This is a genomic window from Thermomonas sp. (assembly GCF_020850895.1).
Taxonomy (GTDB): Bacteria; Pseudomonadota; Gammaproteobacteria; order Xanthomonadales; family Xanthomonadaceae; genus Thermomonas.
Window position 1 is genome coordinate 1 of the sequence record NZ_JADZDS010000107.1, and the last position, 55,857, is coordinate 55,857.

60 protein-coding genes, 1 tRNA gene and 1 pseudogene (1 of these 62 only partly in view) are annotated in these 55,857 nt (G+C 66.1%); 26 read left to right on the plus strand and 36 right to left on the minus strand.

The window, feature by feature from the left end; translation table 11 throughout:
- The 3 genes and pseudogenes from IT472_RS09510 to IT472_RS09520 form a co-directional block, all read right to left on the minus strand.
- Positions 1-621 (minus strand): annotated as a pseudogene (locus tag IT472_RS09510) (3-oxoacyl-ACP synthase III); the annotation flags it as partial.
- A gap of 281 nt (positions 622-902) precedes the next feature.
- Complete coding sequence (locus IT472_RS09515; protein WP_297181228.1) at positions 903-1,211, minus strand: DUF4156 domain-containing protein; 309 nt, start codon at positions 1,209-1,211, stop codon at positions 903-905.
- Positions 1,212-1,403: 192 nt separating this feature from the next.
- Positions 1,404-4,244 carry a pitrilysin family protein gene (locus IT472_RS09520; protein WP_297181230.1) on the minus strand — a complete coding sequence of 947 codons (2,841 nt, stop codon included), beginning with the start codon at positions 4,242-4,244 and terminating at the stop codon, positions 1,404-1,406.
- Positions 4,245-4,337: 93 nt separating this feature from the next.
- On the opposite strand from IT472_RS09520, the gene IT472_RS09525 reads away from it, so the two are divergent.
- The 3 genes from IT472_RS09525 to IT472_RS09535 all read left to right on the plus strand — a co-directional run bounded on the left by IT472_RS09525 (position 4,338) and on the right by IT472_RS09535 (position 6,328).
- Complete coding sequence (locus IT472_RS09525; RefSeq protein ID WP_297181232.1) at positions 4,338-5,129, plus strand: SDR family oxidoreductase; 792 nt, start codon at positions 4,338-4,340, stop codon at positions 5,127-5,129.
- A 10-nt stretch (positions 5,130-5,139) separates the two neighbouring features.
- Positions 5,140-5,619 (plus strand): tRNA (cytidine(34)-2'-O)-methyltransferase, encoded by a 480-nt coding sequence (locus IT472_RS09530; RefSeq protein ID WP_297181234.1) that lies wholly within the window; start codon positions 5,140-5,142, stop codon positions 5,617-5,619.
- A 145-nt stretch (positions 5,620-5,764) separates the two neighbouring features.
- Positions 5,765-6,328, plus strand: coding sequence for a diffusible signal factor-reguated Ax21 faimly protein (locus IT472_RS09535; protein ID WP_297181236.1), 564 nt, complete (start codon positions 5,765-5,767; stop codon positions 6,326-6,328).
- Between the two features lie 77 nt (positions 6,329-6,405).
- Here the strand turns inward: IT472_RS09535 and IT472_RS09540 are convergent, their stop codons facing one another.
- From IT472_RS09540 to IT472_RS09560, 5 genes are all read right to left on the minus strand, one after another.
- The gene (locus IT472_RS09540) at positions 6,406-7,428 is read right to left on the minus strand and encodes an NAD(P)H-dependent glycerol-3-phosphate dehydrogenase (protein WP_297181320.1); all 1,023 of its coding nucleotides are present in this window, start codon (positions 7,426-7,428) and stop codon (positions 6,406-6,408) included.
- A gap of 117 nt (positions 7,429-7,545) precedes the next feature.
- Positions 7,546-8,064: a protein-export chaperone SecB gene (gene secB, locus IT472_RS09545; protein ID WP_297181238.1), complete on the minus strand. Its 519-nt coding sequence runs from the start codon at positions 8,062-8,064 to the stop codon at positions 7,546-7,548.
- Positions 8,065-8,196: 132 nt separating this feature from the next.
- Entirely contained in the window at positions 8,197-8,631 is a 435-nt protein-coding gene (locus tag IT472_RS09550; RefSeq protein WP_297181240.1) for a rhodanese-like domain-containing protein, read from the minus strand.
- Positions 8,632-8,683: 52 nt separating this feature from the next.
- On the minus strand, positions 8,684-9,103 hold the full coding sequence (locus IT472_RS09555; protein WP_297181242.1) for a hypothetical protein: 420 nt from the start codon (positions 9,101-9,103) through the stop codon (positions 8,684-8,686).
- A gap of 44 nt (positions 9,104-9,147) precedes the next feature.
- Positions 9,148-9,615: a YiiD C-terminal domain-containing protein gene (locus IT472_RS09560; protein WP_297181244.1), complete on the minus strand. Its 468-nt coding sequence runs from the start codon at positions 9,613-9,615 to the stop codon at positions 9,148-9,150.
- Positions 9,616-9,659: 44 nt separating this feature from the next.
- Here IT472_RS09560 and IT472_RS09565 point away from each other — a divergent pair, with 44 nt between their 5' ends.
- The 3 genes from IT472_RS09565 to hemF all read left to right on the plus strand — a co-directional run bounded on the left by IT472_RS09565 (position 9,660) and on the right by hemF (position 12,331).
- Entirely contained in the window at positions 9,660-10,424 is a 765-nt protein-coding gene (locus tag IT472_RS09565; RefSeq protein ID WP_297181246.1) for a uroporphyrinogen-III synthase, read from the plus strand.
- 102 nt (positions 10,425-10,526) lie between these two features.
- A complete protein-coding gene (locus IT472_RS09570) occupies positions 10,527-11,366 on the plus strand; it encodes an EamA/RhaT family transporter (RefSeq protein ID WP_297181248.1) in 840 nt (279 codons plus the stop codon).
- Between the two features lie 53 nt (positions 11,367-11,419).
- On the plus strand, positions 11,420-12,331 hold the full coding sequence (gene hemF, locus IT472_RS09575; RefSeq protein ID WP_297181250.1) for an oxygen-dependent coproporphyrinogen oxidase: 912 nt from the start codon (positions 11,420-11,422) through the stop codon (positions 12,329-12,331).
- Between the two features lie 18 nt (positions 12,332-12,349).
- Here the strand turns inward: hemF and IT472_RS09580 are convergent, their stop codons facing one another.
- The 11 genes from IT472_RS09580 to IT472_RS09630 form a co-directional block, all read right to left on the minus strand.
- Positions 12,350-12,511 (minus strand): hypothetical protein, encoded by a 162-nt coding sequence (locus tag IT472_RS09580; RefSeq protein WP_297181252.1) that lies wholly within the window; start codon positions 12,509-12,511, stop codon positions 12,350-12,352.
- A gap of 231 nt (positions 12,512-12,742) precedes the next feature.
- Complete coding sequence (locus IT472_RS09585) at positions 12,743-13,822, minus strand: porin (RefSeq protein ID WP_297181254.1); 1,080 nt, start codon at positions 13,820-13,822, stop codon at positions 12,743-12,745.
- A gap of 74 nt (positions 13,823-13,896) precedes the next feature.
- Complete coding sequence (locus tag IT472_RS09590) at positions 13,897-14,832, minus strand: sugar kinase (protein ID WP_297181256.1); 936 nt, start codon at positions 14,830-14,832, stop codon at positions 13,897-13,899.
- Positions 14,833-14,837: 5 nt separating this feature from the next.
- Positions 14,838-15,854 (minus strand): SPFH domain-containing protein, encoded by a 1,017-nt coding sequence (locus tag IT472_RS09595; RefSeq protein ID WP_297181258.1) that lies wholly within the window; start codon positions 15,852-15,854, stop codon positions 14,838-14,840.
- A gap of 11 nt (positions 15,855-15,865) precedes the next feature.
- Positions 15,866-16,789, minus strand: coding sequence for an arginase (rocF, locus tag IT472_RS09600; RefSeq protein WP_297181260.1), 924 nt, complete (start codon positions 16,787-16,789; stop codon positions 15,866-15,868).
- 43 nt (positions 16,790-16,832) lie between these two features.
- A tRNA-Thr gene (locus IT472_RS09605) sits at positions 16,833-16,908 on the minus strand.
- Between the two features lie 171 nt (positions 16,909-17,079).
- Complete coding sequence (locus IT472_RS09610; RefSeq protein WP_297181261.1) at positions 17,080-17,709, minus strand: SPOR domain-containing protein; 630 nt, start codon at positions 17,707-17,709, stop codon at positions 17,080-17,082.
- A 153-nt stretch (positions 17,710-17,862) separates the two neighbouring features.
- Positions 17,863-18,582 (minus strand): type III pantothenate kinase, encoded by a 720-nt coding sequence (locus tag IT472_RS09615; protein ID WP_297181263.1) that lies wholly within the window; start codon positions 18,580-18,582, stop codon positions 17,863-17,865.
- Positions 18,579-19,577 (minus strand): bifunctional biotin--[acetyl-CoA-carboxylase] ligase/biotin operon repressor BirA, encoded by a 999-nt coding sequence (gene birA, locus IT472_RS09620; protein WP_297181265.1) that lies wholly within the window; start codon positions 19,575-19,577, stop codon positions 18,579-18,581. Before birA ends, IT472_RS09615 begins: the two co-directional genes overlap by 4 nt.
- Entirely contained in the window at positions 19,574-20,254 is a 681-nt protein-coding gene (plsY, locus tag IT472_RS09625; RefSeq protein ID WP_297181267.1) for a glycerol-3-phosphate 1-O-acyltransferase PlsY, read from the minus strand. Before plsY ends, birA begins: the two co-directional genes overlap by 4 nt.
- A gap of 24 nt (positions 20,255-20,278) precedes the next feature.
- Entirely contained in the window at positions 20,279-22,102 is a 1,824-nt protein-coding gene (locus tag IT472_RS09630; RefSeq protein ID WP_297181268.1) for a DegV family protein, read from the minus strand.
- Positions 22,103-22,226: 124 nt separating this feature from the next.
- On the opposite strand from IT472_RS09630, the gene IT472_RS09635 reads away from it, so the two are divergent.
- Positions 22,227-22,535: a hypothetical protein gene (locus tag IT472_RS09635; protein ID WP_297181269.1), complete on the plus strand. Its 309-nt coding sequence runs from the start codon at positions 22,227-22,229 to the stop codon at positions 22,533-22,535.
- A 55-nt stretch (positions 22,536-22,590) separates the two neighbouring features.
- Positions 22,591-23,319, plus strand: coding sequence for a M90 family metallopeptidase (locus IT472_RS09640; RefSeq protein ID WP_297181270.1), 729 nt, complete (start codon positions 22,591-22,593; stop codon positions 23,317-23,319).
- A 15-nt stretch (positions 23,320-23,334) separates the two neighbouring features.
- On the opposite strand, the gene IT472_RS09645 is transcribed toward IT472_RS09640, so the two are convergent.
- The 6 genes from IT472_RS09645 to dusA all read right to left on the minus strand — a co-directional run bounded on the left by IT472_RS09645 (position 23,335) and on the right by dusA (position 28,302).
- Positions 23,335-23,562: a hypothetical protein gene (locus tag IT472_RS09645; protein WP_297181272.1), complete on the minus strand. Its 228-nt coding sequence runs from the start codon at positions 23,560-23,562 to the stop codon at positions 23,335-23,337.
- Positions 23,563-23,601: 39 nt separating this feature from the next.
- Complete coding sequence (locus IT472_RS09650; protein WP_297181321.1) at positions 23,602-24,969, minus strand: ATP-binding protein; 1,368 nt, start codon at positions 24,967-24,969, stop codon at positions 23,602-23,604.
- 184 nt (positions 24,970-25,153) lie between these two features.
- Positions 25,154-25,837, minus strand: a complete 684-nt coding sequence (locus IT472_RS09655; RefSeq protein ID WP_297181273.1) for a response regulator transcription factor — start codon at positions 25,835-25,837, stop codon at positions 25,154-25,156.
- Positions 25,838-25,875: 38 nt separating this feature from the next.
- Positions 25,876-26,268 (minus strand): hypothetical protein, encoded by a 393-nt coding sequence (locus IT472_RS09660; RefSeq protein ID WP_297181274.1) that lies wholly within the window; start codon positions 26,266-26,268, stop codon positions 25,876-25,878.
- 127 nt (positions 26,269-26,395) lie between these two features.
- Entirely contained in the window at positions 26,396-27,307 is a 912-nt protein-coding gene (locus IT472_RS09665; RefSeq protein ID WP_297181276.1) for an arginine deiminase-related protein, read from the minus strand.
- Positions 27,304-28,302, minus strand: a complete 999-nt coding sequence (gene dusA, locus IT472_RS09670; protein WP_297181277.1) for a tRNA dihydrouridine(20/20a) synthase DusA — start codon at positions 28,300-28,302, stop codon at positions 27,304-27,306. The genes IT472_RS09665 and dusA overlap by 4 nt, the downstream gene beginning before the upstream one ends.
- Positions 28,303-28,463: 161 nt before the next feature.
- Between dusA and IT472_RS09675 the strand changes: the two genes are divergently transcribed.
- The 12 genes from IT472_RS09675 (at position 28,464) to IT472_RS09730 (ending at position 42,294) form a co-directional block, all read left to right on the plus strand.
- Positions 28,464-28,802: a type II toxin-antitoxin system RelE/ParE family toxin gene (locus IT472_RS09675; RefSeq protein WP_297181322.1), complete on the plus strand. Its 339-nt coding sequence runs from the start codon at positions 28,464-28,466 to the stop codon at positions 28,800-28,802.
- A gap of 2 nt (positions 28,803-28,804) precedes the next feature.
- On the plus strand, positions 28,805-29,092 hold the full coding sequence (locus IT472_RS09680; RefSeq protein ID WP_297181278.1) for a helix-turn-helix transcriptional regulator: 288 nt from the start codon (positions 28,805-28,807) through the stop codon (positions 29,090-29,092).
- 79 nt (positions 29,093-29,171) lie between these two features.
- Positions 29,172-31,784, plus strand: a complete 2,613-nt coding sequence (gene acnD / locus IT472_RS09685; protein ID WP_297181279.1) for a Fe/S-dependent 2-methylisocitrate dehydratase AcnD — start codon at positions 29,172-29,174, stop codon at positions 31,782-31,784.
- Between the two features lie 107 nt (positions 31,785-31,891).
- On the plus strand, positions 31,892-32,428 hold the full coding sequence (locus tag IT472_RS09690; protein WP_297181280.1) for a hypothetical protein: 537 nt from the start codon (positions 31,892-31,894) through the stop codon (positions 32,426-32,428).
- Positions 32,429-32,500: 72 nt separating this feature from the next.
- The gene (locus IT472_RS09695; protein WP_297181281.1) at positions 32,501-35,017 is read left to right on the plus strand and encodes a site-specific DNA-methyltransferase; all 2,517 of its coding nucleotides are present in this window, start codon (positions 32,501-32,503) and stop codon (positions 35,015-35,017) included.
- A gap of 19 nt (positions 35,018-35,036) precedes the next feature.
- Positions 35,037-35,360, plus strand: a complete 324-nt coding sequence (locus tag IT472_RS09700; RefSeq protein ID WP_297181282.1) for a nucleotidyltransferase domain-containing protein — start codon at positions 35,037-35,039, stop codon at positions 35,358-35,360.
- 51 nt (positions 35,361-35,411) lie between these two features.
- Positions 35,412-35,612 carry a hypothetical protein gene (locus IT472_RS09705; protein ID WP_297181283.1) on the plus strand — a complete coding sequence of 67 codons (201 nt, stop codon included), beginning with the start codon at positions 35,412-35,414 and terminating at the stop codon, positions 35,610-35,612.
- On the plus strand, positions 35,609-35,866 hold the full coding sequence (locus IT472_RS09710) for a hypothetical protein (protein ID WP_297181284.1): 258 nt from the start codon (positions 35,609-35,611) through the stop codon (positions 35,864-35,866). Before IT472_RS09705 ends, IT472_RS09710 begins: the two co-directional genes overlap by 4 nt.
- 69 nt (positions 35,867-35,935) lie before the next feature.
- Positions 35,936-38,341, plus strand: coding sequence for a DEAD/DEAH box helicase family protein (locus tag IT472_RS09715; RefSeq protein WP_297181285.1), 2,406 nt, complete (start codon positions 35,936-35,938; stop codon positions 38,339-38,341).
- The gene (locus IT472_RS09720; RefSeq protein WP_297181286.1) at positions 38,307-39,098 is read left to right on the plus strand and encodes a hypothetical protein; all 792 of its coding nucleotides are present in this window, start codon (positions 38,307-38,309) and stop codon (positions 39,096-39,098) included. The genes IT472_RS09715 and IT472_RS09720 overlap by 35 nt, the downstream gene beginning before the upstream one ends.
- A 262-nt stretch (positions 39,099-39,360) precedes the next feature.
- Positions 39,361-40,542, plus strand: coding sequence for a 2-methylaconitate cis-trans isomerase PrpF (prpF, locus tag IT472_RS09725; protein ID WP_297181323.1), 1,182 nt, complete (start codon positions 39,361-39,363; stop codon positions 40,540-40,542).
- Between the two features lie 315 nt (positions 40,543-40,857).
- Positions 40,858-42,294 carry a bifunctional 2-methylcitrate dehydratase/aconitate hydratase gene (locus tag IT472_RS09730; protein ID WP_297181287.1) on the plus strand — a complete coding sequence of 479 codons (1,437 nt, stop codon included), beginning with the start codon at positions 40,858-40,860 and terminating at the stop codon, positions 42,292-42,294.
- A 36-nt stretch (positions 42,295-42,330) separates the two neighbouring features.
- On the opposite strand, the gene IT472_RS09735 is transcribed toward IT472_RS09730, so the two are convergent.
- The 3 genes from IT472_RS09735 to IT472_RS09745 are packed head-to-tail and all read right to left on the minus strand — an operon-like array spanning position 42,331 to position 44,454.
- A complete protein-coding gene (locus tag IT472_RS09735; RefSeq protein WP_297181288.1) occupies positions 42,331-42,753 on the minus strand; it encodes a DUF3592 domain-containing protein in 423 nt (140 codons plus the stop codon).
- Between the two features lie 25 nt (positions 42,754-42,778).
- Positions 42,779-43,684, minus strand: coding sequence for an SDR family NAD(P)-dependent oxidoreductase (locus IT472_RS09740; RefSeq protein WP_297181290.1), 906 nt, complete (start codon positions 43,682-43,684; stop codon positions 42,779-42,781).
- The gene (locus IT472_RS09745; RefSeq protein WP_297181291.1) at positions 43,681-44,454 is read right to left on the minus strand and encodes an HAD family hydrolase; all 774 of its coding nucleotides are present in this window, start codon (positions 44,452-44,454) and stop codon (positions 43,681-43,683) included. The genes IT472_RS09740 and IT472_RS09745 overlap by 4 nt, the downstream gene beginning before the upstream one ends.
- 77 nt (positions 44,455-44,531) lie before the next feature.
- On the opposite strand from IT472_RS09745, the gene IT472_RS09750 reads away from it, so the two are divergent.
- The gene (locus IT472_RS09750) at positions 44,532-45,050 is read left to right on the plus strand and encodes an adenine phosphoribosyltransferase (RefSeq protein ID WP_297181292.1); all 519 of its coding nucleotides are present in this window, start codon (positions 44,532-44,534) and stop codon (positions 45,048-45,050) included.
- Between the two features lie 54 nt (positions 45,051-45,104).
- Here IT472_RS09750 and IT472_RS09755 read toward each other — a convergent pair whose 3' ends face one another.
- From IT472_RS09755 to IT472_RS09790, 8 genes are all read right to left on the minus strand, one after another.
- Complete coding sequence (locus IT472_RS09755) at positions 45,105-45,605, minus strand: SRPBCC domain-containing protein (RefSeq protein WP_297181293.1); 501 nt, start codon at positions 45,603-45,605, stop codon at positions 45,105-45,107.
- Positions 45,583-45,945, minus strand: a complete 363-nt coding sequence (locus IT472_RS09760; protein WP_297181294.1) for a metalloregulator ArsR/SmtB family transcription factor — start codon at positions 45,943-45,945, stop codon at positions 45,583-45,585. The genes IT472_RS09755 and IT472_RS09760 overlap by 23 nt, the downstream gene beginning before the upstream one ends.
- A gap of 58 nt (positions 45,946-46,003) precedes the next feature.
- A complete protein-coding gene (locus IT472_RS09765) occupies positions 46,004-46,636 on the minus strand; it encodes an NAD-dependent dehydratase (RefSeq protein WP_297181295.1) in 633 nt (210 codons plus the stop codon).
- A gap of 138 nt (positions 46,637-46,774) precedes the next feature.
- Complete coding sequence (locus tag IT472_RS09770; protein WP_297181296.1) at positions 46,775-47,872, minus strand: M28 family peptidase; 1,098 nt, start codon at positions 47,870-47,872, stop codon at positions 46,775-46,777.
- 134 nt (positions 47,873-48,006) lie between these two features.
- Entirely contained in the window at positions 48,007-48,753 is a 747-nt protein-coding gene (locus IT472_RS09775) for an ImmA/IrrE family metallo-endopeptidase (RefSeq protein WP_297181297.1), read from the minus strand.
- Between the two features lie 6 nt (positions 48,754-48,759).
- Complete coding sequence (locus IT472_RS09780) at positions 48,760-49,563, minus strand: NrdJb (protein WP_297181298.1); 804 nt, start codon at positions 49,561-49,563, stop codon at positions 48,760-48,762.
- An 83-nt stretch (positions 49,564-49,646) separates the two neighbouring features.
- Entirely contained in the window at positions 49,647-50,087 is a 441-nt protein-coding gene (locus tag IT472_RS09785) for a hypothetical protein (RefSeq protein ID WP_297181299.1), read from the minus strand.
- A 78-nt stretch (positions 50,088-50,165) separates the two neighbouring features.
- Positions 50,166-52,316, minus strand: coding sequence for an adenosylcobalamin-dependent ribonucleoside-diphosphate reductase (locus IT472_RS09790; RefSeq protein WP_297181324.1), 2,151 nt, complete (start codon positions 52,314-52,316; stop codon positions 50,166-50,168).
- A gap of 459 nt (positions 52,317-52,775) precedes the next feature.
- On the opposite strand from IT472_RS09790, the gene IT472_RS09795 reads away from it, so the two are divergent.
- The 5 genes from IT472_RS09795 to IT472_RS09815 all read left to right on the plus strand — a co-directional run.
- The gene (locus IT472_RS09795) at positions 52,776-54,233 is read left to right on the plus strand and encodes a trypsin-like peptidase domain-containing protein (RefSeq protein ID WP_297181300.1); all 1,458 of its coding nucleotides are present in this window, start codon (positions 52,776-52,778) and stop codon (positions 54,231-54,233) included.
- Positions 54,234-54,301: 68 nt separating this feature from the next.
- A complete protein-coding gene (locus IT472_RS09800; RefSeq protein WP_297181325.1) occupies positions 54,302-54,661 on the plus strand; it encodes a hypothetical protein in 360 nt (119 codons plus the stop codon).
- Between the two features lie 9 nt (positions 54,662-54,670).
- A complete protein-coding gene (locus IT472_RS09805; RefSeq protein WP_297181301.1) occupies positions 54,671-55,144 on the plus strand; it encodes a phage holin family protein in 474 nt (157 codons plus the stop codon).
- Entirely contained in the window at positions 55,141-55,530 is a 390-nt protein-coding gene (locus tag IT472_RS09810; protein WP_297181302.1) for a hypothetical protein, read from the plus strand. The genes IT472_RS09805 and IT472_RS09810 overlap by 4 nt, the downstream gene beginning before the upstream one ends.
- Positions 55,527-55,857, plus strand: partial view of an HAD family hydrolase gene (locus IT472_RS09815; RefSeq protein ID WP_297181303.1) — the 5' end (the start) only. Its footprint extends 383 nt past the window's final position; the window shows 331 of its 714 coding nt (coding positions 1-331); it begins with the start codon at positions 55,527-55,529; its stop codon lies beyond the right edge, outside the window. Before IT472_RS09810 ends, IT472_RS09815 begins: the two co-directional genes overlap by 4 nt.

Sequence of the window (55,857 nt, forward strand, 5' to 3'; positions counted from 1 at the left end):
GCCGCCCTTGTAACGCGGCGCGCCCGGCGCCAGCTCGGCCCGCGCCAACACCATCGCGGCGGCACCGGAGCCGAGGGTGAGGGTGGCCAACTCGTTGCGGAAATCGGCCTCGCTGATGTCCGCGCGGATCAGGCGCTCCATGGTCTTTTCGTAGGCCAGGTTGGCGGTTTCGCCATCCACGACCAGGGCGTACTCGATCTCGCCGCGCTCGATCATCCGGCTGGCGATGTCCATGCCATTGATGAAGGCGAGGCAGGCATTGGCGATGTCGAAGTTCTGGCAGGTGTCGGGCAGGCCGAGGTTACCGGAAACAATCGACGCGGTGGACGGCTCCAGATAGTCGCGGCTGACCGAGGTATTGACCAGCAGGCCGACCTTGTCCGGATCGATGCCGGCATCGGCCAGGGCCTTGACGCCCGCCAGGGTGGCGGCATCGGAGGCTTGCACATTGTCATCCCAGAGGCGGCGCTCGTGGATGCCGGCGATGTCGCCGAGCACGTCGGTGCGGATACCAAGTCGGTCCAGGGTCGGCTTCAGCCGGGCATTGATCTCGTCCGAGGACAGGCGACGCGGGGCGTCGATATGGGCCAGGCCGGCGATGGCAACGCGTTGAAAAAGCATGGTGGATTACCCGAACTGGCGCCCAACGGCCCCCTTGAACCTTTCAGGATAGCGCATTCCCACAACCATTCGCATGCGTATGGATTTCGCCCGGCGCGGATAATGACGATTGCGTGACGCCGGCCAAGGATTCCTGCCCACGAGGTCAAGGTCCGGACAACATCGTCCCGGGGCTGTCAGCCCTCGACGCGTCCGGTGCAGGCGCGGACTCGACTCAGGCGAAACCATCACCTGCGGGCAGCGTGTGCTGACACACAGGGAGGGACTTGTTCAATATTGCCCTAGTGCGCGCATCGCCACATCGCCCAGCGCTGTCGGCCATCCCTGGGTTCCTGCATCGGATTGACCCGGTTGGCACCCAAGCTCGTGGCTTGATTGCGGGCCAGGATCTCCAATTCGTCGCGCACCCGCAGCGCATCTCGCTGGTACGGGCCAACCCAGTCGGTCATCGTGACCACGACCTCGCCACGCGACTCGCAGCCGCTTGGGGCGCTCGCCAGCACCCGCACCTGCGCGCCTCCCGGCGTCAGGGCGACGAAGGCACAGCCAGCCAAGGCCGGCAACAGGCAGGACAGCAGCAGGATCCGCATTGGCTTTCCTTGGCACTGACCAAACGAAGCCCGCCTAGTGTGGCGGGCTTCGTCGAAACGAGGATGAATACCGACGCTCGGTGTCGACCGTGGCGAACGCCTGAACAACGCGATTCAAGCATTGTCAGCCCACGCCATCCATGGCGGGCAAAGGCCCCTGAATGACTCAGGGGGCGCCTTCGCTTCCAGGCATCAAGGCTTCGGCGGCACCGGCTTGCCATCGGCATCGAGCACGGTCACCTGACCGATGTTCAAGGCCCGCACCGGCGCCTCGGTCTGCTTCAGGTCACCCACGATCAGCCAGGTCAGCCCGCTCGGGCTGAACAGGTGCGCCGACGCATTGACCTGGGCCGGCGTCATCGCCTCGATCGCGGCCTTGCGCTGGAACACGTAGTCGTCCGGGCGGTTGTACAGGACGTTGGACGCAATCGTGCCGAGCACCGCACGCGCCGTCTCGTAATCACCCGGCAGGCTCAGGGTCTCGATCTTCTCCATGCTGGCCACTTCGGCGGCGGTGGCCGGGCGGGTGCCGTTGGCGAAATCGGTGATTTCGCGGCGCATCTCCGCCACCGATTCACCGGTCTTGTCGATCTGCACCGGTGCGCGCGCCATCCACAGGCGCGGCCCCAGCGCGCTGCCGGCGCCACTGCCGGCGCCGTAGGACCAGTGCTTGTCCTCGCGCAGGTTCATGTTGAGGCGGGCGGTGAAGTCGCCACCCAGCACCATGTTGGCCATGTCGTACTCGATCGACTTCGGATCGCTGCTCGACGGAATCGTCGTGGACGCCACGAGGGTGGCCTGCACGGCACCCGGCTGATCGACCAGGAGCACCCGCGGCTGCGGCTGGGCCGGCACCGCCGGGATCGCCGCCGCCGCGGCATTGCCAGCGGCCGGTTTCCAGTCACCGAAATGGCGTTCCAGCACCGGCAGGATCTCCGCCAGGGTGGTGTCACCCACCACCACCAGGGTGGCGTCCTGCGGACGCAGCATGCTGTCGTGCCAGCCCTGCAGGTCGGCGCGGGTCAAGCCGGTGATCGAAGCCTCGGTGCCGCTGGCCGGCACCGAATACGGATGGCCGGCGCCGTAGACCAAGCCCGGCAGCACGCGTGCCGCCAGCGAGTTCGGATTGGCCTTCTCCTGGCGAATCCCGGCGATCCACTGGCCGCGCACGCGGTCGATGTCGGCCTGATCGAAGCGCGGATGGCGCAGCATGTCGGCATACAGGGCCACCGAAGCGTCGAGGTTCTGCTTCAGCGCCGACAGGTAGACCTCGCTGCTGTCGCGGCCCGAACTGGCGCTGAGATTGGCACCAAGGGCTTCGGCGCGGTCGGCGAAGGCCAGCGCGTCGAGGTCACCGGCACCTTCATCGAGCATGCCCATGGTGAAGTTGGCGAGGCCCGGATGGGCCACTGCGTCAGCCGCCTGGCCACCGCGGAACAGGTAGCTCATCTGCACCACCGGGATGTCGTGGCGCTCGGCCAGCACCACCTTGGTGCCATTGCTCAGGGTGGCGTGCTGCTGGGCCGGGAACACCAGGTCGGGGAAGCGGGTCGGCATCGGCGGGCCGGCCTTGCGGTCGACGCTGGACGCGGTGGTGGTGTAGCGCGGATCGGGCTGTGGAATCGTGAACGGCGTCGGCGTCACCGCCGGTTCCTCGGCCACCGGCACGCGCGGGCCCGGATTCACCACCAAGGTGTGGCTGCCCTTGCCTGCGCCCAGCCAGGTGTTGCCGGCGGCGCGCACGGTCTCGGGCGTGGCGGCGGCAAGGTTCTTGAGGCTGTCCTGATAGCAATCGGGCTTGCCGGTGTAGACCGTGCATTCGGCCAGCACGTCGGCCTTGCCACCGAAGCCGCCGATGCGCTCGACGCCGCGTACCCAGGCCGCCTCGACGCCGGTACGGGCGCGAGTCAGCTCGTCGGCGCTCGGGCCGTCCTTCAGCAGGCGCTGCAGCTCTTCACTGATGATCGCCTCGACCTTGGCCGGGTCGACGCCCTTCTTGACCGTGGCGGTGATGACGAAATTGCTGCTCAGCTGCGACGGCGACACCATCGCGGCGACGTTGTCCACCAGCTTCTCGTCGTGGACGAGGCGACGTGCGAGGCGCGAGGACTTGCCACCGGCGAGCACGCGGGCGAACAGATCGAGGCGATCGAGATCGGGCTGGCCGTACTGCGCCACGTTCCAGATCCGGTAGATGCGCGACTGCGGCACCACGTCGGTCATCACCGAATGGGTGTCGGCGGTGTGCGCGGCGACGGCGACGGCCGGCTGGGCCATGGTCGGCGAGGCCGGGATGTCGCCGAAGTACTTCGTGACCTTCTCGCGCGCAGTGGCCAGGTCGATGTCACCGGCCAGCACCAGCACCGCGTTGTTGGGACCGTACCAAGTGCGGAACCAGGTCTTGACGTCCTCCAGCGAGGCGGCGTTGAGGTCGTTCATCGAGCCGATCGTGCTGTGGTGGTACGGATGGCCGGCCGGGTACATGATCCGCCCCAGCTCGTCCCAGACCTGCCCATACGGCTGGTTGTCGCCTTGGCGCTTCTCGTTCTGGACCACGCCGCGCTGTTCGTCGAGGGTCTTCTGGTCGATCGCCCCGAGCAGGTGGCCCATGCGGTCGGATTCCATCCACAGCGCCATGTCCAGCGCGGTGGTCGGCACATTCTCGAAATAATTGGTGCGGTCGGAATTGGTGGTGCCGTTCTGGTTGGTGGTACCGACCGCCGTGAACGGGGTGAAGAATTCACCCGGCGCGTTCTCGCTGCCGTTGAACATCAGGTGCTCGAACAGGTGCGCGAAGCCGGTGCGGCCCGCGGGCTCTTCCTTGCTGCCGACGTGGTACCAGACGTTGACGGCGACGATCGGCGCCTTGCGGTCGGTATGCACGATCACCCGCAGCCCGTTGGGAAGGGTGAAGGAGTCGTACGGAATGTTGACGGTTGGTGCGGTGGCGGCCACGGCCGCCGGGGCATAGCTGCCGACACCCAGGACGCCGACAAGGGCGAGTGCGAGGACTGCAGGACGAAGGACGGACATGCGGGACTCCCGGATCGGCGACGGACAAGCGTTCAATGATAGCGGTCACACTCCGGCGATACACTAGGCCGAAAGCCACCCGCAGGAGGCGCCATGTCCCGCAATGCCGTGGTCACCGGCGCCAATCGCGGCCTCGGGCTGGAATTCACCCGCCAATTGCTGGCACGCGGCGACCGCGTGGTGGCGACCTGTCGCCAACCCGGCAAGGCAACCGAGCTGAACGCCTTGGTCGGCCATCACCCCGGCCGCCTGCGCGTGGTGCCGCTGGACGTGGCCGACGCCGCCAGCCGCGCCGCGCTGGTCGCCGAGCTGCCGCTTGTGCTGGAGGAAGACGATCGCATCGATTTGCTGATCAACAACGCCGGGGTGCTGCATTCGGGCGAGCGGTTCGGCCATCTCCAGCAGGCAACCCTGGACGACAGTCTGCGCACCAATGCCATCGCGCCACTGCTGCTGGCGCAGGCGCTGGTGCCGTGGTTTGCCAACGCTGCCGAAGGGGGCGGGTTGCCGATCAACCAAGCGAGTATCGGGGAGCGACTTGATCGGCAACCCGCCCCCTTCGACACGAGCCACCACCCTGTCATCGCCAACCTCAGCTCCCAGCTCGGTTCGATCGCCGGTGTCACCCGCTTTGGCGCACCCAGCTACGCCATCAGCAAGGCCGCGCAGAACATGGCCACGGCGCAGCTCGCCAAGGCACTGCAAGCACGCGGCGTCGTGGTGCTGGCCCTGCATCCCGGCTGGGCACAGACCGCGATGGGAGGGCCGCAGGCCACCGACGCCCCCGCCGACGTGGTGGCCGGGATGCTGGGGGTGATCGAGGCCGCCACGCTGGCGCAATCCGGCGGCTTTTTCGACTGGCGCGGGCAGACGCTGCCGTGGTGAGGCGTCAGTGATGTTCCACGTCATCCTGCATCGTCCCGAGATCCCGCCCAACACCGGCAATGTGATCCGGCTGTGCGCCAACACCGGCGCGCAGTTGCATCTGGTGCGTCCGTTGGGATTCGACATCGACGACAGGCAACTGCGCCGCGCCGGGCTGGACTACCACGAGTACGCGTGCATGCAGGTGCATGACGACCTCGATACCGCACTGACGGCGATGACCCTGACCAACGGTGCGCCGCCGCGGGTGTTTGCACTGTCCACGCGCGGCACGCAGCGCTACGACGCGCCAACCTATCGCGACGGCGATGCGTTCCTGTTCGGCAGCGAGACCGCAGGATTGCCGCAAGAGGTGTTGGACGCGATTCCTGATACGCAACGTCTGCGCCTGCCGATGCGTCCGGACAACCGCAGCCTGAACCTGTCGAACACCGTCGCGGTGATGGTGTTCGAGGCGTGGCGACAAGCGGGGTTTTCAGGCGGCGCATGAGCGCGCGCGTTTACGCCTCCGCTCCTGAATATTTACTGGACGATTCAGTTTTGTATTCAGTGTGTATTGGCATGCGCGACGCAAGAGTGCGTCCACGTTTCGCCGACGCGCGAAGCGGAAACCCATCACACGGAGGTCCTCCCCCATGAAGCGTCTTTACCTTGTCCTTGCCCTGAGCGCGGCCGCCGCCGTTCCGTTCACGGCGTCTGCCGCCGATGGCATCAGCTACAACTACGTGCAAGGTGGCTACGCCGCCACCAACACCAGCGGTCCCGATGCCGACGGTTGGAGTCTGGGTGGCTCGGTCGCAGTGCACCCGAAGGTCCACCTGTTCGCCAACTATGCCCGTCAGGACATCAAGCACACGGCCATCGACTACGATCAGTGGCGCGTCGGCGGCGGCTACAACACCCAGGTCGGCAGCAACACCGACTTCGTCGCCAACGCCGCCTATGAGCGGGTCAATGCCGGCGGCGGTGTCAATGCCGACGGCTACAGCGTCGAAGGCGGCGTCCGCAGCGCGCTGGCCCGAAACCTCGAAGGCTATGCGATGGTCGGCTATCTCGACGGCAATCACCTCAGCGGCGAGCCCTACGGCCGCCTCGGCGCCACCGTCAAGTTCAACCCGAATTGGGGCGTGAATGCCGACGTGCGCGTCATCAAGGGCGGCACCACCGAATGGTTCGTGGGCCCGCGCTTCAGCTGGTAACAGCTGTCTCGGCTCCTCCGAAAACGCCCGGCTTCGCCGGGCGTTTTTCTTGCGCGTATCCCAGTCTGTCGGAACGCTCAGGCGTCGAACAGCAGCTGCGGATACTCGGCCTTGCGTTCACGCGCCATCAGCCGGCCCAGCCCTTCGGCGGGCGTGATCTCGCCATGCAGCACGTCGCAGACGTTTTCGGAAATCGGCAGTTCGATGCCGTGGACCGTGGCCAAACGCATCACCTCGTCAGCAGTCTGCAGCGACTCGACGACCTGACCGATCTCGCGCACAGCAGCCTCGATCGACTGGCCGCGCCCGAGTGCCAGCCCAAGCCGGCGGTTGCGGGACAGATCACCCGTGCAGGTCAGCACCAGATCGCCCAGCCCGGCCAGTCCCATCAAGGTTTCGGGCCGACCGCCGAGGGCCATGTTCAGCCGCAGCATTTCATTCAGGCCGCGGGTGATCAGGCCAGCGCGGGCATTGAGGCCCAGCCCCATGCCGTCGGCCACGCCGGTCGCCACCGCCAGCACGTTCTTCATCGCGCCGCCCAATTCGGCGCCGCGCATGTCATTTCCTGTGTAGGCGCGGAAGGCTGGGCCGTGCAGGGCATCGGCCACCTGCCGGCAAAAGGCGTCGTCGTCCGAATGCACGGTCAGCGCGGTTGGCAGGCCTTGCGCGACCTCCTTCGCAAACGATGGACCGGTGACCACGGCCAGCGGCACCTCTGGCCCCAGCACCTCGGCCGCGACTTCATGCAGGAAGCGCCCACTGCCCGGCTCGAAACCCTTGGTCGCCCACGCCACGCCAGCGCGGGCCGGACGCAGCGGCGCCAGCGCGCGCAGGGTCTGTACGAACGCATGCGAGGGCACCACCACCAACACCCAGTCCACGTCGGCAAGCGCAGTGGCCAGGTCCGTGGTTGCGCGCAGCTCCGACGGCAGCGCGATCCCCGGCAGGTAGCGCGAATTGCCGGCGCCGGCATCGATGGCGGCGATGACGTCGGGATCACGCCCCCACAGCCGGCTCGGGTGGCCATGACGCGCCGTCAGTGCGGCCAGCGCGGTTCCCCATGAGCCTGCGCCCAAGACCGCAAGCGTTGGTCTGCCGATGCTCCCCATGCCGCAAGCCTAGCCTGATTGTGCGCGGAAAACCGCTCCGCGCGGACGCGAAGCGGATCCTGTCCGGACCGGGACGAAACCTGCGCGCACGATCGCGGCGCGGTGCGCTCAGGCGTTGCCGGCGGCTTCGGTATTGGCCAGCAAGCTGCTCTGCTGGCCTTGGGCGGCGCGCTGGCGCATCGATTCCGTGTACAGCGCCTCGAAGTTGAGCGGCTGCATCGGGAACGGCGGGAAGCCACCGGTGGTCACCAGGTTTCCGATCACGGCTGCAGCATACGGATACAGCAGGCTCGGGCACTGGATCCCGAGCATCCCGTCCAGGGTCTGGTCATCGAAGCCGCTCAGCCCGAATACCCCAGCCTGCACCACTTCCGCGAGGTAGGCATTGTGGTTGTTGATGTTGCAGGTCAGGGTGATGCCGAGGCTGACCTCGAAGGCATTCTCGGCCAGCCGCTGCACCTTCTGGTTCAACTTCATCTGCAGGTCGGGCTGGCCCTGTTCGTTGAACACCTGCGGGGTATTGGGGGCCTCGAAGGAGGCATCCTTCAGGTACAGCTTCTCGACCGTGAAGGTCGCCTGGGGCTGGTCGTCGGCCGGGGCAGCGCCGTTCAGGGTTTCATCGGACATGGACAACTCCAGAAATTGGGCGGCAACCGCCGCGCAGACAAGAGGGGGATTATCGCACCGCGCGCGGTGCTTTGCCTGACTTGGGGATATCGTGCCGAATCACAAGCTCCAGCCCGAGCACACGCGGACGAATCAGCGTCCCTTGACCAGGGGCAAGTCGGAGCCGCGCCAGGACTGGATCCCGCCTTCGAGGATGCCGACGTGGGTGAATCCGGCCTTGCGCAGGCGGCCAGCGGCACCTTGGGCGAGTTGACCGGACTGGCAGACCAACACCACCGGAAGCGCCTTGGCCGGAGCCAACTGCTTGTTTTCCGGATCGAACTGGCTGAGTTGGACGTTTTTCGAACCGGCGATATGGCCCTTCTCGAATTCCACGGGAGAACGCAGGTCCACCACCAGCGCGTTGTCGCGATTCATCATGCCGACAAGAAGGGAAGGGCCGATGCGCCGCACTCCGCTCAGGCGCGACAGGATCTCCACGACGATCAGGGCCACGGTGATGGCCAACAGTGCAAACGACAGCAACTGGTGGCGATCGGCAAACGCGAGGATTTCGGCAAAGCTCACAGGGTTCAGCCCGAGAACGGCAAGGGCGGCAATTGTAGCGGGTGTCCGCGGCTCAATTGCCCTTCCACAGGTCGGGCAACCCGCTCATCTGCCACCACACCTTGCGCTCCTCGTCGTAATGCCACTGCTCTTGGTAGCGCACCGTGCGCTCGGTCTGGTTGTACCTGTTGATCACGCCGATCTCGATCTCGCGCACCACGTCGCCGTTGGGCAGCACATTGGTGCCGAGTTCGCGGTAGCCCGAAATCTGCACCTGCTTGTAGCGCGAGAAATCGATGTCGGTCAGGGGGTGCTCCTCGCGGACCTTGGGATCGATGAGGTTCCAGGCCCCCTCGAAGTTGCCCCACCGGATTGCAGCGGAATAGTCGATCTGCATGCGTTCCAGCGCCCCGTTCTTGCCGCCCTGCTGCGGGCAGCCGGCCAACAGGAGGACACAACACAACAGCAGGCAGCGCATCAGGTGACGGGCCATCGGCAGATCTCCGCGGGGGCGTGCTTGCATCCTACCTGCTTGCATCAGGTTTTGCCGATCGCGACATAGCGGCCTGAAAATGTTGCCGCCACCCCGCCGTCGGCCAGCAGCGTGCGGGCGCGCAAGCGCGCGCCCACCCGCCCTTGCCGCGCCAGCGCCTCGACCAGGTCGACGCGGTCGGCATCGGAATCGAACACCGCCTCGACCACGATCGCCTCGAACACCGGCTTGAGGTAGCGGATCTGGCTGTCGGCCACGAAGACATCGGCCGCGACGTGGGCACGCTCCAGCTCCAAGGTCACCAGCCCCCAGGCGGCGATGGTCATCAGCGACACCACGCTGCCGCCGAACGCGCAGCCTTTGTCATTGATGTTGGGGTCCAGCGGCGCACGCAGGCGCAGCAGGCCGTCGCGCCATTCGAGGATCTGCGGCTTGAGCGCCGCCACCGGCGGCATGCCGAGGAAATGTCCGGCCAGCGCCTGCAGTGCACCCTGATTCGTATTCGCATCCATGGGTACAGCCTGCCGCAAGCCGGCCGCTGTGCCAAGCTTGTGGCATGCCGCTCGTCCGCCCATCGCCGCTGTCCGGCTGGACCGTGCTGTCGCTGCGCCCGCGCGGCCAGCACGCAAGTGTGCGCGCCGCCTGCGCGCGCGTTGGCGCACGGCTGCTGGCGTTGTCCGTGCTGGCGATCAGCGCCCGTGATGACATCGCAACCCGGCGCGATCTGGCCGCTGCGCTTGCCGCGGATGCCGTCATCTTCACCAGCCCCAACGCGGTGCGCACCGCTGCCGCATTGTTGCCGCTGCGCGCGCGCCGCGGCCAATCCTTGCTGGCCGTGGGCACCGGCACCCAGCGCGCGCTGGCGCGCCTCGGCATCGCCGCCGCGGCCCCCGGACGCATGGACAGCGAAGGACTGCTGGACCTGCCGGCTTTGGCCGATCCACGCGGCCACAGCCTCGGCCTGGTGACCGGCAGCGGCGGCCGTGGCCTGCTGGCACCCACGTTGATCGCGCACGGCGCCGTTCTCCGGCGCGCCGATGTGTACCTGCGCGAGGCCGTGCGGCTGGGCGTCGCACGCATCGCCGCACTGAAGGGTGCCCTGCGGCATCCGCAGCGGGTGCTGTTGGTCTTGACCAGCGCCGAGGCGCTGGCCGGCCTGCTGGCCCAGGTCGATGATCCGCGGCTGCGCGGGGTTGCGGTCGTTGCCGCCAGCCCGCGGCTGGCGCAGTTGGCGCGCGCGTCCGGCTTCGACCGCGTGGCCACCGCCGCCAGTGCCCGCCCGGCGGCGCTGCTGGCCGCCGCTGCGTCCGTTTTCGAATGACGCCGCCCCGCGCTTTCCCGGCGGGTGCGGCAACGCGGCCGCCATCACGACGTCCCGCCATTGCGTGTATCGTGCGCAGCGTTTTGCGAATCGGCTGACGCGATGACCTCCGTCCTCCTTGCCGCGTTGTGCAGCGTGCTGGTCTCGGTGCTGCTCAAGCTGGCACCGCGGCTGCGCTTCGATATCGGCCAAGCGGTGGCGTGGAACTACGTCGCCGCCGGCGGACTGGCGCTGCTGCTGCTCGGCCCCACGCCGGCGGCGCTGCGCGACCCCGCCACGCCGTGGCTGGTGCTGGCCGCACTCGGCCTGCTGTTGCCGACAATCTTCCTGGCGCTGGGGGCCTCGGTGCGGCATGCCGGGATCGTCCGCACCGACGCCGCGCAGCGGCTGTCGCTGCTGGTGCCGCTGCTGGCCGCGTTCACCCTGTTCGGGGAAACCCCGGCGCCGCTCAAACTCGCCGGCTGCGCGCTGGGGCTGGTCGCACTGGCCTGCATGGTCCAGCGTCCCGGGCGCGCGCCAACGCCGGGTGCGGGCTGGCGCTATCCGCTGCTGGTGTTTGCCGGTTTCGGCGTGATCGACGTGCTGTTCAAGCGGGTGGCGGCCGCCGGCATTCCACTCGGCACCGCGCTGACCGCCACCTTCACGCTGGCGCTGGTGGTCGCCTTCGCCATCCAGTTCGCCCGCCGCGCCCGCTTCACCCCGCGCAGCGCGCTGGCCGGCCTGCTGCTGGGCCTGCTCAACTTCGGCAACATCCTGTTCTACCTGCGTGCGCATCGCGCCTTGCCGGGCCAACCTTCGCTGGTGTTTGCCAGCATGAACCTGGGCGTGGTGGTGCTGGGCGCGCTGATCGGGATCGTGGTGTTCCGGGAACAGCTCGGGCGAATCGCAACGGTCGGCCTGCTGCTGGCGCTGGCGGCGATCGGCTTGTTGACCCGCGGCTGACCTGGATCAGCCGATCCCCGGACAGGCCCGCGCCCTGCGCCTACACTTTGCCGATGCAACACAGCCCCGATTTCGACGCCGTCCGCGCCTATCTTTCCGACCTGCAGGACCGCATCTGCGCCGCGATCGAGTCCGCCGACGGCGGCGCCCGCTTCCGCGAGGACGTGTGGCAGCGCGCCGAAGGCGGCGGCGGCCGCACCCGCGTGCTGCGCGAGGGCGCGGTGTTCGAACAGGCCGGGATCGGCTTTTCCGACGTCATCGGCAGCGCGCTGCCGCCCTCGGCCAGCGCCGCCCGGCCGGAACTGGCCGGCGCGTCATGGCGTGCGGTCGGGGTGTCGCTGGTGTTCCATCCGCGCAATCCGTACCTGCCCACCACCCACGCCAACGTGCGCCATTTCTGCGCGCAGCGGGATGGCCAGACCGTGGCCTGGTGGTTCGGCGGCGGCTTCGACCTGACGCCGTTCTACCCCTTCGACGCGGACGTGCTGCACTGGCACCGTGTCGCCCGCGCGCTGTGCGAACCGTTCGGCGGCCAGGCCCGCTACGACGCCCACAAACGCTGGTGCGACGAGTATTTCTTCCTCAAGCACCGCGACGAAACCCGCGGCGTCGGCGGGCTGTTCTTCGATGACCTGCACGACGATGCCGAGGCCGATTTCGGCTACCTGCGCGCGGTCGGCGATGGCTTCCTCGACGCCTACCTGCCGCTGGTCGAACGCCGCAAGGCCACGCCGTTCGGCGAACGCGAACGCCAGTTCCAACTCTATCGGCGCGGCCGCTACGTCGAATTCAATCTGGTCTACGACCGCGGCACCCTGTTCGGCCTGCAATCCGGTGGCCGCAGCGAATCGATCCTGATGAGCCTGCCGCCGCTGGCGCGCTGGGAATACGGCTACGCCGCCGAAGCCGGCAGCCCGGAAGCGCGCCTGGCCGGGTATCTCAGGCCGCGCGACTGGCTGGCCTAGCGATGGAACACCGCCGTTTCAGCGGCGGCCAACACCGTACACATCGCGCAGCCCGAACAGATTGGCATTGCTGCCGTTGTCGAAATGCAGCCGGGTGTCGTCGAAGCGGAGGCTGTTGCTGCCGTCGATGCGGAAATTTCCGCCAATCCCGGCCTGAGTCGCGCATCCGTCAAATCGCACCACATCCTGTTGCCACAGGACACTCCGCCGCTGCCCCATCGCTCAGCATCATCCGGTTGGATGAGATCACGCGCGGCGGGCGCCTAACCGCGCGATGCTCCGGCCACGGACAGGGATCGTCGTGATGGACGAAGTCGAGGCGTTCCGGCGTTGCGCGGCGCGAGCCGCTGCAAAAAACCTGCCGGCAGGCACGACCGCGAACAACGGCGAGCGCCGAGGATACGGCTCCACTCAATAGCTGAACTGCACTCGCAGTCCCGCCGTCAGCCACTGTTGACCGAGGCCTTGGCGATGGCTGTCGGTGTGCTGGAGGTTGGCGATCACGCGCACGTAACGCATCGGATAACAGGTCGCTGCCAGCCCCCACGTCTGCGCATGGCCACCGCGGACCGGGCCATCGTCGAGGTCGACCATGCCCAAGCGCAGCGCCAACTCCCAGCCCACGTGGCCCGTGGGTGTCGGGCCGGCGGCAACGCCCCGTTTGTACTGGCGGCCATCACCGGTCGGGGACCAGGTCAATTGGATTCCGCCAGCCGTTCCCCGCACATCACCCAACTCCCTGCGGACACCCACCTGCGCCACTTCTGCCTGCGCCGACCACGAACCCCACAGCCACAGGCCTTCGACGGCCATCCGATCAATGCGATCCACTCCCCCGAGCGTGCCGGTCAGCACTGGCTTGTCGTTGACGAGCACGGTCCCGGGATTCAGAGCAAAGGCGGCGCGTTCGGCGCGTGGCCATTCCGTCGCCAGGCTGAAGCCCACGTGGACACTCCCGCCCCCCTCCGCAGCCACTCGCCAGGTGCCGCGCAGGCTGGCTCCAGGCGAATCATTGCTGCCGTTCAACTGCTGCCCGAACGCCGCGACGTTGAGCGTTCCACGCTCGCCCCAGCGGGCATACTCCACGCCAATGCGCCGGCCAATCGTGAACGCGCCCACCGGAGACGGTTCCGGGAATGCGCTTTGCTTGTCGCTGATGGCATCCTCCAGCGTGAACGGCTGCTTGAACTGTCCGAGCCGGAAGGACTGGCCCGCCGAGGGCGTCCATTCGACGAACGCATCTGATGTCGTACGCCCGGAAAAATCGTGATCGACCACCACCAGCCAGCGCTGGTCTGCGGAGGAGATGCGAACGCCCAAGCGTGCGCGGCGGACCCCGTCCTCTGACTTGCTGGGTTGCTGGTCCGGTTCCACCTGCGCCCAGTCGTACTGCAGGAGGGCGGTAGGGACGACCTTCACCGGCGTCGCCCAGGCAAGGGTCGGCAGCGCGGTGGCCGCAAGCAGCACGCGTCGGATTACCGGGTGTGGCATTTGCAGCCCCAGAGTGAAGTTGCGGCAGTGTGCCGGCGCTTCATGACAGATCAATGACAGCCGCCGCGCATGGCTCAAAGCACCAGCCGGCCGTGGCGTTCGGCCACGGTGATGACGGCTTCCATGCCGGAATTGAATTCGAGGAAATCCGATTCGATGCCGTCGCTGAAGATCACGCCGTAGCCGGCCATTTGTGAAACCAGCCGCAGCGGCTGTGCGCCCGTGATCGTGCCAAACACCAGTTCGGTGCCGGTCGTGCGGCTCGGGAACGGCTCGCGCACGGTGAAATGCAGGTAGTCGGCCTCCCACGGAAAGCCATTGGCGCGCAGCGTATCCAATTCCGGATCCAGCGCCTCGCCCACGATCCCGGCCGCGCCGGTGATCAGGCTGCGGAACCAGCCGGTCGAGCCCAGCCCGGTGGACACGATCACGCCGCTGGAGGAGTGCACCTCGCGCTGCTCGCCGAGGCCGATTTCATAGCGGGCGGAGACGTGGCTGCGCGGACCGATGAACAGGTCGTTGACCGCATGCAGTTCCTGCCCGTCACTCAAGCGCACCCGCGCCATGGTGACTTGGCGCAGATTGCGCCTTCCGGCCTGCGCTTCGGGCACCAGCGCAATCAGGTCGGCCACCTTGAAAGGCAGCAGCACGCCGTCCCAGCGCGCCGGATCGGGGTTGACGCCGATGACTTGCTGCCCGGACAGGTACTTGAGCGTGTTCGCCACCAACCCGTCCTGGCCCAGCACCACCACCAGCGCATCCGGGGCAAACAAGTAATTCGGCAGGAAGCGGCGATCCAGCCGATGCACGCGGCCAAACTGCCGCAGGCTGGCCTCCACCGTCCGCAACGCCTGCTGGTAGGTGCTGTGCTCGGTTTCGTAATCGCCGAAATCGGCGCCCAGATGCTCAACGTAGAAGCGCGCCTGCTCGACCGTGTTGAAGCGCGCGACCAGATCCTCCAGCCGCGACGTGCGCACCACCAGCACGATTCGCTGGGTGAGGGCATCCACGGTCGTCAGCCCTTGCCGCCCCCGGTGAGTTGCTGCAGCAGGTCGGGGCTGATGTTGAGCTCGCCAATGCGCTGTGCGTTCTCGGCCAGCCCCTGGAAAGCCTGTGCGATCAGCGCGCCCGGCTCGGCATTGCCGACGTTCAGCGCCAGAAGTACCTTGGGATCAACCCCCTGCACCCCCCGCATCAGGGCGGACACCGCGTACGCGCGGGCGTCGGCCTCGGTCTGGGCATTCTCCGCACGCAGCCGGCTCAACGCCTTGTTGCGGTCCTCCAAGTCGATCCTGCCAGCCATGTCCTGCTGCTGGATCTGCTGGCGCTTTTCCAGCGCGGCACGTTCGGCCTCCAGCTGCGCATCGCGGATCTGGCGCTTCTTGGTTTCCACCGCGATCTCGGTGTTGAGCTCGTTTTCCTTGATCGCGCGTTCTTGCTCGATCGCGGCATTGCGGCGACGGTAGGTGGCATCGTCGGCCTGCTTGAGGATTTGCTCGCGCACCGTCGATTCCAACGCACGCGCAGTTTCCGGATTCGGCCGCACCGCCAGCACCGCGAGATTGACCAGTTCCAGCCCCAGCGCGGCCAACCCGTCCGCGCCGCGCAGGCCGTCACGCACGGTCTGCACGAGGCGCTCGGACGCGCCCAGCAGGGTTTCGAGGGTTTGACCAGACAGCACCGAGCGCAGTTGCACCTGAACTGCGTTGACCACCCGCTGCGGCAACCGCGTCGGGTCTTCCGACACGTAGGTGCCGTTGCCGGCCAGGGTGAAGTTCATCAGACCGGTCAATCGCTTGGGGTCGGTGACCCGGTAGGTCACCTGGCCTTGGATCGTGACTTCCTGGAAGTCGGCGCTGACCTCGTTGAACATGAAGGGCACGTCCACGCTTTCCAGCGGCACTGACACCAGCGACGCACTCGGTGCGAAGTAGAAGAACGCCAGCCCGGCGCCTTCGCGGACCAGCGCCCCGTTGCGGTACTGGATCAAGTAGGTGCTCGGGGTGGCCTTGGTGTATCGCAAACCGAACATATGGACTCCGCTCAATCACGCATCAGGGTGGATTTGCCGAACAGGCTTTCGACCAAGTCGACGGCGAGTGTCGCGGTCATGTTGCGACGGTCGAGGGCGGGATTGACTTCGACCAAGTCCAGTGATGCCAGCCGGCCACAGTCGGCAACCATCTCCATGATCAGCTGTGCTTCGCGGTAATTGACGCCGCCGGGCACACGGGTGCCGGTGCCGGGCGCAATCACTGGATCGAGCATGTCGACGTCAAAGCTGACGTGCAGGTGGGTATCGGCATCCACGCCTTCGAGCGCTTCTTCGATCGAACGGCGCATGCCGACTTCATCGATATAACGCATGTCGTAGATGTCGAGCCCCCGCGCCTGCACCAGCCGCTTCTCCTCCGGATCCACCGAACGAATGCCGATCTGCCGCACGTGCTCGGGCCGCAACGCCGGTGCCTCGCCGCCCAGCGTGGTCAATGCTTCCGGACCAAGCCCGCACAGGCAGGCCACCGGCATGCCGTGGATATTGCCGCTGGGCGTGATCTCGCGGGTATTGAAGTCGGCGTGTGCGTCCAGCCACAGCACCCGCAGGGTCTTGCCGACCTCGCGGCAATGCGCGGCAACGGCGGCGATCGATCCGATCGCCAGGCAATGGTCGCCACCGAGCATGATCGGCATGCGGCCAGCCCGAAGCTCGCGGGTACTGGCATCGAACACGGCACGGTTCCAGGCCACGACTTCGGCCAGGTGTCGGTAGCCGTCGACCGGCGGCGTTTGCGGATTGGCGGGGCCGGTGACATCGCCACAATCGCGCACATCCACACCCCGTGCGGCAATGGCCGCGACTAGGCCGGCCACGCGCAGCGCTTCCGGCCCCATCGAAGCGCCGCGCATGGAAGCGCCGATGTCGGTGGGTGCACCGAACACGGAAACGGGCGGATAGCGACGGGTCATGTTGGCTCCGGTCGAAACTGATGATTGCGCATGGGCACGGAGGTGGTGCCGCTTGTCCGAATCGAACGGACGACCTACCGCTTACAAGGCGGTTGCTCTACCAACTGAGCTAAAGCGGCGCATTCGGAATTCTAGCAGGGGCACCCACGGCAGCCGCGAGCCACGGTTACGGCAACGCGGAATCAGTCGGCGTTGCCTGCCGACCATGGATGGTCGGCCGCGGATCGATCACCGAAGTGATTGATTCGCGTGAGCTGACACGTCCAGGAGGCGCCCAAATAGGCGTTGCCTTAAGGCATTTGCCTGCAATCCTGCGGTTTTGCAGCCGCTATCGAGGTGACGCGATCGGCGTCCATGCCCGCCGGCAGGCGCACGTTCAGCCAGATCCGGGGGGCGCCATTGCCTCGCGCCTCGATGACCGCCTCGGCACCCTTGGCGCGCACCTCGTCGGCACGTCGGCGCGCGCCGGCTTCGCTACTGAAGCGACCCAGCGCAATCCGATTGGCATTGCGACCATCGTTCATCACGAAAAGATCGTCCACTCCGGCCGCCCTGAGCCTGTCGGCCAATGCCATGGCTTCGGCACGGCTGGCCTGCGCCGGAAGGTAGACGTCCCAACCGCTGGCGGCACCGGAACGGTCCTCGAACGGCACCGCCTCGACACCCAGTGCAACCAGGGACTTTTCAGCACCCGAACGTGCCGCCGGCCCGGCAAACGGACCCAAGCGCAGGCAGGTTCCAGCCACCTTCGCAGGCGCTGAGGATCGGGCCCGTGTGGCACGTGCTTCCGCCACCAACTGCAAGGGCGGCCCCTGCAACAAGGTCACGGGTCGCACCGAAGCCTTGGGCCCCAGTGCCCACCAGCCAGCCGCCCCGAGGTTCAGCAAGACCAGAATGACGATGGTGGCGCGCAGCAGCATCCCCTTAGTTTAAGGCAACGCCGATTGCGTCGGCGTTGCCTGCCGACCCTGGCGGGTCGGCCGTGGATCGATCACCGAAGTGATTGATCCTCGTGAACTGCGCCCGGGAAGCCCACGGTCACTGTCCGGCACGGGCCGGAACGCCACGCACACTCAGGCCAAGCGCAACGCATGCCACCGTGCCAGCCCCGCCAGCACCGCATCCGGCACCCAACGATGGTCCGGCAGTCGATCGCGCAACACTGCCGCACCGCCACCGTGCAGAGACAGCACCGGTGCCACGCCGAAGCGCTGCGTCGCTTGGCGAAGGCTGATCTCGATCAAGGCCAAGGCCGCCCCTTCACACCCCGAAGCCAACGCGGGCGCGGTGTCGTCGGCGAACTCCACATAGCCGCCTCCGCTGGGCGGCAGATGTGGTGCGCGGGCATGCAGGCTTTCGCGCATCAACTGTGGCGATGGCGCGATCCGGCCGCCCAGGTGTTGGCCCTGTGCATCGACCAGGTCCAGGGTCAACGCCGTGCCCACGCCGACCACCAGCAGCGGCGTGTCTCCGCACAGGCCCAGCATGGCCAGAAAACGATCGACGCCCAGATGTGCTGGGATCGGATACGCGATTCGCAGCGGCCCGAGCCCGGCCTCGACGCGCACCCGGTGCAGGCGAGTGAAGCGTGATGCCAATGCTGCCACCAGCGCCGTCGTGCTTGGCTCGCTTGCCACGCTGGCAAGGCAGGCAACGTCACCCAGCGGCAAGGCGTCGAGCCAATGCCCCTGTTCGTCGAAGGGCACGGCGACGGCATCCCCGATCCCGCCATCCCCACGCAACGGCGCCCACTTCAGGCGTGTGTTGCCAAGGTCGAACAGCCAAGTCTTCATGCGCGCACGCTCACATCGCCGGCATGCACCCGGCATTCCTGCCCATCCATCCCGCTGACCCGCAGTGCGCCGTCTGTCGCAACACCCGAGGCGCGTGCATTCCAGTGTCGGCTGCCATCGCGAATTTCGACGGTGCGGCCGGCCAAGGCATCCAGTGCCGCGTAACGGGGAAGGAATGGCTCCAGCCCGTTGTCCTCGAAATCGTCCAGCGCGGGGAGCAGGGTTGGGAGCAGATGTCCCACCAAGGCGGAGCGTGACGGCGGCACCGCGATCATGCCGGCGAGGTCGATCCACGGCTGGTCGATCGCGGCCGCGAATGCCGGAGGCATCCGCACGTTCAAGCCCAGCCCGATCACCGCGCGGCAACTGCCGGCCGCCTCGCCACCGCCTTCGACCAACAGTCCGCCCAGCTTGCGCAGGCCATTGCCGTCGGCCACGACCAGATCGTTCGGCCACTTCAGCCGCACGCTCGTGAACCCTTGTGCATGCAAGGCCTCGCAGACCACCACGCCAACGGCCAGGCTCAGCCCGGCCAGCCGAGCCAGACCGCCATGGAAACTGCGCGCCAGCGACACAGACACGTGCGCAGCCAGCGGCGAAGCCCACGTGCGCCCACGCCGACCGCGTCCGCCGGTCTGGCATTCGGCCAGCAGCACCGAGCAGCCTTGCGACGGAACTGGCCGGCGCAGCAATTCGCTGTTGGTCGAATCAATCGACCAGGCGACCTCCAGCGTCATGCGCGCGCGCTGCGCAACAGGTGTCGCGGCAAGGATCGCACTGCCATCGAGCAGGTCCAATGGCTGCTGCAGCGAGTAACCACGATGGGCATCCGCATCGATCGCCACACCAGCATCGCGCAGGGCCTGGATGCGCTTCCACACGGCGGCACGGGTCAGGCCGGATTCCCTCGCCAAGGCCGCGCCACTGATCGCTCCCTGCGCCAAACGCTGGAGCAGTTCGCGCTCATCGCCGCCCGTGCGCGTGGACCCGCTCATGATCGCGCAAACCATCGGTGCAGCAGGCGCACGCGTTCGAAACGCAGCTCGTTGCCCTGCCACAAGCGCTGCAGATTGGCGCGGTGGGTGAAGGCGATGAACAGCGCAATCACGATGCAGTAACCGAGCACCGGAAGCCCGGCCCGCCACCACCCCGCCCATCCCGGCAGGCTGGCCGCTGCCAGTACCGTGGCGAGGCCGACGTAGCCGGTCGCGATCAACACCAGTAACCACAGGATCAACATCACGCCCACCGCCTGCGGCCACAGCACCAGCAGCGCACCCACCGCCGCGGCTGCGCCCTTGCCGCCACGGAAGCCATGCCAGACCGGCCAGACATGGCCGGCCATCACCGCCAGCAGCGCGGGCCAGGCCCATGCCGGCGCGAACCGCAGCGCCAGCCAGGCCGCGAATGCACCCTTGCCGAGATCGATCGCAACCACCCCGAGCGCGAACCGCGCGCCCTGGGTGCGGAAGGCATTGGTGCCGCCGGCATTGCCGCTGCCGAGCTTGCGCACATCGACGCCACGCAATCGGCCCAGCAACAGGCTGCCGGACATCGAGCCGAGCAGGTAGGCCAGCAGCACCATCAGCAGGCCGACGAGCACGGGTGGTGGCGATGCAAGCATGGGGAAGGAAACATCCAGCGACGATCTCGATGGCGGGATGATACGCATGCGGCCCGCCTTGCCGTATCGGCGTCAATCCGGTGCCGGCTGCAATCCCACCAGCAGGGTGCCCGGGCCGGCGTGGGCACCGATCGCAGGACCGATCTCGATGCAGTGTGCGTCCGTCAGCGTCAATCGCGCCTGCAGTGCTGCCAACAGGCGCGCACCATCGTCGGCCGCATCGGCATGGCCGATGATGGCGCGCCAGCGCAACCCCGGCGGCACCTGTCGGCTCACATAACGCGCGAGCGCCTCCGGCGCATGGGCACGGGCGAACAACCCGGTCGCCAAGCGCAGTTCACCCTTGGCATTGATGGCCGCCACCGGCGTGAGGCCCGTCCAACGCACCAGCGGCGCTGCCCAGCGCGGAATCCTCCCGCCACGCACGGCATGCTGGATGTCGCGTGCCATCGCGAACATGCGGGTGAGCGGGCGAAGGCGCTGGAGTTCTTGCTCGATCGTCGCAAGATCGGCCCCCGCGGCGGCAAGTTCACCGGCACGCCAAGCCAGCAAAGCCTGGCCGGCACTGACGTTGCCACTGTCGAAACAGTGCAGCGGCCGGGCCTGTCCGCGTGCGGCCGTTTCCGCCGACTGCAAGGTGCCCGACAGCGGCCGCGAAATCCCGATGTACACCGCCGCATGCTGGCAACCAAGCACATTCTCGAACACGCGCCTGAAATCCCCGGCGGGCGGCTGGCTGGTCGTCGGCAGCGCCGCGCTGGCCTGCATCCGACGATAGAACTCGCCAACGCCCAGCCCAAGGCGGTCGAGGTAATCGCGCCCGTCGAGGCTGACCCGTACCGGTACGACGTGGATACCATACTGTTCAGCGAGTGCGTCCGGCAGGTCGGATCCGCTGTCGGTGAGCACCGCCACCCGTTCCGGCGATTGCGCGCTGCGCAGTTGCAGCAGCATGTCGTCGGCCTTCATCGCCGCAACTTGGCCGAAGCTTGCCGCGGCATCGAAGATCCGCTGCGGCTGCCCGATATGCCCATGGACCCGCACCCGCTTCGCATTGCCGGCGATCACCAGCGAATCCGCACCGGCGGCTTCCAGTGCGGCGCGCAGCGCGGCGCGATCGATCGCGGCACCGGCAATCAGGCATTCGGTGCAATAGCGCCGCGCCGGGTCGACGTCCTCGTGGACATGCGCAGCCGGGCCGACGTCCTGCCCAAGTTGCAGCGCACCGCCGTGTTCACGCAGCGTTGCCAGGCCACCTTCGGCATAGTCGTCGATGCCCTCGAGCCAGAGCACGAACCCACGCGCACCGGCATCGACCACGCCGGCGCGCTGCAACACCGCCATCTGGCTCGGGGTGGCGGCCAGCGCCGCCCGCGCCCGTGCCAAGGCGCCCGCGAAGGCCACGCGCGGCGTGCTTCCACTGCGGCGTGCTGCGTCATCCAAGGCCGACGAGAACGCTTCGATCACGCTCAGGACCGTGCCTTCGACCGGATGCGCCAGCGCCGCGCGGGCGGCCTCGGCGCCACGTCGAACCGCAACCGCCATTCCGTCCACATCCAACACCTGCCGTTGCCGCAGCCGCTCGCCAAGGCCCACCAGGAACTGCGCCATGATCGCCCCGGAATTGCCACGCGCACCATCGATGGCGTCCTCGCCCACCTGCTCCAGCAATTCGCCCACTTGCCGGCTGCGGCGACTGAGCGCGCCGCCCAGCACGGCCCCGAGCGTCGCGGCCAGATTGTTGCCGGTGTCACCGTCGGGCACCGGAAACACATTGATGCGGTTCAGCTCATCGCTGGCGGCAATGACCCGACGTGCGCCGACGATCAAGGCACGCCGCAGGGCAGCGGCGGTGACGACGGGTGAGGCGGACTGAACCAGCGTGGTGGCGTGCATGTCGCCAGTCTGCGATGTGCTGGCCTCCGGTGCTTGCTGCGCCGCACCACGCCAGGGCTGGATTTGCAGGTATAGTGGCGTTTGGGTTCGTGTCCGTACCCTGCCCCCATCACCGGTGACCGCCATGCGCACGATCCCGACGCTTTCGCTGCTTTCCTGCCTGGCCCTGTTCGCCTGCTCTGGCACGGTTGCGGCGAAGGAAATCCGGCATGCCGCACCGGAAGCAGCCGTCGGTGCCGATGCCGGCAATGACACCGGCACCGAAAACGACCGTTCCTACGAAGGCGACATCGACGGCGCAGTGGCCGCCAGCAACGCGCAGCGCACAAGCAAGCCGGCGGTCAGGACCACGGTCAGCACGCCTCGCCCCAGCAACGATGGCCGCACCCTGCCGTCCCGCTTCCACAGTTTCCTGCCCGGCATGTTCCGCTGAAGGCGTGGTCTGGCCGTTTTCGCGCGGCAGGCGACCCGCTCCCACCCTCGATCCCTTGCAATTCCGGCACGCAGCCGCCGGGCTGCCGTGGCTGCGTGGATTGGATGGCGCACGCCTTGAGCGCCTGTCGCGGCTGACCGCACGCTTCCTTGCCGACAAGACGATCACGCCGGTCCAAGGCCTGCGCCTGAACGACGACCACCGCCTGCAGCTGGCGCTGCTGTGTTGCCTGCCCTTGCTGGAATTCGGGCCCGAAGGACTGCATGGATGGAAGGAACTGATCGTCTATCCCGACGCGTTCCGGGTCCGACGCAGCCATCTTGATGCCCACGGTGTGCTGCACGAAGAGGACGACGCGTTGATCGGCGAGGCTTGGTCCCACGGCCCGGTGATCCTGTCCTGGGCCGACGTGCGCGCCGACATCGCCAACCCCTTCGAAGGCTACTGCGTCGCGGTGCACGAGATCGCGCACAAGCTCGACGCGCTCGACGGCGCGATGGACGGCACGCCGCCGCTGCCGCGCCATTGGCAGCGACACTGGGCAGGAGATTTCCAGCAGGCCTACGACGATTTGTGCGCTGCGGTCGATGCCGGGCGTGATACCGCGATCGACGACTACGCCAGCGAGTCCCCGGAAGAATTTTTCGCGGTCTGCAGCGAATACCACTTCTCCGCGCCCTGGCTCCTGCGGGCTGCCTACCCGCAGGTCGCCGGGCATCTGGAAAGGTTCTACGGCGCGTCGCCCGCAGCCAGCGCGCACGGCCTGCCGCCAACCGGCGGCTGAATCACCCGCCGCGCATCAGCCGATCTCGCAAGGCGGGCGCGGCGGCCAGACGTGGGTTTCGAAATACGGGTTGGCCTCCATGCGTACCGGAAAATCCTGCCCGCAAAGCGCGCACCGGCAATACTGCATCTGGTTGTAGAAAGATGGGTCGAGCACCTCCGTCGCGACCACCTCCACGTTCGGAAAGCCCTGCGGCGACGGCCTGGGCGTCTTGAGGTAGCGGAACGGGCAGCCGTCTTTCATCGTCTGGAATGCGCCATCGAGAGCGGCCGAGACACCGGCTCAAGCTCCACCCGGCAGTTCGACCTCGAAACGTGCGCCACCGCGCTCGGCCGAGCGCGACACGTGCAATTGGCCACGGTAGGCACGGATGATGTCCTGCACGATGGCAAGGCCAATTCCGTGCCCCTGCACCCGCTCGTCGCCACGCACGCCGCGCTGGAGCACGCGGGCGATTTTTTCTTCGGCGATCCCCGGGCCATCGTCTTCCACCACGATCCGCAAGCCGGACCGGCGGCCCGCACTCGGCGCAACTTCGGTAACGGTCAGCAGCACCCGCGCGCGCGCCCACTTGAACGCGTTTTCCAGCAGGTTGCCCAGAAGCTCCTGGAGATCGCCCAGCTCGCCGTGGAAACGCGCTTCGGGCGCGATCTCGAACTCGCACAGCACACCGCGCGCCGCATAGACCTTTTCCAGCCCGACCACGATCTGTTCGGCATACGGCTCGATTTCGATCGGCGCCGCGTACAGGGCATGGCCCGATCGCGCAGCCCGCGCAAGCTGGTAGGACACCAGGTCGTTCATCCGGCGCACTTGCGCATCGACCTCCTCGCGCAGGCCAGCCTCGTCGCCATCGCTGTCCAGCCGCGTGCGCAGCACTGCCAGCGGCGTCTTCAGGCTGTGTGCAAGGTCGGCCATGGTGTTGCGCTGACGCTCCAGGCTTTCGCGCTCGCTCTGGATGAAAGCGTTGATGCTCTCGGTCAATGGCTCCAACTCGCGCGGATGCGCTTCGCTCATGCCAGCCGCCGTGCCTGCCTGGACACGCTTGAGCTCGTCGATCACGTCGCGCAGCGGGCGCAGGCTCCAGCGCAGGACCACGGTCTGCAGCAACAGCAGGACCGCACCCGCGCCGCCCAGGTAACCCCACAGCGCCGCTCGGAAGGTCGCCACCTGGCGTGCCAGGGTCGAGGCATCCTCGAGGATGTAGACGGTGTAGGGAATGTCCTCGCTGCCGTCCTCGCGACTCAGCGCCAGCCCATAGCCATAGCGATACACCATGCCCTGCCCACCGCTGATCCGCATCATCGGCAGCGGACCATCGAGTTCACGCACGCCGGCTGCAAGCATCGGCCCGCGCGGCAGGCGCGGCCCCTGCGCCGAATCCGATTCCCAGCGACTGGTTTCAAGCACGATCTGCGCATACAGGCCGCTGCCGGGGCGGCGAAATCGCGGATCAGGGGGATCCCACGGCGGGATCACGCTGCCATCGCGTGCGAAATCGCTGTTGGCATAGGCCAGGGCATAACTGTGCAGGCGCTCGCGCAGCCCACTGAGGGCAACGTTCTGGAATGCGTGGTCGAGGGCGAATCCGGCCAACGCCAAGAATGCGATCAGGCCAAGGCTGGCGGCCCACACCTGGCGCGAACGCAACGAGCGCGGCTGGGCGATCCGCAAGCGCCTCAGGCGCGTCTTCGGACGATCCCCCGATGCGGGCGGCGCGGGCGTCATGTCCGCTCCGCATCAAGGTGGCGTAGGCAACGAAAAGACATGGCTGCCGGGGCTTCAGGACGCGCCAACGCGCGACCTGCCCAGCGTAGCAGGCCAGCCGCCAGTCTCAATCGTCGCTGCGCGCGATCGCGAAACGGTAGCCACGACCGCGCACGGTCTCGATCGGCTTGAGCGTGCCGTCCGGATCGAGCTTCTTGCGCAGGCGGCCAATGAAGACTTCCAGCACGTTGGAATCGCGGTCGAAGTCCTGCTGGTAGATGTGCTCGGTGAGGTCAGCTTTCGAGACCAACTCACCGGCATGCATCATCAGGTATTCGAGCACCTTGTACTCGTAGCTGGTCAGGTCGACGTTCGATCCGTTCACGCTGACCGTCTGCGCGGCGAGATCCAGCAGCACCGGACCACACTTCAGGGTGGGCTTGCTCCAGCCCGCGGCGCGGCGAACCAGCGCGTTCAGGCGTGCCAGCAATTCCTCAACGTGGAACGGCTTGACCAGATAGTCATCGGCGCCCTGGCGCAGGCCTTCGACCTTGTCCTGCCAGCTCGAACGCGCGGTCAGGATCAGGATCGGGAATTTCTTGCCCTCGCTGCGCAATGCCTTGATCAGCTCAAGGCCACTCATCCGCGGCAAGCCCAGATCGATGATGCCGACGTCGAACGGCACCTCGCGACCCATGTACAGGCCTTCTTCGCCATCCTGTGCCGCATCGACCGCAAAGCCTTCGCGCTTCAATCGCGCGGCCAAGGTTTCGCGCAACGGCGCCTCGTCTTCAACCAGCAGGATGCGCATGTTTGCTCCCCAAGGGACGCGCCGGTGCGGGCGCGTGGTCAATCATCATTGTTGTGTTGCGGATTCGTCGGACGACGGTTCCGCCCATTGCGCGAATCCTGCATGAAGATCCGCACCCGTCCACTGTCATCGACCACCTTGACCCGGTGCATCTCCTGACCGTCGTACTGGACACGCTCGACTGAAATCACCTCGCCGCGGGTATCACGCTCGACCCGACGCACCGCGTCGGAGGCGCTGTCGCGACGTTCCTGCTGGCCGCCGCGAAAGTTGTCCCCGGTCGGTTCCTGCTGCCGCGCCCAATCGGGCGTCGGTGCCTGGCGCCCATGGCCACGCCCCTGCGGCGGCGCCTGTTGCGCCTGCACGGACGGCACCAGCCCCAGCAGGGCAGCAGCGGTCAGGCTCGACAGGGTGCGCAAATGACGGGGCATGGGCTGCGGGTTGAAGTGGTCATGAACGCCGCCATTCTTGGAAGCGCGGGGTGAATCCGCCCTGAAGTCTACTCCATGGCCTGACCGTCCATTCAGGTTGACGCGACGGTCTTCCGTGATTCCAGTCTCAAAAAATCTCGCCGATGCAGCAGCGCAGCGAACCGCCCGCAGCTTCGATCGCATCCAGTGCCACGCCCTCCACCCGCAGCCCTGCCTGCGCCAACACGTCGCGATGGGCAGGCGTCAGTGCGGCGGCGGCTTGGGCACTCATCCACACCGTGGCTTCCGACAGCGCGATGCAATTGCCGACGAAGGCGGCGTGCTCGGCTGCGCTGCACATCACCGCATGCGGCGCGTACAGCTCGGCGATCGCCTGTGCCGCAGCCGGATCGGCAAACCCGTTCGGGCACACCACCGCCGCGCGACCGGCCAACACCGCGAGCACGACATTGGTGTGGTACTCGCCCGGTGCCAGATCGAACAGCAAGGTGGCGCGCAGGCCGAACGCCTCATGCATCAGGTGCGCGCCGGCTTCATCGCAGCGCTCACTCAAGCCGCAGTAGCCCAGGCCGCGCGCGCGGTCGATCACCAATGCGCCGGTGAGTTCGCAGGCGTGCGCCTGGGTGGACAACTCCACCTCCGCGCGCCCCAACACATCACGGAAAAAGCCACGGATATCGTCGCGGATGGCCTCGCGCTGGCGCACTTCATGACGCATGCGGCCGACGATGTAGCGCCCCGGCGCGGTGCCAAACACATTGTTGGGAAACACCGCATCCGGCGTCTCCGGACTGCCGGCAAAACAGATGGCGGGCACCACCTGTGCGATGGCGCGCTGCAGGTCGCGGTGCTGCGCCGAGGCGCGGGTGGCATCGAAGGCCGCCGCATCGGCCATGTAGACATTGTCCTGCGCCGACTGCTCGGCCAGACGGAACCCGTCCGGTGCGACCAGAAATGCGGCACGCGCGGTGGCTGGGCCGAAGTCGGCCTGCGTGTTGCGGAACAGTTCGGAAAACGCGGCGAAGTCGCGAGTGATCATGAGGTAATTGGTTCCCGTTCGGTCAATGACAGGGCGTGCTCGACCAGCGACCAATCCGCACCGGGCTTGTGCGCACCTTCGCTGAGGATTTGCCGGAATGCGCGGCCGCCGGGCTGGCCTGAAAACAGGCCGAGCAGGTGGCGGGTGATGTGCTTGAGGAAGACGCCACGCGCAAGCTGCGCTTCGACATGGGGCCGAAACGCACCCAACAACGCAGCGCGGCTGCGCAATGGCCCACCGAACCACGCCACATCGAGTTGATGCAGCAGGTACGGCGTGTGGTAGGCGGCGCGCCCGAGCATCGCGCCATCGACGTGATCCAAATGCGCTGTGGCCTCGGCCGCATCGGCAATGCCGCCGTTGACGATGATCTGCAAGGCGGGCCGTTCGCGCTTGAGCTGATAGGCCCAGTCGTAGCGCAGCGGCGGCACCTCGCGGTTTTCCTTCGGCGACAAGCCTTTCAACCACGCATTGCGCGCATGCACCACGAACATCCGGCAGCCGGCATCGGCAATGGTGTCGATGAAGCGCAGGAAGTGCGTCCATTCGTGATCGTCGTCCACACCCAAACGGCACTTCACCGTCACCGGCACCGGACTTGCCTCGATCATCGCCGCCACGCTGTCGGCTACCAATGCCGGCTCGCGCATCAGGCAGGCACCGAAACGCCCGGCCTGCACGCGATCTGACGGGCAGCCGCAGTTGAGGTTGATCTCATCGAAGCCGTGCTCGGCCCCAAATCGCGCTGCCTGCGCCAGCAACGCCGGCTCGCTGCCACCCAATTGCAAGGCCACGGGGTGCTCGACCGGATCCAGCGCCAGCAGCCGCGCCCGGTCGCCGTGGATCACCGCATTGGCATGCACCATTTCGCTGTACAGACGCGCATGCGGTGCCAGCAACCGGTGGAACACCCGGCAATGCGTATCCGTCCAATCCATCATCGGCGCGACGGACAGGCGCAGTTGCTCGGCAGGGATGGCGGCGGAGGCGGGCATGGGAGGCGCATTGTACGAAGTCGCGGTGACACACCGAGCGTCGTTTTCCGATCTCACATGCGGGCAATGCCTGATTGCGCGGGTCGATCGCGAAGAGAACAGTGACCTCAGGCGCACCGCGCACAGGTGCGGCGTGGGTTCACTTGCATTTTCATATCCGTATGAATATATTTCCGTTCGTCAAGCCCATCGTGTTTCTTGGCGATTCGCTGCGAGCGCTGCGGGAGTTTCCGGATGACGCAAAGCAAGATGCCGGCTATCAGTTGGATCGCGTGCAACACGGACTGCAACCGGATGACTTCAAGCCCATGTCATCGATCGGCAAGGGCGTCGAGGAAATCCGGGTACGGGATGACGCCGGTGCCCACCGCGTCATCTACACCGCCCGATTGGCCGATGCGGTCTACGTGCTTCATGCCTTTCAGAAGAAGACGCAGGCCACATCGAAACACGATATTGACCTAGCGAAGCAACGCTTCGCGCTGCTGAGCAGGAAGTGACCATGAGCAAGAACAAGGCCGAACGGTTCACCAGCGTCTGGGATGCCCTTGCCGAGAACGCGGAAGAAGCGGCCAACCTCAAGCTGCGCGCCGAGCTGATGCGCAAGATCGCCGCGCTCGTCCAGAACAGCGGTTGGACGCAGGCCGCAGCTGCCGAGCACTGCGGAGTCAGCCAACCACGCATCAATGACCTGCTGCGTGGCCGCATCTCCCGATTCTCGCTTGACGCACTGGTGAACATCGCCGCATCGCTGGGCCAGCAGGTTCACGTCGTCTTGAGGGCCGCCTAACCCACTACACCACACACCATCGCCACGACGCCGGTTCGGTTGCGCGACAATGTGTGTTTCCACCGCCGCACGACCCGCCATGAACACCGCCTACCGCAAGCCCCTGCCCGGTTCCAATCTGGATTTTTTCGATGCGCGGGAAGCGGTTGAATCGCTCCAACCCGGCGCGTGGGCGGGCTTGCCCTACACCGCGCGGGTGCACGCCGAGAACATCGTGCGCTGCGCCGATCCGGGGATGCGCGATGCGTTCCTCGGTCAGTTGATCGAACGCAAGCGCGACCTGGATTTCCCGTGGTTCCCGGCGCGTGTGGTCTGCCACGACATCCTCGGCCAGACCGCACTGGTGGACTTGGCCGGCCTGCGTGAAGCCATCGCCGCGCAGGACGGTGACCCGGCGGAAGTGAACCCGGTGGTGCCGGTGCAGTTGATCGTCGACCACTCGCTGGCGGTGGAAGCGCCCGGCTTCGATGCGGATGCGTTCGCGAAAAATCGCGCGATTGAGGATCGCCGCAATGCCGACCGCTTCGATTTCATCGAGTGGTGCCGGCTGGCCTTCGACAATGTCGACGTGATCCCTGCCGGCAACGGGATCATGCATCAGATCAACCTGGAGAAGATGTCGCCGGTGATCTACACGCGGGACGGCGTGGCCTTCCCCGACACCTGCGTGGGCACCGATTCGCATACCCCGCATGTAGACGCGCTGGGCGTGATTGCCGTCGGCGTGGGCGGGCTGGAAGCCGAGAGCGTGATGCTGGGCAATCCTTCGTGGATGCGCCTGCCCGAGATTATCGCGGTCGAACTGTCCGGCAAGCCTGCGCCTGGCATCACTGCCACCGACGTGGTGCTGGCGCTGACCGAATTCCTGCGCCAGCAAAAAGTGGTGGGCGCGTATCTGGAATTCCGTGGCGAAGGCGCCGCGGCGCTCACGATTGGTGATCGCGCCACGATTTCCAACATGGCGCCGGAATACGGTGCGACCGCGGCGATGTTCGCCATCGACGGCAATACGCTGGATTACCTGCGCCTGACCGGCCGCGACGCTGCACAAGTAGCGCTGGTGGAAACCTATGCCAAGCACGCCGGCTTCTGGGCCGATGACCTGCGTGATGCTCAGTTCGAACGCACGCTGCATTTCGATCTCTCGACGGTCGTGCGCAACCTCGCCGGCCCCAGCAACCCGCATCGCCGCCTGCCGGCCAGCGCCTTGGCCGAACGCGGCATCGCCGATGAAATCAAGCTCGACGCCGCCCGCCGTGACGAAGCGCAAGGCCTGATCCCCGACGGCGCGGTGATCATCGCCGCCATTACTTCATGCACCAATACCAGCAACCCGCGTAACGTGATTGCCGCTGGCCTGTTGGCGCGCAATGCCAACGCACGCGGCCTCACCCGAAAGCCGTGGGTGAAAACCTCGCTCGCCCCCGGCTCCAAGGCGGTGCAGCTGTATCTGGAAGAGGCCAAGCTGCTGCCCGAACTCGAACAACTGGGTTTTGGCATCGTCGGCTTTGCCTGCACCACCTGCAACGGCATGAGCGGCGCGCTGGATCCGGTGATCCAGAAGGAAGTGATCGAGCGCGATCTGTACGTGACGGCGGTGCTGTCGGGCAACCGCAATTTCGATGGCCGCATCCATCCCTATGCCAAGCAGGCCTTCCTCGCCTCGCCGCCGCTGGTGATCGCCTATGCGATAGCCGGCACCGTGCGTTTCGATATCGAAAAAGACGTGCTCGGCCTCGACCACGACGGCCAGCCGGTGTACCTGAAAGACCTCTGGCCGACGGATGCCGAGATCGACGCGGTGGTGGCCGCCAGTGTGAAACCTGAGCAGTTCCGCAAGGTCTACGACCCGATGTTCGCGCCGCGCGCCAAGACCCAGGCCAAGCCTCTGTACGACTGGCGCCCGATGAGCACCTACATCCGCAACCCGCCGTATTGGGAAGGCGCATTGGCCGGTGCGCGCACGCTCACCCACCTGCGCCCGCTGGCGGTGCTGGGCGACAACATCACCACCGATCACCTGTCCCCGTCGAACGCGATTTTGCGCAGCAGCGCCGCCGGCGAATACCTCGCGACCATGGGCGTGCCGGAGGAAGACTTCAATTCCTACGCCACCCACCGCGGCGACCACCTCACCGCGCAGCGCGCCACCTTCGCCAATCCGAAATTGCTCAACGAAATGGTGCGCAACGACGACAGCAGCGTGAAACAAGGCTCGCTGGCCCGCGTCGAGCCGGAAGGCAGGGTGATGCGGATGTGGGAAGCGATCGAGACCTACATGCAGCGCAAGCAGCCGCTGATCATCATCGCCGGCGCCGACTACGGCCAAGGCTCCAGCCGCGACTGGGCCGCCAAGGGCGTGCGCTTGGCGGGAGTGGAAGCCATCGCCGCCGAAGGCTTCGAACGCATCCACCGCCAGAACCTGGTCGGCATGGGTGTGCTGCCGCTGCAATTCCAGCCCGGCACCACCCGCAAGACCCTGGCCATCGACGGCACGGAAACCTTCAGCGTGCGCGGCACGCCAACGCCGGGCGGCACCCTCACGCTGGTGGTGGAACGCAAGAATGGCGAACAGGTCGACGTGCCGGTCACCTGTCGCCTCGACAGTGATGATGACGTGACCACCTACACCGCCGGCGGCATCCTGCCGCGGTTCTCGCAGGAGTTTTTGGCGGCGGGGCAGGTGGCGTGAACAATGGCTCTGAACCTGTTGCTCCGATTGATCTCACCCACGTCGCAGCCGCTGCGACCACCATCCGGTACGCTTGTGGTTGCTGCTGACGATGGAACGCCGTTTCGATGACCGCTGTTGCCCCGGACTTGTCGCTCTCCCGTTTCCAGGCCCTGCTGCGCGAGCTGTTCCAGTTCGACAGCGCGGACCTGGACTTCGGCATCTACCGCATCCTCAACGAGCGCCGCGCCCTGTTCGAGGACTGGATCGACAACCGCCTGCCCGCCGCGGTGCGCAAGGCTCTGTCCAGTGGCGCGGTGGCCCAGTCCGACGCCAATGCGAAACATCTGGCAGAGCTGGCCGTAAAGCTGCGGGAGGAACAGGAAGACGAGTCCGTCATCGATGGTGACGGTCGCCTGCGCGAGGGCATCACCGGCAAGACCGCGCGCGAATACCGCGAGCTGTGGCAGGCGCAACAAGCCAGCGCCCAACCCGCCGGCACCGATGCGCGCGAGGCGGACATCTACAACCGCCTGTACGACTTCTTCCGTCGCTACTACGAGGACGGCGATTTCCTCAGCCTGCGCCGCTACGGCAGCGACGACGCCTACGCCGTGCCGTACAACGGCCAGGAAGTGCTGCTGCACTGGGCCAACAAGGACTAGTACTACGTCAAGACCGGCGAGCACTTCACCGACTACCGCTTCCGCGCCGGCGACAGCAGCGACGCCTGGCACGTGGAATTGCGCCTGCGCCAGGCCGAGACCGACCGCGACAACACCAAGTCCACAGACAAGCGGCAGTTCTTCTTCGACTGCGGCGCCATCGAAGTCGACGCCGAAGCACGCACGCTCATCGTGCCGGTGGCCTGGCGCGCGGCGAGCGCGGCCGAGGCCGAAGGCCTGCCCACGCGCAACGCCCAGGACGCCCTCAATGCCGACGCCGAGAAGAAGCTGCTCGGCAAGCAGGGCGTGAAAGCCGTGCCGGTTCTGCTGGCCGCGCTCAAGGCCAATGTGTCGGAAGACGAGGCCAAACCGCAAACCCTGCTGGCCCGCCACCTGCGCCGCTACACCCGCCGCAACACCAGCGATTTCTTCATCCACAAGGACCTGCGCGGCTTCCTCACCCGCGAGCTGGACTACTGGCTCAAGGCCGAGGTGCTGAAACTCGACACCCTGCTGGCCGGCGGCGAACAGCCGGCGCAGGCCTGGCTGCAGACCCTGGCCTGCCTGCGCGAGGTGGCCACCACCATCATCGACTTCGTCGCCCGCATCGAGGATTTCCAGAAGAAGCTGTACGAAAAGCGCAAGTTCATCACCGCCTGCCACTGGTGCCTGACCCTGAACCATGTGGAACGCGCCGGCCTGACCGAACGGCTGGCCGACATCCTCAACACCACGGACGGCGGCAAGGCGCAGAAGGCCGAATGGAAGCACCTGTATGCCATCGACGAAGTGAAGGCCGAAGGCGGCAAGCCGGGCTGGAAGGAAAAAGTCAGCGCCGACTTCCTGCGCAGCCAGCCCTACCTGGTGCTGGACACGGTGCACCTGCCGCAGGACTTCACCGATACGCTGCTGGCGTCATTCGACGACCTGGATGCCGCCACCGACGGCCTGCTGGTGCACGGCGACAACTGGCAGGCGCTGAACCTGTTGATGGAGCGGTACCGGGAGCAGGTGCAGTGCGTGTATATCGATCCGCCGTATAACTCAAAGACTAGCGAGATCATCTACAAGAACACTTACAAGCACTCTTCTTGGCTATCTCTAATGGCCAATCGCCTATCTGCCAGTCGCTCTCTTGAAACGGCAGATGGAAGCCACGTGATCGCCATTGACGAGAACGAACAAGAGGGTTTGGGCCACCTAGTCCGAAATGCATTTCCAGATCGCGAGATTGTGTGCGCGGTAGTGGTTCATAACAAAAAGGGGATCCAAGGTGACTACTTTTCGCACAATCACGAATACGCGTACTTTTGCATCAAGTATGGCCTCCCTGAAACCCACGGCGCACCAGTACCCAAGGATGAATGGGAGTACACGAACTTACGGAAGTGGGGGCGCGAGTCAGAACGTGAAACAGCAAGAAACTGCTTCTATCCGATTTACGTGAAGGAGGGGGAGATCATTGGGTTTGGCGAAGTGTGCGACGAAAATTTTCACCCCCGTGCAAACAATGCGAAGGACGGAAGTCGTATCGCAGTCTATCCCGTCGACGCTTCCGGAGTTGAGCGCAAGTGGCGTTATGCGCGCAATAGCGTCGAATCTATCAAGCGCCTTTTGAAGGTCCATGTAACTACGCAAGGCGAGATTCAGATCGTTAAAGCAGTTGACGAACGACCAATCAAAACCTTGTGGGACGACACCCGGTACATCGCAGGTGACTACGGCACTAAGTGGCTCACTGACCTTGGCTTGAAGCTAAGAGAAGACCTCTATCCAAAATCACTTCATGTAGTTGAAGATTCCGTTCGCGCAGTTTCCGAACCCCGATCAATCATCCTCGACTACTTTGGTGGGTCTGGCACGACAGCTCATGCGGTTGTGAGTCTGAACCGGGCTAGTGATCGCGATCAACGCAAGTTCGTCATGGTGGAAATGGGGTCCTACTTCGACACCGTGCTGGTGCCGCGCGTCAAGAAAATCGCCTACTCCCCGGACTGGAAGGACGGCAAGCCCGTCTCCCGCGCCGGCTCGTCGCTCGCCTTCAAATACCTCCGCCTCGAATCCTACGAAGACACCCTCGGCAACCTACGCCTGCGTGCCGATGCGCCGGGCCAGGGCGGGCTGGACCTGGACGCCATGCCCGAGGTGTACCGCCTGGGCTACTGGCTGGACGTGGAAACCGCCTGCAGCGCCAGCCTGCTCGACGTCGAACGGCTGGAACGCCCGTTCGACTACGCGCTGGACGTGCACGACGGCAAGGCCACGCACACCCGCGCCATCGACCTGGCCGAGACCTTCAACTATCTGATCGGCCTGATCGTGCGCCAGCGCAAGGTGCTCGACCGCGACGGCCGCCGCTATCTGCTGTATGCCGGCCGCACCCGCGCCGACGATGCCGACACCGCGGTACTGTGGCGCGACATCGCCGGCTGGACCGAGGCCGACTTCGCCGCCGAGCGCGATTGGATCGTGCGCGCCGCGCCGTTTGGCGAGGCCAGCGTGATCTACGTCAACGGCGATTCCGCCATCCCCGGCGCGCAATCGCTGGACCCGGTGTTCCACGCCCGCATGTTCGCCCCCGTCCACTGAGCCCGCGTAAGCTGCCGCCATGACCGCCACCGCACCTTCGCTGCAGCACCTGCACGCACTCCGCACCGAGCTCGATGCGCTGTGCCGCCGTCACCACGTGCGCCGGCTGGACCTGTTCGGTTCGGCCGCGCGCGGCCAGGCCGGCGCCGGCAGCGACTACGATTTCCTGGTGGAGTTTGCGCCGCTGCCGCCCGGCGGTTACGCCGAGGCCTACTTCGGCCTGCTGGAAGACCTGCAGGCGCTGCTGGGCGCGCCGGTGGAGCTGGTGGTCGAGCGCGCGATCCGCAACCCGTACTTCCGCCAGTCGGTGCAGGCGCACCGGGAGGCGCTGTATGCGGCTTGAGGCGGCCAGTCTTCGTTACGCGCCAACTCCCTCCTCTGGTAATCTTGCAGCATGAGCAATGTCGAGAAAATCGAACTCGAGGTGTCCAGGCTTTCGCAACAGGAGCTTGCGCGCTTCCGTGCCTGGTATTCCGGATTCGACGCGGACGCGTGGGACCGTCAGCTGGAGCAAGATGCTGCTTCAGGCAAGCTGGATCGCCTGGCCGCGAAGGCTCTCCAGGCGCACAGCGCGGGCAAGACCAAGGCGCTGTGAAGCATTTCGCCACGTCGGACTTCTGGAATGCTTATGAAGCGCTCCCGGGTCAGGTTCGGCGGCTTGCGGACAGCAATTTTCAGCTTCTCAAGACCAATGCGCGCCACCCTTCGCTGCACTTTAAGCGCATGGGGCGGTTCTGGTCGGTGCGCGTGGGGTTGCACTTCCGCGCACTCGGTGTGGACGCGCCCGACGGCGTGGTCTGGTTCTGGATCGGTAGTCATGCCGAGTACGACAAACTCGTTGGCGCCTGACAATCCAGTGCAAGCCGGGCTGAATCAGGCATTCGATCTGCGAAGCGCCCTGCCGCGGGGAGCGCCCTGATGCCGCGCGTCGCGCGCACTGCGAGCTCTCCGCGGCCGGCGCCGGCCAACGCCGCCAGCCTCACCGCGCGGCTGGAGCAGCGCCTGGTCCTGCTGCGCTGGATGCTGCACACGCTGGGGGCGCAGGACAACCGCAGCCTGCTGGACGCCTGCGCCCGCGCCGAGGAAGGCATGGACGAGGATGGCGTGTTCCACGTCACCCGGTTGCTGGCGGCGCAGGTCAAGGACGCCGCCGTGCGCCGCGACCTGCTGCGCTATGACGCCAACCTCCGCCGGCATCTTGAGCGGATCAACCAGGCGCGCGCCGCGCAGCCGCTGCAGCTGCGTTATTTCCAGATGCTGGCGCTGTTGTTCACCGAGGTGTACCTGGACCGGCTGGCGCAGGCGCCGGGCGCACTGCTGGATGCGCTCAACCGCTTCCTGTCCTCGCTGCCGGAGATAGCGCTGTTCCAGCCGTTTGGCCGCGACGACCTGCGCAAGCTGGCGTTCTGGATGGCCACCGGCAGCGGCAAGACCCTGCTGCTGCACTTCAACCTGCTGCAGTACCGGCATTACTTCCCCGGCCCGCTCAACAACCTCCTGCTGATCACCCCCAACGCGGGGCTGAGCGAGCAGCACCTGGCCGAGGCGCGCGCTTCCGGCCTGCACGCTGAGCGCTTCGACCCGGAGCGCCCCGGCCTGCTGCCCGGCCGCGACGTGCTGCAGGTGATCGAGATCACCAAGCTGGTGGTGGACAAGAAAGGCGGCGGCGTGACGGTGCCGGTGGCGCGCTTCCTGCGCGAGGGCGCGCCCAACCTGATCTTCGTCGATGAAGGCCACAAGGGCAGCGGCGGCGAGGTCTGGAAGGGCTATCGCGACCAGCTCGGCGCGACCGGCTTCACCTTCGAGTACAGCGCCACCTTCGGCCAGGCGCTCAATGCCGCCGGCAACGAGGACCTGCTGGCCGAGTACGGCAAGGCCATCGGCTTCGACTATTCCTACCGCTATTTCCACGGTGACGGCTTCGGCAAGGACTTCCGCCTGCTCAACGTCGGCGGCGACGACCCGGAGGTGCGCGATGCGCTGATGGCCGCCAACCTGCTCAGCTACTACCAGCAGCTGCGCGTGTACGGCAGTGGGGCCGGGTGGCCGCGCTACGGCATCGAAAAACCGCTGTGGGTGTACGTGGGTGCCAGCGTCAACAGCGGCAAGACCGGCGGTTCGGATATCGCCACCGTGCTCGACTTCCTCGACCGGTTCCTCGCCAACCAGCGTGGTTGGTCTGCGAAGCTGGTGAAGAAACTGCTGCACGACGCACGTCTGTTCCGCGGCGACGACGGCCGCGCCGGTCTGCACGATGCGCTGGCCTGGCTGCGCGAACGTTATCTGCCGGATGCGGATTTTTCCGCGCTGCTGGCCGACATGCTGGCGCAGGTGTTCCACCTGCAGGCGACGGGCGCGCGGCTGGAAGTGCAGCCGATCCGCGGCGCCGACGGCGAGATCTCTCTGCGCGCGCAGGGCGCGGCGCAGCCGTTCGGCGTGGTCAACGTGGGCGATACCTCCGACTTGCTGAAGCTGCTGAAAACCGCCGGGGTTCCGGTGCTGGAAGACGTGGTGGGTGACTCGCTGTTTGCCGGGATCAATCGTCGCGGCTCGCCGGTCAACCTGCTGGTCGGCGCCAAGAAGTTCATCGAGGGCTGGAGCAGCTGGCGCGTGAGCAGCCTGGGCCTGCTCAATGTCGGCAAGAGCGAGGGCGCACAGATCATCCAGCTGTTCGGGCGCGGCGTGCGCCTGCTCGGCCTGGGTCGCAGCCTCAAGCGCAGTACCGCGCTGCCGGGCATCGAGCATCCAACCGACATCGGCTGGCTGGAGTGCCTGAACGTGTTTTCGGTGCGCGCGTCGTACATGCAGGTATTCCGCGACGCGCTGCTGCGCGAGGGCGTGGACGACCTGCCTTCGGTACTGATCGAGTTGCCGCTGTGGAAATTGGCCAGCAGCGAACCGGAAGCGGCGAATCTGGCCTATTTCGAGCCGCCTGTGCCGCAGCGCTTCCGCGAGGAGTGTGTGGTCATGCCCGGCCAGCCGCGCGGCCTGCCGGTCAAGCACGATGCGTCGGCGCGCTTCGCCAGCTATGCCAGCACGCAGGCGGGCATCGACGGCGGCGCAGCGCAGCGCCAAGCCGCGCGCGCTGGCTCCGGCCGTACTGGCGCTGCTGGACTGGAATCAGGAGTATTTCCGCCTGGCCGAAAAGAAGCGGCTGCGCGGCTGGAGCAATGCCGTGGTCCGCCCGCAGACGCTTCGCGTCATCGCGGCCGATGGTTGCCAGTTCATCGCCGAGGACGGATTTTTCCAGCCGCAAGGTGCTGCCGCGATCGGGCGCCTGCAGGAAGCGGTGTGCGAGGCGCTGGAAGCATGGTTCGAACGTGACTATCGCCTGCAGCAGAACCGCTTCGAGACAAAGCACATGCGGGTGTGTCGCGTCGGCGAGGCGCAAGCCCAGTATCCGCCGTACAAGGTGCTGGTACGAGTGGACCAGCGGAATGTCATCGGCGAGCTGACCGCGTTGGCCCATGAGCTTCTCTCGGGACGGAATCCGGACTGGACCCGCTACCCACTGGTGCGGAAACAGCGCTTCGAGCGGCATCTCTACCAACCGTTGCTGATCGCCGTGGATGGAAGCGCCGCGGACACCGTGAGCCTGTCACCCAAGGTGCTGGAGAAGTCGGAGCGCGAGTTCGTTGCGGCTTTGCAGACGTATTGGGAGGCCGAACGCCTTGGGCAGCTTGCAGGTCACAAGCTCTACCTGCTGCGCAACCAGTCGCGCGGCCGCGGTCTCGGGTTCTACGAGACCGAAGGATTTTTCCCGGACTTCATCCTGTGGAACATCGGCCCGCAGCGCCAGCAGGTGTTGTTCATCGAACCGCATGGCCTGCTGATGGAAAAACGCGGCAGTGACAAGGTGACCGGCTTCCATGAGCGCCTGCAGGATTACGTGGCGACCGGCCTGCAGACAGCGGGGCGCGATGACATCGCCGTCGATGGCTGGATTCTGTCGGAAACGCCGATGCTGGATTTGCAGCAGCAATGGGACGTTCCTTGGACCGAACAGGACTTTGCCTCCCGACACATCCTGTTCCCGCAAACGGGCTATTCACAGGTGATGAAACAACTGCTATTGCCGTAGCGCACGATCGATGGTGTCGGCGCCATTTGACTGGTGGGGCACGACCAATGACCCTATTGTTCCACCCCGTCGATTCACCGGCAGCACCGGAACGGCCCGACATTTCGGCCGTGCTAGAGTTAAGCACCGAGGCCTGTGCTTAACCAGAATTCATCCTGAAAGATGTTTGCAATCAACACGTTGCCGAGCATCTTAGGCATCTGAATCCGTGGCCGCAGAGCGCCGCGATGCGGCGTTTCAAATCCATGCTGGAGCAATCGTGATCCACTTCTCCCCTCAACTCCGCATCCCTGCCACCTACATGCGCGGCGGTACCAGCAAAGGCGTGTTCTTTCGCCTTGAGGATTTACCCGTTGCAGCGCAAACCCCCGGCCCCGCGCGCGACGCGCTGCTGCTGCGGGTGATCGGCTCGCCCGACCCCTACGGCAAGCACACCGATGGCATGGGCGGGGCGACATCGAGTACGTCCAAGTGCGTGATCATCGCGCCGGCCAGCGTGCCGGATCACGATGTCGATTATTTGTACGGGCAGGTGAGTATCGATAGCGCGTTCGTGGATTGGTCGGGCAATTGCGGCAACCTGTCCACCGCGGTCGGCCCGTTCGCCATTACCAACGGTTTCATCCCCGCCGAACGCATCCCCGACAACGGCACGGTGACAGTGCGGATCTGGCAGGCCAATATCGGCAAGACCATCCTTGCGCATGTGCCGATCACCGACGGCCAGGTGCAGGAAACCGGTGATTTCGAAGTGGATGGCGTCACCTTCCCGGCCGCCGAGATCGTGCTGGAGTTTCTGGATCCGTCCGATGACGAGGGCGATGGCGGGTCGATGTTTCCCACCGGGCATCTCGTCGATGACCTCGACGTGCCCGGCCTCGGCACACTCAGCGCCACGATGATCACCGCCGGCATTCCGACCGTGTTCGTCAACGCCAACGCGCTTGGTTATGACGGCACCGAGTTGCAGCCGGTGATCAATGACGACAAAGCCGCACTGGCCAAGCTCGAAGCCATCCGCGTGGCCGGTGCGCTGCGCATGGGCCTGATCAAGACGCCGGAGGAAGCGGCGACCCGCCAGCACACGCCCAAGGTCGCCTTCGTCGCGCCGCCGAAAGCCTACGTCTCGTCGGCGGGCAAACGCATCGCCGCCGACGCCATCGACCTCAACGTACGCGCCATGTCGATGGGCAAATTGCACCACGCGATGATGGGCACGGCCTCGGTCGCCATTGCCACCGCCGCGGCGGTGCCTGGCACGCTGGTGAATCTTGCCGCCGGCGGCGGCCCGCGCGATGCGGTGCGCTTCGGGCACCCGTCCGGCACGTTGCGCGTGGGCGCGTCGGTGGAACTGCGCGACGGCCAGTGGGCCGTCACCCGCGCGGTGATGTCACGCAGCGCGCGGGTGCTGATGGAAGGCTGGGTGCGGGTGCCGCAGGGGTGAGCCCATTGCAGAGGGGAGCTCCAGCGGGCTTCCCCCTGTAGCGAAATCAAGGGGGAGGCAGCGGGCGCAAGCACGCTGCCGGAGGACATTCGCGCAAGGGGGAAGCCCGCTGGCGCAAATGACGTCATCGCTGCGGCAACGAATCAGCGCCGCCACGCGTCTGCAATTCGGCCACGGTTGATCTTCATCAAGCACGGCTTGCATCGCGGTTGCCGTGGGCGGTACCGCAGCGGTAGAACGTCCATGTCCGCGCGTGAGGTAAGCGTCCGCGCTTTTGCCCATGCGCAAATCATGAATGCCGCTGGAGGACGTTCCATGACATCCCGCAACGACAACCAGCGCCCCGAATGGGACGATGTGCTGGTTCGCATCGTCGATTACGTCCGCGATTACCGGCCAGACTCGGCGCTGGCCTGGACCACCGCGCGCCATGTGCTGATCGATTCGATCGGCTGCGCGCTGGAAGCGCTGGAGTACCCGGCCTGCACCAAGCTGCTCGGGCCGCTGGTGCCCGGCGCCAGCCTGCCCGGCGGCGCGCGCGTGCCGGGCACGCGCTTCGAGCTGGATCCGGTCAAGGCCGCGTTCGACATCGGCGCGACCATCCGCTGGCTGGATTACAACGACACCTGGCTGGCCGCCGAATGGGGCCACCCGTCCGACAACCTGGGTGCGATTCTCGCCGTGGCCGACTGGCTGGCGCGCAAGGGCGCGCCGTTGACGATGCGGCAGGTGCTGGAATGCGCGATCAAGGCGCACGAAATCCAGGGCGTGCTGGCGCTGAAGAATTCCTTCAACCAGGTGGGCCTGGACCACGTGGCACTGGTCAAGCTGGCCTCGACCGCGTTGGTGTGCCAGCTGCTGGGGCTGGACCGCGAACAGGCGCTGGCGGCGCTGTCGCAGGTGTTCGTGGACGGCCAGAGCCTGCGCACCTACCGGCACGCGCCCAACACCGGCTCGCGCAAGAGCTGGGCCGCCGGCGATGCGTGCAGCCGCGCGGTGCGGCTGGCGCTGATCGCGCAGACCGGCGAGATGGGCTATCCGGGCGCGCTGACCGCGCCGGCCTGGGGGTTTTACGACGTGTCGTTCCAGGGCCGCGAATTCCGCTTCGAGCGCGAGTTCGGCAGCTACGTGATGGAAAACGTGCTGCTGAAGATCAGCTATCCGGCCGAATTCCATGCGCAAAGCGCGGTGGAAGCGGCGATGGCCCTGCACGGCCAGCTCAAGGCGCAGGGCCGCCGCGTCGAGGACATCGAGAAAATCCTCATCCGCACCCACGCCGCCTGCGTGCGCATCATCGACAAGCAGGGCCCGCTGGACAACCCGGCCGACCGCGACCACTGCATCCAGTACATGGTGGCGGTGCCGCTGCTGTTCGGCCGCCTGACCGCCGCCGATTACGAGGCCGACGTGGCCAGCGATCCGCGCATCGACGCCCTGCGCGCGAAGATCCACTGCGTCGAAGACCCGGCCTTCACCGCCGACTACCACGACCCGGACAAGCGCTCGATCGCCAACGGCCTGACCGTCACCTTCAGCGACGGCACAACGCTCGATGAAGTGCTGGTCGAATACCCGATCGGCCACCGCCGCCGCCGCGCTGATGGCATCCCGCTGCTGGAAGAAAAATTCCGGCGCAACCTCGCCCGCCGCTTCGATCCCGAACGCCAGCAGGCGATCCTCGCGGTGGCGCTGGATCAGGCCCGGTTGGAAGCGTTGCCGGTGCAGGAGTTCATGGCGCTGCTGGTGCCCTGAGGCCGCGACCGGCCCCGCGGCGCCGCGCACACGCTGTCACCGCACCCGGACCAGCAACACGATTCCCAGCAACAGCCAGGGCACGCAAATGACGCCGATGAACAGGTTTTTCCCGTACAGCGTGCCGAAGTCATCGATGAGGCTGGCCTCGGGGTGCTCCGGGTTGTAGATGACATTGACCACCGACCCGATCGGGCGTTTCGCCTGCGCGGTGTTGCACCAGTCGTCGGTGAACTTGACCGTCTCACCGGCATGCTGGAATTCGACGACGGCGCAGAAGCGTCGCCCCACCCGGGCCCGATACGCCTGCCTTTCGTAGGCGACGATTTTCCCGGTTCCGCGCACGCCCGCCGTTGATCGCTGGTACGCGTCGGCCAGATGCCAGGCGGAGTAGCCCACGCCCCCCAGACCGGGCAGGACGAAGACGACTAGGAAAATGAGCAGCAGCTTGAGTCGCATCGCAATCCCCCCGCCCGAGGCGCGATCACGTCACGTCGCACGCCTGCGCCGCGTTGTGCAGCAAGCCCAGCTTGGCCAGTTCGTGTTGGGCTTGGTCGAAGCCGGTCTGCGGGACCATCGCGTCCTTGCGGTTGGCCAGGGTATTCCAATGCGCGAGGATGGCCTCCGCCGTGGCATCCTCGCCCAACGCGATCCCTTGCGTCATCGCAATGTGCACCAACTCGAAACTTCCCGCGCCCGCCGACAGGATGGCGCGGTTGGGGGCGCCTTCGGCCACCAGCGCCAGCACTGCCGGGCTCACCAATTCCGGCTTGAACTGCGACAATTGCTCCGGCGGCAGGATCCCTTCCATCATCCGGGTGGCGCCGGTGGGCGCCAGGCAGTTGACGCGGATGCCGTGCTTTTCGCCCTCGATGCCCAGGGTCTGCATCAGCCCCACCAAGCCCATCTTGGCCGCGGCGTAATTGGCTTGGCCGAAGTTGCCGTACAGACCGCTGCACGAGGTGGTCATCACGATGCGGCCGTAGTTCTGCGCACGCATCGCGTTCCACACCGCCTTGGTGCAGTTGGCCGCGCCCATCAGGTGCACGTCGACGACGAGGCGGAAATCGTCCAGCGCCATCTTGCCGAAGCTCTTGTCGCGCAGGATGCCGGCGTTGTTGACGAGGATGTCGATCCGCCCGAAATCGGCCAAGACCGCATCGGCCATCGCCTGCACCGCACCGGCGTCGGCCACCGAGCACTTGGCGGCGCGCCCCTCGCCGCCGGCGGCGCGGATTTCCTCGACCACGGCATCGGCCGCATCGCCGAGGTCATTGACGATGACCTGCGCGCCGCGGCTGGCCAGCAGCAGCGCGTGTGCGCGTCCCAAGCCGCCGCCGGCGCCGGTGACGATGGCCACGCGGCCGGTCAGGTCGATTTGTGCGGTCATGCGATCCATTCTCCTTGGGGTGCGGGTTGCAGGCGCGACTGGAGGTCCAGCTCCTGCAAGGTGGTTGGCAGGTCCTGCAAGGACGTGATCGTGCGCATCCGGCCCTGGCCTGCGGAAAGTTCGGCTTCGGACTCATGCGCCCAGGTGGTGTGGTAGGGCACATGCACGCCCCAACCGCCCAGCTCCAGCACCGGCGCGATATCCGAGCGCAGCGAATTGCCGACCATCAGGAAGTTGTGCGCCGAGACGCCGAACTCCTCGAACAGGCGCGCATAGGTGGCCGGGTCTTTTTCGCTGACGACCTCGATCCGGCGGAACAGATCCGACAAGCCGGAGTCGCGCACCTTGGCTTCCTGATGGAACAGGTCGCCCTTGGTGATCAGCACCAGCGGATGCTGCGCCGCCACCGCTTCAACCGCCGCACGCACGCCGTCCAGCAATTCCACCGGATGCCGCAGCAGGTCCTTGGCCAGGCTCACGATGCGCTTGATGTCGGAGCCGTTGATGCGCGCCTCGGTGATGTCCACCGCCGCTTCCACCATCGACAGCGCCATGCCCTTGGCGCCATAGCCGAAGAAGGCGATGTTGCGCTTCTCGTAGGCGTACAGGCGCTGGCCGACGTCCTGCAAATCGACGTAGGCCGAGAGGATGCGCTCGAACTGCTGCTGCGCATCGTCGAAATAATCCTGGCTGCGCCAAAGGGTGTCGTCGGCATCGAACGCCACCAGGGCGATGCCGGAACGTGGGTCGTGGGAGTTCATCGCCGCCATTTTACGGCTTCGCGCCAGGCATGGCCGTTTCTCGTGACCGACAGGCACAATGGGTCGATTCCGGAAGGAGCCGCGCCATGCCCGAGTGGACCCGCCTGATCCGCGACGTACCGGACTTCCCCAAGCCCGGCATCGTGTTCAAGGACATCATGCCGGTGCTGGCCGACGCCGCTGCCTTCGCGTCAGCGATCTCGGCGCTGGCGCAGCCATGGCGCGACACGCCCATCGACGCGGTGGCCTGCATCGAGGCGCGTGGTTTCCTGCTCGGTGCGCCGCTGGCATGCGCACTCGCTTGCGGGGTGGTGCCGCTGCGCAAACCCGGCAAGCTGCCGGGCGCCACCCTCGAGCAGCGCTACGCGCTGGAATACGGCGAGGACGCACTGCAGGTGCAGGCCGATGCGCTTGCGCCCGGTGCGCGGGTGCTGTTGGTGGATGACGTGCTGGCCACCGGCGGCACCCTGTCGGCGGCACGGCAACTGCTCGAGCGCCTGCAGATCCAGATCATCGGCGGATCGGTCCTGATCGAACTCGGCTTCCTCGGCGGCCGCGCGCGCTGGCAGGATGCCGCACCGCTGCATGCCGCGGTGCGGTTCTAGCGTGACCAGCCCCTTTCCGGAGCGCGTTGCAGCACACGCTCCGGGCGGACGCCCTCACATCCCGCCGGCCAGCAACACATCCAATTGCGCGAACTGCTCGGGCAGGCCTTCGGCCGAACCGGCGAGCGCGTCCTCGAGCGCTTCGGTGGTCGGATAACGCTCATGCAGGGTGACCTGGGTCGTGCCGGCATCTTCCTCGAACGTCACCGTGGTGACCGCGCCCTGCGCGCTTTCCTCATTCGTCCACACGATGCGCTGGTTCGCAATCACTTCCAGGTAACTGCCGAAGAACGCCAGCGGCTGCTCCGCCATCGGATGGCGGAACACCAGCCGATAGCTGCCGCCGGTGCGCACGTCCATCTCGCAGGAGAGCAGCGACAAGCCCGAGCCTGCCGGCACCCACCAGCGCTGGAATAGCTCGGCCTTGCTCCAAGCCTCGAACACGATGTGCACCGGGGCATCGAAGCGGCGCGTGACGACGAGCTCGCGGTCGGATTTCCGCTCGACGGTCGTGCGGTTGCCGGTGGTGGAATTACGTTCGTTTGCGCTTTGCATCTGCCTTCTCCTTGCATTTGAGTTGCTCGACCACCTGATCCAGTGCGTCGAAACGCGCACTCCAGACCTGGGCGTAACGCGCGATCCACGCTGCCTCGTCTTCCAGCCGGCGTGGCCCCAGCCTGCAGGTGCGTACCCGCCCGATCTTCTCGGTGGTCACCAGCCCCGCCTGCTCGAGCACGTGGACGTGCTTCTTCATGCCGGTGCGGGTCATGCGGAAGCGATCGGCCAGGTCGCTGATCGAAGCATCCGAACCCCAGAGCTGCTCCAACACCCCACGCCGGGTGGCGTCGGACAGTGCCGCGAAGGTGGTGTCGAGGCAGGCTTGACAGTGAACCATAAGGTTCACTGTATGCCCAGACGGATCGCATTGCAAGCGGCCGGCAGCTGGCCGCGGCTTATGCCAACTGACGAGCCGCGATGACGCGACGGCCTGGGCGTGCCTGCACGGCCGCAGCCACCAGTGCATCGGCAATCTTTTCGGCGCGGCTGGGACGCCATTGCTTCGGCAACAGCGGGCGCAGCAGGCGCGAGAGCGCAAGCATCCGTCCTTCGCCCGGGCGTGGTGGGATCCGAACGCCATCGATCAGGCCCGGACGCACAAACGTCAGCGACGGATAGTCGACCGCTGCCAGTGCCGTTTCGAGCTCACCCTTGACCCGGTTGTAGAAGAACAGCGAACGCGCATTGGCGCCCAGTGCCGAGTTCAGTGCATACGCGCCGGCATCCTTCCAGCGCGCCAGCCGCGCCACCAGCAAGGGATAGTCGAAATCCACGCGGCGGAACGCCTCCTTCGATCCCGCCTCGGCCAGCGTCGTGCCGAGGGTGCAGATCACTGCGTCCGCGGCCCACCAGTCAGCGTCCGGATCCAGGGCATCGAAATCGACCAGCGGGTTGCGCAGCTTGGGATGTTGCACGGCGAGCGCGCGCCGACTCGGTGCAACCACCGAAACCACCTCGGGCGCAGCCAGCAGGCGCTCAAGCACCAGCCGACCGACCAAGCCACTGGCACCGACGTGCAGGATCATCATGAGCCGCCTCCTTCGTTCGTGCAGGCAAACCGGTCTTGGGCACACCGCGACCGCCACATGCCCTGACCGCCCCGATGGGATCGCAGGACGCGGCGGATGGCCAGGCGCAGGTCAGCGTCCCCGATGCATCCGCGTGCGTCAGGGGCTGCGCGGCGCGCGACCTTCCTGCAACGTTCGCGCCGCCTCCACATATTTGGCGGTCTTCGGGTTGGCGGCATTCCAGCGCGGCGCGACCGGATCGTTGGCGATCATCCACACCGCCAGCGCCACGGTGCGATTGATCGCCGCCATATTGGTGTAATCGATCTTGTCCCAGGTGTCGGCGGCGCCGTGGTAGTCCGGGTATTCGTAGGCGACGCTGATGGTGTGCGCCGGCACGCCCAGGTCCGCCAGCGCCTGGTTGTCGCTGAAGGCGAAATAGCGGTCGCTGTTGACCGGGTGGCGGGTGATCCGCACGTCGGTCAGGCTGCCGGCCCGGCGCAGCACATCGGCCACCTGCGAGTAGTCCGCGCCGGTAAGCGCAGCGGCGCGCACTTCCGGCCCCTCGCTGTCGTCGGTGCGGCCGACCTGTTCGAGATTGATGTCGGCCACGGTATCGGCGACCGGCACCAGCGGATGCGCGCCGTAATAGCGGGAACCGACCAGGCCGTGCTCCTCGCCGAACACGGTCATGAACACGATGCTGCGTTTCGGCCGCGTTTTCAGTGCCGCAAACGCCCGCGCCAATTCGATCACCGAGACCGTGCCACTGCCATCGTCATTCGCGCCATTGAAGATCGGATCGGCTCCGCCGCCCGGACGCACGCCAAGATGATCGTAATGCGCGGTCACCAGCACATAGGTCTGGCTCAGCTGCGGATCCGATCCACGCAACACGCCGACCACATTGCGCACCGGGATGGGATCCGGCGCATTCGCGTAGCGGGCGCGCTCGCGGGCAGGCGCAATCTGCCGCCAGTCGGCGGTCTGGAAATAGCCGTCATCACCCAGCGGTTCCAGCCCGGCCGCACGAAACTGCGAAGCGATGTATTCGGCCGCCATGTCCAGCCCACGCGACGGCGTGCCGCGGCCTTCAAGCGCATCCGATGCGAGGAAGGCCAAATCGCCACGCATGTTGGCGGCGGAGATCGACGCCAGCAGCTGCGCCTGTTCCGGCGGCAGGGTTGGCTCAGCGGCCTGTGCGGTGGATGCTGTGAGCACAGCGGCCAAGCAAGCAAGACGAAGGGTTCGGAGCATGCCGCGCATCATGGATTCCCGGATTGGAGTTCCGCCGAAATGTAGCCGCAGGCGGAATGATCGTCCCGGGCTGGAAGTCAGGTGATGGATCAGGGCAAGAGACCACATTCGACTATTCGCATAACCTGCCGTTTCTAGCGCACCCACTTGGCTGAATCCGGCTCTACGAGACCAACCTCCTCCAAGCGAATTGCCATTGCCACCGGTGACACACCGAAGAATTGGTTGAGTGGAAGAAAATGTCGCCCCATGAAATGTGATGCTGTTGCTGAAAGAATTGAAGCGTCACGCTGCAATTTTATTTTTTTTCGACAGCCCTGGTAGTTGCCAAGCAAAAACCCAAACGCCGTATCTTCGTTCATTCGAAAGACATGCATTCCAAATCGCGCGTAGAACTCATTGAGCACATGCCTCGCCGGCATCAAAAAACAAGAGGAAAACAAATCGGCCTCACGCTCCATATTGTCTTTCCGAGGCATGTGACCAGAAAGTGCCCGATCCCGATGCAGCGTCATCCCTGGATGCTCGACAACGTGACCGAGCTCGTGACCGGTCGTGAAGCGGCGTTCTTGACCATCGAGGTTCGGTGAGATTTTTACCAATCGAGCGTCTTGATCGACCACACCTGCCACTCGCACCCGTCGACCCTCGTTCCACATTTCGCCCAAGCAAGGATCGGTAACTACACGAAAACCCTTCATGGACAGCGCGACTGCAGGCTCCACTGACTCCAGTGGATGCGACGGCACCTTATCGACAAAAAGATCGTACCGGTTGTTCCACAACTCTAAATGCACCTCATGCGCTCGAGCTTCGATTGTCGAGGCAGAGCGCAGGGTAGCCAATCGTTTTTCTATGTTATCCACCACTGCTGATTCCAAGCCCCCTCACCCGCACTTGCTGTAGCCGCAGTTCAGGCAGGTCGCGCAGCCGTCCATCAGCACCAAGGCCTTGGTGCTGCACTTGTGGCACATGCTGGCCGAGGGCGGGAAGCTGGTGCCGTCGCCGGTGATGGCGATGGCCTCGCCCTCCATCGCGTCGTCCTCGGCGATCATCGCGCCGCCCATTTCGCCCGCCGTGCCGGCGCCTACTGAGCAATTTTCAGCGTTTTTTTTTGAGCGCGATTCGTAGACCCTGCGCTTCTCCGCGATCAATGCCCGGCGTGCGTCGCTCATCTCCGGGTCGTGGAGCAGGCCAATCGCCTTGAGGTGATCTTCGACGATGCTGCCGAGCTCAGCCACCAGCGAGGGCATGTAGACACCGCCGGCCTTGAAGTAGCCGCCGCGCGGGTCGAACACCGCCTTCATTTCATCGACGATGAAGGTGACATCGCCGCCCTTGCGGAACACCGCCGACATGATCCGGGTGAGCGCGACGATCCACTGGAAATGCTCCATCGACTTGGAATTGATGAAGATCTCGAACGGCCGGCGCAGTTCGTGCTCGGTGCCGGCGTTGAGCACGATGTCGTTGATGGTCACGTACATCGCGTGCTCGACCAGCGGCGATTTGATCTTGTAGGTGGAACCGATCAGGACGTCCGGGCGCTCGATGCGCTCGTGCATGTGGATGACGTTGTCTTCCAGCTCAGCGTCGTCCGCGGTGGCGGCGACCAGCTCGATTTCGGCTGCGCGCTGCTCGGCGGTGACAACGGAATAGCCCTTGATTTTCTTTTCGATCCTGACGGTCATGGAACCTGAAACCTGCCTGTCGTGTTGCTGTAACGGGGGATGCGCCCCACCCGGCGCGAGACCGGGCGGGCGCGTGTGCTTGCTTACTTCGTCGTCTTCTTGGCGACTTTCTTCGCGGCCTTCTTGGCTGGCGCTTTCTTCGCCGCCGGCTTCTTCACCGCAGCCTTCTTGGCAGCGGCTTTCTTTGCAGGGGCCTTCTTCGCTGCTGCTTTTTTCGCTGGCGCTTTCTTGGCCACCACCTTCTTTGCCGCCTTCTTGCCTGCAACCTTGTCCTTCAAGGTCTGCGCCTGCTTGCGCGCGTCGGCACCGGCGGCGGACAGCTTCTGCTTGGCGGTGGCGACTTTCTTCTCGACAGCCTTTTTAGCCGACGTGGCCGCGGTCTTCGCCCGCGTGGTCGCCTTCTTGACCTTGGCAAGCGTGGTTGCCGCCGCCGCCGAGGCGGCGTCGCGCAATTCCGCCACTTTTTCCTTGCCGCTTTCAACGGCATCGGACAGCGCATTCGTGACCTGGTTTCCGTTGCTCATATGCCCTCTCCTTGCGGGGCTGGGTGGGAGGCTTCCCACCCCGCGATGCTATACCCGAACCGCCCGCCTGCGCCGGCCTCAGAACTTGCCGTAGTAGCCCTCTTTCAGCGCGTCGAACAGGTTGGCGGCGGTGTGCATCTCGCCGTCGTATTCGATCTGCTCATTGCCCTTGACCTCGATGGTGGAGCCATCCTCCAGCTCGAAGCGGTAGGTGGTGTTCTCGAGGTCGGCTTCCTTGACCAGCACGCCCTGGAACGCGGCCGGGTTGAAGCGGAAGGTGGTGCAGCCCTTCAGGCCCTGCTGGTGGGCGTAGCGGTAGATGTCCTTGAAGTCCTCGTACGGGTAGTCGGTGGGGACGTTCGCGGTCTTGGAGATCGAGGAATCCACCCACTTCTGCGCAGCCGCCTGCACGTCGACGTGTTCCTTCGGGCTGATGTCGTCGGCGCTGATGAAGTAGTCGGGCAGCTTCGCCGCCGCGTCCTCGGCAAACGGCATCGCCTTGGCATTGACCAGTTCGCGATAGGCCAGCAACTCGAAGGAATAGACGTCCACCTTTTCCTTGGACTTCTTGCCTTCGCGGATCACGTTGCGGCTGTAGTGATGGGCGAAGCTCGGCTCGATGCCGTTGCTGGCGTTATTGGCCAGGCTGAGCGAGATGGTGCCGGTGGGCGCGATCGAGCTGTGGTGGGTGAAACGGCAGCCGACTTCGGCCAATTCATCGGCGAGCTCGGGCGCGACCTTCGCCACCTGCTGCATGTAGCGGCTGTAGCGCGCGTGCAGCACCCGGCCTTCGATCTGCTGGCCGAGTTTCCAGCCGTCCTTCGCCATTTCCGGGCGCTTGCGCAGCATCTCGGCATCGACGGTGAACAGCTCGTCCATGATCGGCGCCGGGCCCTTTTCCTTGGCCAGGGCAAGCCCGGTTTCCCAGCCGGCCACCGCCATCTCGCGGGCGATCGCCTCGGTGAATTCGCAGCTTTCCTTGCTGCCGTACTTCATCTTCAGCATGGTCATGGTGCTGCCAAGGCCAAGGAAGCCCATGCCGTGGCGGCGCTTGCGCAGGATCTCGTCACGCTGGCGCTGCAGCGGCAGGCCGTTGACCTCGACCACGTTGTCGAGCATGCGAGTGAACACGCGCACCACTTCCTTGTACTCCTCCCAGTCGAATTCGGCCTGGTCGGTGAAGGCGTGGCGCACGAACTTGGTCAGGTTGACCGAGCCCAGCAGGCAGGCGCCGTAGGGCGGCAGCGGCTGTTCGCCGCAGGGATTGGTGGCGCGGATGGTCTCGCACCACCAGTTGTTGTTCATCTCGTTGACGCGATCGATCAGGATGAAGCCCGGCTCGGCGTAGTCGTAGGTCGAGACCATGATCATGTCCCACAGGTGGCGGGCGCGGATGTGCCCGTACACCTTGCAGGCCACCAGGCCGTCGTCACGCACGATGTAGTTCGCGTGCAGCGGCCAGTCGCGCCAGACCACCTGGGTCGCGTCGTCGAGATCGATTTCGCCGCGCTCCTTGGCATTGATCGGGAACACCAGCGGCCAGTCGTCGTCGGACTCCACCGCCTGCATGAAGCCGTCGGTGATCAGAAGGCTGAGGTTGAACTGGCGCAGGCGGCCGTCTTCGCGCTTGGCGCGGATGAAGTCCTTCACGTCAGGATGCGACACGTCGAAGGTGCCCATCTGCGCTCCGCGGCGGCCACCCGCCGAGGACACGGTGAAACACATCTTGTCGAAGATGTCCATGAACGACATCGGCCCCGAGGTATACGCACCGGCGCCGGCCACGAAGGCACCGCGCGGACGCAGGGTCGAGAATTCGTAACCGATGCCGCAGCCGGCCTTCAGGGTCAGCCCGGCCTCGTGCACCTTTTCGAGGATGCCGTCCATCGAATCGGTGATCGTGCCTGACACCGTGCAATTGATGGTGGAGGTGGCGGGCTTGTGCTCCTGCGCGCCGGCATTGGAGGTGATGCGGCCGGCCGGGATCGCGCCGCGGCGCAGCGCCCAGGTGAAGCGCTCCTGCCAGTACTGCTGCAATTCGACGGTGGGCTCGGCCTCGGCCAGCGCCTTGGCCACGCGCCGGTAAGTGCCGTCGATATCGGCATCGATGGCGACGCCACGCTTGGTTTTGAGGCGGTATTTCTTGTCCCAGATGTCCACCGATGCCGGCTGCATCGGAATGTCGCTCTTTGCGTCGGTGGCCACCGCTTCCAGCCTCGCCCTGCTCATGCCTGTCGGATCTCCCATTCCGTCGATTGTCCAGATTCCACGGCACGCTGCCGCGAAGGTTTCCTTGTCCCGGTGGTCGCACCGGTGTCTTCCACATCCAACTGCGGGTTCCAGCTGTCGTCGATCGGTTTTGCGAACAACGCAGGCCACACCCGCGGCTCCATGCGGCCACTATAGCTAGGATTTTTTGTAAAGTCGGCCACTACATCTTGTGGCACCCCACCCAAACAAACGTTCGCACCCGGCTCCCGGGAAGTCAATCGACCACTGCCGGGAAACGCCCTTTTCCCCTTGGACACCGCCCTGCAGCACGCTGAGCAAGACCCCGCGATCCACCGCCGGTCAGACCTGAATGGGCGGCATGTTGCGGTGCGCGATCAAATTGCGCCGCCCGACGTCCTTCAGCATCGATTGCAATGCGTTTGGCGAGACTGAACGCAGTCATCCATCATTCCCGCCATGAAACACGCTTCCCGCACCCTGTTGGCCCTGTCCCTGTCCGCTGCGTTCGGCGGCTTTGCCGCCACTGGCATGGGGTTACTGCTTGACCACCCTGCCGAGGCAGCAACGGTAGCGGAGTCAGCGCCACTGCCGACCAGCCAGGCCGCGCCGATGCCACAGGCCACGGTGGCGCGCTCGCCGATGCCCTCGCTGGCTCCGATGCTCAAGCACGTGCTGCCGGCGGTGGTCAGCGTCAATACCAAGCAGGTCGTGCGGGTGAACACGCCGTTCGGTGACGATCCGATGTTCCGCCGCATCTTCGGCATCCCGCAGGAGCGCATCGCGCGTTCGCTGGGTTCGGGCGTGATCGTCGATGCCCAGCGCGGGCTGATCCTGACCAATAACCATGTGGTCGAAAACGCCGATGAGGTGCAGGTGACCCTGGCCGACGGCCGCACCATCACCGCGGAATTCGTCGGCTCCGATCCCGACACCGACATCGCGCTGATGCGCATCCCCACCCGCAACCTGTCCGGGGCTGCGCTGACCGCGATTCCACTGGCCAACAGCGACCAATTGCAGATCGGCGATTTCGTGGTGGCGATCGGCAACCCGTTCGGGGTCGGCCAGACCGTGACCTCGGGCATTGTCTCCGCGGTCGGCCGCAACAACTTGCCGGGCGCCGGCTTCCAGAGCTTCATCCAGACCGACGCCAGCATCAATCCGGGCAATTCCGGTGGTGCGCTGGTCAATCTCAACGGCGAGTTGGTCGGGATCAACACGGCCAGCTTCAACCCGCGTGGTTCGATGGCCGGCAATATCGGGCTGGGCTTTGCCATCCCGTCCAACCTGGCGCGCCGCATCGTCGATCAGTTGCTGCATGGCGGCGTGGTTCGCCGCGGCACCCTCGGCATCGACCTGCAGGATGTCGATGCGCGCATCGCCCAGGGCCTCGGCCTGAGCGAACCGCGTGGCGCGGTGGTCACCCGCGTGTATCCGGATTCCGCCGGCGGCGCAGCCGGCCTGCGCGTGGGTGACGTGATCGTCGCCGCCAACGGCGAACCCATCGCCGATGCCGAGGCGCTGCGCAACTTCCAGGGCCTGCAGTCGCCGGGCGCTCGGGTGACCCTCGATCTGCGGCGTGACGGTCGCGCCCTGCAGGTCACCAGCGGGCTGCGCGAGGTGCCGAAAGCACTTGCCGGCGACCGCGTGGACCCGCGACTGGCCGGTGCCAGCTTTGCCGAATTGCCTGAATCACTGCGCCGCCAGGGCTTGAATGGCGTGCTGGTGGAATCGGTGGCGCGCGGCAGTCGCGCCGCCCAGAACAACCTGCAAGGCGGCGACGTGGTCCTGGCGGCCAGCAGCGGCAAATTCAACGACCTATCAGGTTTCCGCGCCAGCTTTGCGACACCGCCACAGCAGTTGGTGTTGCGGGTGCTGCGCGGCAACGCCCGCGGCGACCTGCTGATGCGCTGATGCAACGAAGTTGCAGCACGCGAACGCGATCAGTGCCACACTGGCTTCCCCCAAAACCGAGGACATGGCTGATGAGCGAAAACACCGAAGCGGTCAAGGCCAATCTGGGCGAGGCCGGCACCCATTTGAAGCAGGCTGCGGTTGCGGCCGGCAGCGCGGTCAAGAGCGCCGCCGGCGCAGCCGGTGACGAATTGCGGGTCGGCAAGGCCCAGGTCAAGGCAGAACTGGCCGACAGCGCAGTGGCCGGCATCAGCGCAGCCGAACACTTGGGTGGTGCCGCCGGCGAACAGGCCAATGCCCTGATGGACAAGGGCCGCGACCTGCTCGACAGCGCCGCCGAGCTGATCCGCGAACGCCCGCTGGTTGCGTTCGGCGCGGCCTTCGCCGCTGGCTGGATCATTTCCAAGCTCGGCCGCGGGGACAAGTAAGCCACTGGGATGGCCGACGAGCCGATCCCGCCGGAGAGCGAAGCGCAGGCAGGCACGCCGGGACTGGGCGAGGCGCTGCATGCGCTTGGCGACCAATCCCGGCAGAGCCTGCACGACGCACTCGCGACCGGCCAGGCGCTGCGTGCATTGCTGGCCGCCGATCTGGCGCTGGCCCGGGCAGCGGTGGGGCGTGCCTTGGTGTTTGCCGGCACCGCCGCCGCACTGGGCATTTCCGCATGGATGCTGCTGCTGGCCGCCGTTGTCGCCGGCCTGCGCGCGCTTGGCGTGGCGTGGGGAATCGCACTGCTTGTCGTGGCAGCCATCGGTGCCGTCGGAGCCGTGCTCTGCGGGTTAGCGGTCAGGCGCAGTCTTGCCCACGCCGGACTGGACGCCACCCGTCGGCAACTGGCACGGCTGTTGCCGGAAACCAATCCGGGGCAGCCGGCCGCTTCACCCCCGCGTGACGCAGGAGACATCCGTTGAGCCTGGCCGAACTGCACGCCCGGGTTGCCGCCGCCGAACGCGAGGTTGAAGCCCGCCGCGAGCAAACCGGTGCGCAGTGCCGGCGCACCCTCGCCACTTGGCGCACTGGCTGGACCCCCGGACGGCTGGTCGTCGCCGGTCTGGCCTTGGGTTTCCTCAGTGGCCGCGCACGGCCACTGCGACTGGTCGGCAGCGACGGCGTGCTGAATCTGCTGCGCGCCCTCGCCAAATTGCTGGAACGCGCCGTTCCTGGACGCAGCGAACTTGCGGACCCGAACGCCGACGCCCCCAATCCCGCGGCATCCACCCCCACACCAGACGATCCCCCGGCTGTCTGGCCCGACGCACCGCGTCGCAGCAGTTCCCCTTTCGTGACCACGTCGTGAAATCATCGCTCCGCGCCATCACCCTCGACCTTGATGACACCCTTTGGCCGTTCGCTCCGATCGGCGAACGCATCGAGTCCACCCTCCACGCTTGGTTCGAAGCCCACAGCCCGCGCACCGCCGAACGCTTCCCGATCGCGGAAATGCGCGCGCTGCGCGAACGGGTCATGCTGGAATTCCCGGAGTTGGCGCACGACCTGGGCCTGCTGCGGCGGTTGACGATCGAGCGCGCGTTGCGCGAGAGCGGCGACGATCCGGAATTGGCCAGTGCCGCCTATGCAATCTTCTTCCGCGAACGCAACCGCGTGGATTTCTTTCCCGACGCGA

Excerpts from the sequence above, each read along its gene's own strand:
- IT472_RS09515 (WP_297181228.1), bottom strand. The coding sequence starts at position 1,211 with ATGCGGATCCTGCTGCTGTCCTGCCTGTTGCCGGCCTTGGCTGGCTGT.
- IT472_RS09520 (WP_297181230.1), bottom strand. The coding sequence starts at position 4,244 with ATGTCCGTCCTTCGTCCTGCAGTCCTCGCACTCGCCCTTGTCGGCGTC.
- IT472_RS09525 (WP_297181232.1), top strand. The coding sequence starts at position 4,338 with ATGTCCCGCAATGCCGTGGTCACCGGCGCCAATCGCGGCCTCGGGCTG.
- IT472_RS09530 (WP_297181234.1), top strand. The coding sequence starts at position 5,140 with ATGTTCCACGTCATCCTGCATCGTCCCGAGATCCCGCCCAACACCGGC.
- IT472_RS09535 (WP_297181236.1), top strand. The coding sequence starts at position 5,765 with ATGAAGCGTCTTTACCTTGTCCTTGCCCTGAGCGCGGCCGCCGCCGTT.
- secB (WP_297181238.1), bottom strand. The coding sequence starts at position 8,064 with ATGTCCGATGAAACCCTGAACGGCGCTGCCCCGGCCGACGACCAGCCC.
- IT472_RS09555 (WP_297181242.1), bottom strand. The coding sequence starts at position 9,103 with ATGGCCCGTCACCTGATGCGCTGCCTGCTGTTGTGTTGTGTCCTCCTG.
- IT472_RS09560 (WP_297181244.1), bottom strand. The coding sequence starts at position 9,615 with ATGGATGCGAATACGAATCAGGGTGCACTGCAGGCGCTGGCCGGACAT.
- IT472_RS09565 (WP_297181246.1), top strand. The coding sequence starts at position 9,660 with ATGCCGCTCGTCCGCCCATCGCCGCTGTCCGGCTGGACCGTGCTGTCG.
- IT472_RS09570 (WP_297181248.1), top strand. The coding sequence starts at position 10,527 with ATGACCTCCGTCCTCCTTGCCGCGTTGTGCAGCGTGCTGGTCTCGGTG.
- hemF (WP_297181250.1), top strand. The coding sequence starts at position 11,420 with ATGCAACACAGCCCCGATTTCGACGCCGTCCGCGCCTATCTTTCCGAC.
- IT472_RS09585 (WP_297181254.1), bottom strand. The coding sequence starts at position 13,822 with ATGCCACACCCGGTAATCCGACGCGTGCTGCTTGCGGCCACCGCGCTG.
- IT472_RS09595 (WP_297181258.1), bottom strand. The coding sequence starts at position 15,854 with ATGTTCGGTTTGCGATACACCAAGGCCACCCCGAGCACCTACTTGATC.
- rocF (WP_297181260.1), bottom strand. The coding sequence starts at position 16,789 with ATGACCCGTCGCTATCCGCCCGTTTCCGTGTTCGGTGCACCCACCGAC.
- IT472_RS09610 (WP_297181261.1), bottom strand. The coding sequence starts at position 17,709 with ATGCTGCTGCGCGCCACCATCGTCATTCTGGTCTTGCTGAACCTCGGG.
- IT472_RS09615 (WP_297181263.1), bottom strand. The coding sequence starts at position 18,582 with ATGAAGACTTGGCTGTTCGACCTTGGCAACACACGCCTGAAGTGGGCG.
- birA (WP_297181265.1), bottom strand. The coding sequence starts at position 19,577 with ATGAGCGGGTCCACGCGCACGGGCGGCGATGAGCGCGAACTGCTCCAG.
- plsY (WP_297181267.1), bottom strand. The coding sequence starts at position 20,254 with ATGCGTATCATCCCGCCATCGAGATCGTCGCTGGATGTTTCCTTCCCC.
- IT472_RS09630 (WP_297181268.1), bottom strand. The coding sequence starts at position 22,102 with ATGCACGCCACCACGCTGGTTCAGTCCGCCTCACCCGTCGTCACCGCC.
- IT472_RS09635 (WP_297181269.1), top strand. The coding sequence starts at position 22,227 with ATGCGCACGATCCCGACGCTTTCGCTGCTTTCCTGCCTGGCCCTGTTC.
- IT472_RS09645 (WP_297181272.1), bottom strand. The coding sequence starts at position 23,562 with ATGAAAGACGGCTGCCCGTTCCGCTACCTCAAGACGCCCAGGCCGTCG.
- IT472_RS09655 (WP_297181273.1), bottom strand. The coding sequence starts at position 25,837 with ATGCGCATCCTGCTGGTTGAAGACGAGGCGCCGTTGCGCGAAACCTTG.
- IT472_RS09660 (WP_297181274.1), bottom strand. The coding sequence starts at position 26,268 with ATGCCCCGTCATTTGCGCACCCTGTCGAGCCTGACCGCTGCTGCCCTG.
- IT472_RS09665 (WP_297181276.1), bottom strand. The coding sequence starts at position 27,307 with ATGATCACTCGCGACTTCGCCGCGTTTTCCGAACTGTTCCGCAACACG.
- dusA (WP_297181277.1), bottom strand. The coding sequence starts at position 28,302 with ATGCCCGCCTCCGCCGCCATCCCTGCCGAGCAACTGCGCCTGTCCGTC.
- IT472_RS09675 (WP_297181322.1), top strand. The coding sequence starts at position 28,464 with ATGAATATATTTCCGTTCGTCAAGCCCATCGTGTTTCTTGGCGATTCG.
- IT472_RS09680 (WP_297181278.1), top strand. The coding sequence starts at position 28,805 with ATGAGCAAGAACAAGGCCGAACGGTTCACCAGCGTCTGGGATGCCCTT.
- acnD (WP_297181279.1), top strand. The coding sequence starts at position 29,172 with ATGAACACCGCCTACCGCAAGCCCCTGCCCGGTTCCAATCTGGATTTT.
- IT472_RS09690 (WP_297181280.1), top strand. The coding sequence starts at position 31,892 with ATGACCGCTGTTGCCCCGGACTTGTCGCTCTCCCGTTTCCAGGCCCTG.
- IT472_RS09700 (WP_297181282.1), top strand. The coding sequence starts at position 35,037 with ATGACCGCCACCGCACCTTCGCTGCAGCACCTGCACGCACTCCGCACC.
- IT472_RS09705 (WP_297181283.1), top strand. The coding sequence starts at position 35,412 with ATGAGCAATGTCGAGAAAATCGAACTCGAGGTGTCCAGGCTTTCGCAA.
- IT472_RS09715 (WP_297181285.1), top strand. The coding sequence starts at position 35,936 with ATGCCGCGCGTCGCGCGCACTGCGAGCTCTCCGCGGCCGGCGCCGGCC.
- IT472_RS09730 (WP_297181287.1), top strand. The coding sequence starts at position 40,858 with ATGACATCCCGCAACGACAACCAGCGCCCCGAATGGGACGATGTGCTG.
- IT472_RS09735 (WP_297181288.1), bottom strand. The coding sequence starts at position 42,753 with ATGCGACTCAAGCTGCTGCTCATTTTCCTAGTCGTCTTCGTCCTGCCC.
- IT472_RS09740 (WP_297181290.1), bottom strand. The coding sequence starts at position 43,684 with ATGACCGCACAAATCGACCTGACCGGCCGCGTGGCCATCGTCACCGGC.
- IT472_RS09745 (WP_297181291.1), bottom strand. The coding sequence starts at position 44,454 with ATGGCGGCGATGAACTCCCACGACCCACGTTCCGGCATCGCCCTGGTG.
- IT472_RS09750 (WP_297181292.1), top strand. The coding sequence starts at position 44,532 with ATGCCCGAGTGGACCCGCCTGATCCGCGACGTACCGGACTTCCCCAAG.
- IT472_RS09755 (WP_297181293.1), bottom strand. The coding sequence starts at position 45,605 with ATGCAAAGCGCAAACGAACGTAATTCCACCACCGGCAACCGCACGACC.
- IT472_RS09760 (WP_297181294.1), bottom strand. The coding sequence starts at position 45,945 with ATGGTTCACTGTCAAGCCTGCCTCGACACCACCTTCGCGGCACTGTCC.
- IT472_RS09765 (WP_297181295.1), bottom strand. The coding sequence starts at position 46,636 with ATGATGATCCTGCACGTCGGTGCCAGTGGCTTGGTCGGTCGGCTGGTG.
- IT472_RS09770 (WP_297181296.1), bottom strand. The coding sequence starts at position 47,872 with ATGCTCCGAACCCTTCGTCTTGCTTGCTTGGCCGCTGTGCTCACAGCA.
- IT472_RS09780 (WP_297181298.1), bottom strand. The coding sequence starts at position 49,563 with ATGACCGTCAGGATCGAAAAGAAAATCAAGGGCTATTCCGTTGTCACC.
- IT472_RS09785 (WP_297181299.1), bottom strand. The coding sequence starts at position 50,087 with ATGAGCAACGGAAACCAGGTCACGAATGCGCTGTCCGATGCCGTTGAA.
- IT472_RS09790 (WP_297181324.1), bottom strand. The coding sequence starts at position 52,316 with ATGAGCAGGGCGAGGCTGGAAGCGGTGGCCACCGACGCAAAGAGCGAC.
- IT472_RS09795 (WP_297181300.1), top strand. The coding sequence starts at position 52,776 with ATGAAACACGCTTCCCGCACCCTGTTGGCCCTGTCCCTGTCCGCTGCG.
- IT472_RS09805 (WP_297181301.1), top strand. The coding sequence starts at position 54,671 with ATGGCCGACGAGCCGATCCCGCCGGAGAGCGAAGCGCAGGCAGGCACG.